At 66.6% G+C, this 57671-nt stretch carries 47 protein-coding genes (1 of these 47 only partly in view); 26 read left to right on the forward strand and 21 right to left on the reverse strand.

Going from position 1 to position 57671, the window contains the following annotated elements; translation table 11 throughout:
• The 7 genes from DFR29_RS17850 to DFR29_RS17875 form a co-directional block, all read left to right on the forward strand.
• The coding region (locus tag DFR29_RS17850) for an outer membrane protein assembly factor BamB family protein (RefSeq protein WP_133819981.1) at window positions 1-2061 on the forward strand (2061 nt) is incomplete at its 5' end.
• A 238-nt stretch (window positions 2062-2299) separates the two neighbouring features.
• Complete coding sequence (locus DFR29_RS17855; RefSeq protein ID WP_133819982.1) at window positions 2300-4735, forward strand: outer membrane protein assembly factor BamB family protein; 2436 nt, start codon at window positions 2300-2302, stop codon at window positions 4733-4735.
• A 90-nt stretch (window positions 4736-4825) separates the two neighbouring features.
• The gene (locus DFR29_RS17860; RefSeq protein ID WP_133819983.1) at window positions 4826-5821 is read left to right on the forward strand and encodes a PQQ-binding-like beta-propeller repeat protein; all 996 of its coding nucleotides are present in this window, start codon (window positions 4826-4828) and stop codon (window positions 5819-5821) included.
• Window positions 5822-5895: 74 nt separating this feature from the next.
• Window positions 5896-6030, forward strand: a complete 135-nt coding sequence (locus DFR29_RS30335; protein ID WP_279571523.1) for a hypothetical protein — start codon at window positions 5896-5898, stop codon at window positions 6028-6030.
• 80 nt (window positions 6031-6110) lie between these two features.
• Complete coding sequence (locus DFR29_RS17865) at window positions 6111-8531, forward strand: hypothetical protein (protein ID WP_133819984.1); 2421 nt, start codon at window positions 6111-6113, stop codon at window positions 8529-8531.
• Window positions 8532-8735: 204 nt separating this feature from the next.
• Window positions 8736-9035 carry a hypothetical protein gene (locus tag DFR29_RS17870; protein WP_133819985.1) on the forward strand — a complete coding sequence of 100 codons (300 nt, stop codon included), beginning with the start codon at window positions 8736-8738 and terminating at the stop codon, window positions 9033-9035.
• A 273-nt stretch (window positions 9036-9308) separates the two neighbouring features.
• Window positions 9309-12317, forward strand: coding sequence for a WD40 repeat domain-containing serine/threonine protein kinase (locus DFR29_RS17875; protein WP_166654181.1), 3009 nt, complete (start codon window positions 9309-9311; stop codon window positions 12315-12317).
• Between the two features lie 158 nt (window positions 12318-12475).
• Here DFR29_RS17875 and icd read toward each other — a convergent pair whose 3' ends face one another.
• Complete coding sequence (icd, locus tag DFR29_RS17880; protein ID WP_208113638.1) at window positions 12476-13774, reverse strand: NADP-dependent isocitrate dehydrogenase; 1299 nt, start codon at window positions 13772-13774, stop codon at window positions 12476-12478.
• Window positions 13775-13994: 220 nt separating this feature from the next.
• Between icd and DFR29_RS17885 the strand changes: the two genes are divergently transcribed.
• The gene (locus tag DFR29_RS17885) at window positions 13995-14513 is read left to right on the forward strand and encodes a hypothetical protein (protein ID WP_133819987.1); all 519 of its coding nucleotides are present in this window, start codon (window positions 13995-13997) and stop codon (window positions 14511-14513) included.
• A gap of 56 nt (window positions 14514-14569) precedes the next feature.
• Here the strand turns inward: DFR29_RS17885 and DFR29_RS17890 are convergent, their stop codons facing one another.
• Complete coding sequence (locus DFR29_RS17890; protein WP_133819988.1) at window positions 14570-14923, reverse strand: YkgJ family cysteine cluster protein; 354 nt, start codon at window positions 14921-14923, stop codon at window positions 14570-14572.
• A gap of 104 nt (window positions 14924-15027) precedes the next feature.
• Between DFR29_RS17890 and DFR29_RS17895 the strand changes: the two genes are divergently transcribed.
• On the forward strand, window positions 15028-15465 hold the full coding sequence (locus tag DFR29_RS17895; RefSeq protein WP_133819989.1) for an LIC_13387 family protein: 438 nt from the start codon (window positions 15028-15030) through the stop codon (window positions 15463-15465).
• A 187-nt stretch (window positions 15466-15652) separates the two neighbouring features.
• Here DFR29_RS17895 and DFR29_RS17900 read toward each other — a convergent pair whose 3' ends face one another.
• From DFR29_RS17900 to DFR29_RS17920, 5 genes are all read right to left on the reverse strand, one after another.
• Window positions 15653-16642, reverse strand: coding sequence for a DMT family transporter (locus DFR29_RS17900; RefSeq protein ID WP_133819990.1), 990 nt, complete (start codon window positions 16640-16642; stop codon window positions 15653-15655).
• 61 nt (window positions 16643-16703) lie between these two features.
• Window positions 16704-17609 carry a GGDEF domain-containing protein gene (locus DFR29_RS17905; RefSeq protein ID WP_133819991.1) on the reverse strand — a complete coding sequence of 302 codons (906 nt, stop codon included), beginning with the start codon at window positions 17607-17609 and terminating at the stop codon, window positions 16704-16706.
• Between the two features lie 56 nt (window positions 17610-17665).
• Complete coding sequence (locus DFR29_RS17910; RefSeq protein WP_133819992.1) at window positions 17666-18691, reverse strand: COX15/CtaA family protein; 1026 nt, start codon at window positions 18689-18691, stop codon at window positions 17666-17668.
• A 4-nt stretch (window positions 18692-18695) separates the two neighbouring features.
• A complete protein-coding gene (locus DFR29_RS17915; RefSeq protein WP_133819993.1) occupies window positions 18696-19244 on the reverse strand; it encodes a hypothetical protein in 549 nt (182 codons plus the stop codon).
• On the reverse strand, window positions 19244-19975 hold the full coding sequence (locus DFR29_RS17920) for an SURF1 family protein (RefSeq protein ID WP_133819994.1): 732 nt from the start codon (window positions 19973-19975) through the stop codon (window positions 19244-19246). Before DFR29_RS17920 ends, DFR29_RS17915 begins: the two co-directional genes overlap by 1 nt.
• Before the next feature lie 57 nt (window positions 19976-20032).
• Between DFR29_RS17920 and DFR29_RS17925 the strand changes: the two genes are divergently transcribed.
• The 10 genes from DFR29_RS17925 to DFR29_RS17965 all read left to right on the forward strand — a co-directional run bounded on the left by DFR29_RS17925 (window position 20033) and on the right by DFR29_RS17965 (window position 32063).
• Window positions 20033-20242, forward strand: a complete 210-nt coding sequence (locus DFR29_RS17925; protein WP_133819995.1) for a twin transmembrane helix small protein — start codon at window positions 20033-20035, stop codon at window positions 20240-20242.
• 84 nt (window positions 20243-20326) lie between these two features.
• Window positions 20327-20857, forward strand: a complete 531-nt coding sequence (locus DFR29_RS17930) for a winged helix-turn-helix domain-containing protein (protein WP_133819996.1) — start codon at window positions 20327-20329, stop codon at window positions 20855-20857.
• Window positions 20858-21157: 300 nt separating this feature from the next.
• A complete protein-coding gene (locus tag DFR29_RS17935; protein ID WP_133819997.1) occupies window positions 21158-21619 on the forward strand; it encodes a hypothetical protein in 462 nt (153 codons plus the stop codon).
• A gap of 395 nt (window positions 21620-22014) precedes the next feature.
• Complete coding sequence (locus tag DFR29_RS17940; protein ID WP_133819998.1) at window positions 22015-22752, forward strand: beta-barrel domain-containing protein; 738 nt, start codon at window positions 22015-22017, stop codon at window positions 22750-22752.
• A 58-nt stretch (window positions 22753-22810) separates the two neighbouring features.
• A complete protein-coding gene (locus DFR29_RS17945; protein WP_243746095.1) occupies window positions 22811-24922 on the forward strand; it encodes a peptidase domain-containing ABC transporter in 2112 nt (703 codons plus the stop codon).
• A gap of 25 nt (window positions 24923-24947) precedes the next feature.
• Window positions 24948-25949, forward strand: a complete 1002-nt coding sequence (locus DFR29_RS17950; RefSeq protein ID WP_133820000.1) for a hypothetical protein — start codon at window positions 24948-24950, stop codon at window positions 25947-25949.
• Between the two features lie 489 nt (window positions 25950-26438).
• A complete protein-coding gene (locus tag DFR29_RS29270) occupies window positions 26439-27191 on the forward strand; it encodes a DUF3810 domain-containing protein (protein WP_166654160.1) in 753 nt (250 codons plus the stop codon).
• Window positions 27192-27277: 86 nt separating this feature from the next.
• Window positions 27278-29833: a hypothetical protein gene (locus DFR29_RS17955; protein ID WP_166654161.1), complete on the forward strand. Its 2556-nt coding sequence runs from the start codon at window positions 27278-27280 to the stop codon at window positions 29831-29833.
• A complete protein-coding gene (locus DFR29_RS17960) occupies window positions 29830-30291 on the forward strand; it encodes a toxin-activating lysine-acyltransferase (protein ID WP_133820002.1) in 462 nt (153 codons plus the stop codon). Before DFR29_RS17955 ends, DFR29_RS17960 begins: the two co-directional genes overlap by 4 nt.
• Window positions 30288-32063: a YdiU family protein gene (locus DFR29_RS17965; RefSeq protein WP_133820003.1), complete on the forward strand. Its 1776-nt coding sequence runs from the start codon at window positions 30288-30290 to the stop codon at window positions 32061-32063. The genes DFR29_RS17960 and DFR29_RS17965 overlap by 4 nt, the downstream gene beginning before the upstream one ends.
• A gap of 148 nt (window positions 32064-32211) precedes the next feature.
• Here DFR29_RS17965 and DFR29_RS29275 read toward each other — a convergent pair whose 3' ends face one another.
• The 7 genes from DFR29_RS29275 to coxB all read right to left on the reverse strand — a co-directional run bounded on the left by DFR29_RS29275 (window position 32212) and on the right by coxB (window position 37729).
• Window positions 32212-32355 (reverse strand): hypothetical protein, encoded by a 144-nt coding sequence (locus tag DFR29_RS29275; protein ID WP_166654182.1) that lies wholly within the window; start codon window positions 32353-32355, stop codon window positions 32212-32214.
• A 77-nt stretch (window positions 32356-32432) separates the two neighbouring features.
• Window positions 32433-33263, reverse strand: a complete 831-nt coding sequence (locus DFR29_RS17970; protein WP_133820004.1) for a helix-turn-helix transcriptional regulator — start codon at window positions 33261-33263, stop codon at window positions 32433-32435.
• Between the two features lie 249 nt (window positions 33264-33512).
• Window positions 33513-34385 (reverse strand): cytochrome c oxidase subunit 3, encoded by an 873-nt coding sequence (locus tag DFR29_RS17975; protein ID WP_133820005.1) that lies wholly within the window; start codon window positions 34383-34385, stop codon window positions 33513-33515.
• A gap of 27 nt (window positions 34386-34412) precedes the next feature.
• Window positions 34413-34988 carry a cytochrome c oxidase assembly protein gene (locus DFR29_RS17980; protein WP_133820006.1) on the reverse strand — a complete coding sequence of 192 codons (576 nt, stop codon included), beginning with the start codon at window positions 34986-34988 and terminating at the stop codon, window positions 34413-34415.
• Window positions 34985-35116, reverse strand: a complete 132-nt coding sequence (locus tag DFR29_RS30340) for a hypothetical protein (protein ID WP_279571524.1) — start codon at window positions 35114-35116, stop codon at window positions 34985-34987. The genes DFR29_RS17980 and DFR29_RS30340 overlap by 4 nt, the downstream gene beginning before the upstream one ends.
• Window positions 35117-35168: 52 nt before the next feature.
• Window positions 35169-36800, reverse strand: a complete 1632-nt coding sequence (gene ctaD / locus DFR29_RS17985) for a cytochrome c oxidase subunit I (RefSeq protein WP_133820007.1) — start codon at window positions 36798-36800, stop codon at window positions 35169-35171.
• A 20-nt stretch (window positions 36801-36820) separates the two neighbouring features.
• Window positions 36821-37729, reverse strand: a complete 909-nt coding sequence (coxB, locus tag DFR29_RS17990; RefSeq protein ID WP_133820008.1) for a cytochrome c oxidase subunit II — start codon at window positions 37727-37729, stop codon at window positions 36821-36823.
• 534 nt (window positions 37730-38263) lie between these two features.
• Here coxB and putA point away from each other — a divergent pair.
• Together putA and DFR29_RS18000 are read left to right on the forward strand one after the other, a co-directional pair.
• Window positions 38264-41413, forward strand: coding sequence for a bifunctional proline dehydrogenase/L-glutamate gamma-semialdehyde dehydrogenase PutA (putA, locus tag DFR29_RS17995; RefSeq protein WP_133820009.1), 3150 nt, complete (start codon window positions 38264-38266; stop codon window positions 41411-41413).
• Window positions 41414-41417: 4 nt separating this feature from the next.
• A complete protein-coding gene (locus DFR29_RS18000; RefSeq protein ID WP_133820010.1) occupies window positions 41418-42200 on the forward strand; it encodes a thioredoxin domain-containing protein in 783 nt (260 codons plus the stop codon).
• Window positions 42201-42339: 139 nt separating this feature from the next.
• Here DFR29_RS18000 and DFR29_RS18005 read toward each other — a convergent pair whose 3' ends face one another.
• From DFR29_RS18005 to DFR29_RS18020, 4 genes are all read right to left on the reverse strand, one after another.
• A complete protein-coding gene (locus tag DFR29_RS18005; RefSeq protein WP_133820011.1) occupies window positions 42340-43479 on the reverse strand; it encodes a hypothetical protein in 1140 nt (379 codons plus the stop codon).
• Between the two features lie 144 nt (window positions 43480-43623).
• Window positions 43624-44079, reverse strand: a complete 456-nt coding sequence (locus tag DFR29_RS18010) for a DUF3592 domain-containing protein (protein WP_133820012.1) — start codon at window positions 44077-44079, stop codon at window positions 43624-43626.
• Window positions 44080-44330: 251 nt separating this feature from the next.
• Window positions 44331-45035 carry a Bax inhibitor-1/YccA family protein gene (locus DFR29_RS18015; protein WP_133820013.1) on the reverse strand — a complete coding sequence of 235 codons (705 nt, stop codon included), beginning with the start codon at window positions 45033-45035 and terminating at the stop codon, window positions 44331-44333.
• A gap of 253 nt (window positions 45036-45288) precedes the next feature.
• Window positions 45289-46503 (reverse strand): esterase-like activity of phytase family protein, encoded by a 1215-nt coding sequence (locus tag DFR29_RS18020; protein WP_166654183.1) that lies wholly within the window; start codon window positions 46501-46503, stop codon window positions 45289-45291.
• A 431-nt stretch (window positions 46504-46934) separates the two neighbouring features.
• On the opposite strand from DFR29_RS18020, the gene DFR29_RS18025 reads away from it, so the two are divergent.
• From DFR29_RS18025 to DFR29_RS18045, 5 genes are all read left to right on the forward strand, one after another.
• On the forward strand, window positions 46935-48533 hold the full coding sequence (locus DFR29_RS18025) for an ExeA family protein (protein ID WP_133820015.1): 1599 nt from the start codon (window positions 46935-46937) through the stop codon (window positions 48531-48533).
• Window positions 48534-48551: 18 nt separating this feature from the next.
• Window positions 48552-49679 carry a general secretion pathway protein GspB gene (locus DFR29_RS18030; protein WP_133820016.1) on the forward strand — a complete coding sequence of 376 codons (1128 nt, stop codon included), beginning with the start codon at window positions 48552-48554 and terminating at the stop codon, window positions 49677-49679.
• 48 nt (window positions 49680-49727) lie between these two features.
• Entirely contained in the window at window positions 49728-50414 is a 687-nt protein-coding gene (locus DFR29_RS18035) for a rhomboid family intramembrane serine protease (RefSeq protein ID WP_425598847.1), read from the forward strand.
• Window positions 50415-50779: 365 nt separating this feature from the next.
• The gene (locus DFR29_RS18040) at window positions 50780-50974 is read left to right on the forward strand and encodes a DUF6229 family protein (protein WP_133820017.1); all 195 of its coding nucleotides are present in this window, start codon (window positions 50780-50782) and stop codon (window positions 50972-50974) included.
• Between the two features lie 90 nt (window positions 50975-51064).
• Window positions 51065-53902 (forward strand): type 2 lanthipeptide synthetase LanM family protein, encoded by a 2838-nt coding sequence (locus DFR29_RS18045; RefSeq protein WP_133820018.1) that lies wholly within the window; start codon window positions 51065-51067, stop codon window positions 53900-53902.
• Window positions 53903-54126: 224 nt separating this feature from the next.
• On the opposite strand, the gene DFR29_RS18050 is transcribed toward DFR29_RS18045, so the two are convergent.
• The 3 genes from DFR29_RS18050 to gpmI form a co-directional block, all read right to left on the reverse strand.
• A complete protein-coding gene (locus DFR29_RS18050; protein WP_133820019.1) occupies window positions 54127-55440 on the reverse strand; it encodes a S41 family peptidase in 1314 nt (437 codons plus the stop codon).
• A gap of 96 nt (window positions 55441-55536) precedes the next feature.
• Window positions 55537-56736 (reverse strand): murein hydrolase activator EnvC family protein, encoded by a 1200-nt coding sequence (locus DFR29_RS18055; protein ID WP_166654184.1) that lies wholly within the window; start codon window positions 56734-56736, stop codon window positions 55537-55539.
• A gap of 140 nt (window positions 56737-56876) precedes the next feature.
• A protein-coding gene (gene gpmI / locus DFR29_RS18060) for a 2,3-bisphosphoglycerate-independent phosphoglycerate mutase (RefSeq protein ID WP_133820021.1) crosses the window boundary here: on the reverse strand, window positions 56877-57671 show its 3' portion. The gene runs 738 nt beyond the window's last position; only the last 795 of its 1533 coding nucleotides appear in the window; the start codon falls outside the window, past its right edge; the stop codon is at window positions 56877-56879.

Genomic DNA, 57671 nt, shown 5'->3' on the forward strand with positions numbered 1-57671 from the left:
AAGCACTGCAATCTGCTGCGCTACAGCAGCCAGGGCGTGCGCGAACTGAGCCTGGCCGTGCCGCCGGCCAATGGCGGTGCCGGCGACTGCCTGGAGCTGGCCGTCGCTGCCGACGGTTCGCTGATCGTGCTGCGCGAACGAGCATTGCTGCGCCTGGCCAGCGACGGCAGCCTGCTCTGGCAGAACGCCACGGTAAACGCCCGCTCCACCGACGGCCCGTCGCTGCTGATCGATGCGCAGCAGCGCATCGTGATTGCGAACAACAGCGCATCCGACGACGCGAGCGTCGCACGCTATGACATGGACGGCGTGTTTCTCGACGATGCCTATGTGCCCAACACGGGCCGCAATACAGCACTGAGCCTCGACCTGCTTCCCAACGACGATGTCATCGTCAGCGGCAAGATGGACCTGCCCGGCGATTTCAGCCAGACCGGCTTCGTCTCGCGCTGGAGTTCCACCGGCACGCTGCAGCTGCTCAATGTCGCCTATACCGATACGCCGTATCTGCGCTCGGTCCACGATGCGGCCGGCAACCTCTTCGTGCTGACCGGACAGAACACCGTGCGCGCGATCGATCCGCTCAGCGGCCAGTTGCGCTGGGAACAGGCTGCCAGCGCCATGGCGGCGCGGCCCGACGGCGTGCTGCTGACGGACGGCAACAGCACGGTAACCGCCGTCGATGCCGCCGGTATCGCGGCATGGACACATATGCTGTCGGCGCAGGACATCCGCTTCGCCAGCGGCAGCAGCGACCCGAACCTCACGCCACGCCTGCTGCTGCAAAGCGGGGACAGCACGCCTGTCTGCGGCCGCGGTCCCGAGGTGCTGAGCTTCACGACGACTGGCGCCGTGGCGCAGCGGCAGAAGGTCTGCGCCACGGCGATCAACGACGACGTAATGCAGATGCAGGCGGCTGCCGGCGGCGGTATCGGCTTGCTCACGCGCTACCGTGTACGCGCGCTGGACGACAGTGGAACAGCTCAATGGGAATTTGATAACTGTAATTTTTCCTGCACTGGCCAGGAACCTGCCCGCCCGCTGGCCAGCCGAGTGCTCGCCGACGGCGGCAGCTGGCTGCTGAACGAACAGCGGGGAGCACCGCGCTCGCGTACCCTGCTGCGGCTGGCCGCCAACGGCAGCACACTGCAGTCCTTCAATGTACCGCTGCCCTCCAACGGACTGTTCGCCGCTGCGCTGGTGGCCGATGCCGATGAGGCTGTGGTGCTGCAGGCCAATGGCAAAGACCTGCGCTGGGTACGTTTTACCCGCTCCGGCGGTCTGCGCGAAATCCGCGACTACGCTCTCCCGGGTACCGCCGCCGGCAGCCAGCGGCAATGGTTTGCCACAACGCCGCGGCGGCTGCCCGGCGGCGATATCGTACTGGCCTACGCCCGCGGCGGCCCCTGCCCGTGGAATCTCTGCCCGCTCCCCGACAGCATGCTGCTGCGGCTGACCGCCGACGGCAGCCTGCGCTGGCAGTACGAACTCGCGCAAGTCTCGCCGTTCGCCGGCTTCAACGATGACGGCAGCGCCATCGCGCTCGACCTTTACGCCACAGCAGCACAGACGCGCATCGTCGTCATCGATGCACAGGGGGTGGCGACGACGCAATTGCCGGGCTTCCTCATCGAACAGGCGACAGGGCCCAGCCGCGGCAATTACCTGCTGCGTGCCAACGGCGTTCACTACCGCATGAATGCCAGCGGCGTGCTGACCGCGACCGATATTGCGTACCCGCCGGCCGGAAATTCGGCCGTGTATCTGGCCGTGAGCGAAGCAGGCTTCCTGCTCGATGCGAGCAGCCAGGGCATCGACGCCGTACTGATCGATCCGCTCAGCCTGGCCGCCTATGCCAGCTTCGACATCGACGGCGCGACCACTGCGTCCGTTCGCAGTTCTGCATATAAATGGACAATGGCAGACGATGGCAGCATCTATGCAGCGGCTTTTCTGCCTGCTGATGGCGCGGCGGAGTCGCCCTTGCGCAGCAGCCTGGTGCGCTTTGCGGTGCCGGGCTGGAGCGCAGACGACCCTATCTACGCCGACAGCTTCGAATAGGCACGGTGCGGCAACCCGCGGTGGCGCTGACCCGCTGCCGCCGCTGCAGGCCCGGCTGAAACCCGGCCTGCCGCCCTTGCCTGCACCGCGATGCGGGCCGGCGATGTGCTGGCCGCCGCGGAGAAGGGAAAGCGCCGGCGGGCCCGATCTTTAGGGGAATTTCCCACGCCACGCGTCTACTCCAGTGCTTGCCGCGGCGCCGTCGCCGGCGCCGCATCGACCGCCCAGGGGCAGAACCGTGCAACCGAACCTCCCGCCGTTTTTCCGTCTTGCCGCACTCGCCCTGTTGGGCAGCCTGAGCGCGGGCGCAGGCGCGCAAACCCTGCCGCAGTGGACGCGCGAGCTGAAAGCCTACGTGCCCACCGATGAATACCTGTATGGCTGGCGCAGCTGGGCCGCGACCGGCGACGGCGGCAGCGTTTTCGCCAGCAGGAATATGCTGGGACCGATACTGCGCCGCTTCGAGGCCGACGGCGGCCTGCGCTTCGAGCAGATCATCCAGCCCGACCGCCTGCCGCTGCAGCCGTATTCGCTGAATGTCGCGATTGTCGCCGTCGATCCGGCCAGCGCTGCGATGTATGCGCTGCTCGGCGGCCCTGCCGATTCCGGCACGGCCGCGATCAGGCACTGCAATCTGCTGCGCTACAGCAGCCAGGGCGTGCGCGAACTGAGCCTGGCCGTGCCGCCGGCCAATGGCGGTGCCGGCGACTGCCTGGAGCTGGCCGTCGCTGCCGACGGTTCGCTGATCGTGCTGCGCGAACGAGCATTGCTGCGCCTGGCCAGCGACGGCAGCCTGCTCTGGCAAAACGCCACGGTAAACGCCCGCTCCACCGACGGCCCGTCGCTGCTGATCGATGCGCAGCAGCGCATCGTGATTGCGAACAATACTGCACCCGGCGCGAGCGTCGCACGCTACAGCCTGGACGGCGCCTTGCTCGACGCCGCCGCTGTGCCCGATACAGGTAGCAATACGGTGCTGGGCCTCGACCTGCTGCCCAACGACGATGTCATCGTCAGCGGCAAGATGGACCTGCCCGGCGATTTCAGCCAGACCGGCTTCGTCTCGCGCTGGAGTTCCGCCGGTGCGCTGCAGCTGCTCAATGCCGCTTATACCGATACGCCGTACCTGCGCTCGGTCCACGATGCCGCCGGCAACCTTTTCGTGCTGACCGGGCAGAACACCGTGCGCGCGATCGACCCGCTCAGCGGCCAACTGCGCTGGGAACAGCCCGCCAGCGCCATGGCGGCGCGGCCCGACGGCGTGCTGCTGCTGGCCGACGGCAACAGCACGGTAACCGCGGTCGATGCTGCCGGTATCGCGGGGTGGACGCATACGCTGTCGGCGCAGGACATCCGCTTCGCCAGTGGCAGCAGCGACCCGAACCTCGCGCCACGCCTGCTGCTGCAAAGCGGGGACAGCACGCCGGCCTGCGGCCGCGGCCCCGAGGTGTTGAGCTTCACGGCAAGCGGCGCGGTAGCGCAACGGCAGAAAGTCTGCAGCATCGAAAGCGGCGATGAGGTCTATCAGCTCGATGCGGTTGCCGGCGGCGGTGTCGGCGTACTGTCGCAGTCGCGCATGCGCGCGCTGGACCCAGCCGGAATACAACAATGGGAATTTGACAATTGTTATATTTCCTGCGGCGATCCGGGCGATGTACGCACACTGGTCAGCCGCATGCTCGCCGACGGCGGCGCCTGGCTGCTCAACGAACAGGTGCGCGCGCCGTATGCACGCACACTGCTGCGGCTGAGCGCCGACGGCAGCGTCGTGCAGGCGTTCAATGTTCCGCCGCCGCTCAACCGCTCGCGCGCCGCCGCGCTGGTGGCCGATGCCGACGAAGCGGTGGTGTTGCAGTCCGCCAACAAAGACCTGCGCTGGGTGCGTTTTACCCGCACCGGCGGCCTGCGGGAAATCCGCGACTACGATCTGCCAGGCCTCAGCGCCGGCAATCTGATCACGTCGTTCGCCACGCCACCGCGCCGCCTGGCCGGCGGCGACATCGTGCTGGCCTATTCGCACCGCCTGCAATGTGCCTTCATGCTGTGCTATCGGCCCAACAGCATGCTGCTGCGGCTGGCCGCCGACGGCAGCCTGCGCTGGCAGTACGAACTGCCGCAAAGCACGCCGTTCGCCGGCTTCAACGACGACGGCAGCGCCATTGCGATCAACCTGGGCGCCGAAGCAGCGCAGACGCGCATCGTCGCCATCGATGCACAAGGCATGGCAGCGCCGGCGCAACTGCCGGGTTTCCGTATCAGCCAGGCCATTGGACCGAGTCACGGCAACTATCTGCTGTATGCCGATGGCGTGCACTACCGCATGGATGCAGTTGGCGTGCTGGCGGCGACGGATATTCCGTATGCGTCGACTGCCTACCTGGCTGTGGGCGAAGCCGGCTTTCTCCTCGACGCACAAGCCCTGGGTGCCGATGCGGTACTGCTCGATCCGCTCAGCCTGGCCACCTATGCTGCTTTCGATATCGACGGCGTGGCGAATCCGCCCAGCCTGAACTATGCCTACCAGTGGACAATGGCCGACGACGGCAGCATCTACGCGGCCTCGTATCTCGAACACGACAGCGCGCCGGGCTGGTCCGCACGCAGCCGTGTATCGCGTTTCGCCGCGCCGGGCTGGATCGCCGCAGACCGCATCCATGCCGATGGTTTCGAGTAAGTGCCCGCTGTCGCCGATGCAGCGGGCACGCTGGCGTGCCTTTGCACCCGCCACGCGGGCACAGCTGTCGATACGCCTCAGCGGGGCACCATGGAATTCGCTTCGATCCGTTTCAACATGCTGGTTGCCGCTGCGTTGATGCTGCTGGGCGGCATGGCGCAGGCGCAGATCCTGCCGCAGTGGTCGCGTACGCTCGCCGCACAGCACACCCTCGACGACGGCGTCGTCGACCGGCGCGGCTGGTCCGTCGGCACCGACGGTGGTATGGCCCTGGCGACCGCGGCTGGCAGCACTGCCTGGCCCGACAACAGCGTGGTGCTGCGCCGCTACGATCCTTCCGCGCTGCGCTACGAACGGACTATCCGGCTCGATTCGCTGCCGCGCCGCCTCGGCCACGTGCGCTCGCTGCTGCTGGCCATGGACAGCGGCACGATGGACCTGCCCGGCGATTTCGACCACACAGGCTTCGTTGGCGCGATCGATCCGGCCGGCAATCAGCGCGTACTCCACGCCGCGTATACCGACACCCCCTTCCTGCGCACCACACACGATGCCGCCGGCACTGTCTATGTGCAGACCGATGCGGGCAGCGTGCGGGCGATCGATCCGGCCAACGGTGCGCTGCGCTGGGAGCAGCCCGGCCGGGAAATTGCCGCCGCCGCAGCCGGCGTGGTGCTGGTCGACCCGGCGCCCGCGGGCGCGGGGCCGACAACACTGACCGCCGTGTCTGCTGATGGCACCGTGCAGTGGACGCAGTCGCTGGACATCGACCGCCAGGCCGCGGTCCACGGCGGCGACCGCCGCGACGGCCGCAGCCGCCTGCTGCTGCAGCCGGGGCGTAGCGCGGAATGCAGCAAGACGCCGGTCACCGTCACGCTGGATGCCAGCGGTAGCCTCGTCCGCAGAGAACAGTCCTGCCGCCTCGGCACAGGCTCGCAGGCGCTGTACAGCTTGAGCGCCCACCCGGCCGGCGTGCTGGCCCTGTCAGCCACCACGGTGACTGCCCTGGACAGCAACGGCGAACAACGCTGGGATTTCAGCCTTTGCCTTACTGCGTTGCACAGGACGACTTCGATCGGCCCGTAGCTTCGCAGCTGCTGCCGGACGGCCGTGCCTGGCTGCTGCACAGCAGGCATTCCGAAGATGTGGAGAGTTTGACATTGCGGCAAATCAACGCGAGCGGCGCTGTCGCCGCCGCCATTGGCATTCCGGTGCCGGCCGGTGCCAGCGTCCGGATGCTGTCGGCGACTGCCGACGACGCGGTCGTCGTGCTCGGCAGCGATGGTTTCGAATAGGCGACTGCACCCGCTCGCCATGTCCCGGTTGCTGAATGATTGGCTACAGCTATTTTTGTGTATTTTCAGGGGATTCACCGATGCATCATCCGATTCGAGTGCCATGCCGCCTGCTCGCCGCAGCGGCCTTGGGCCTGCTGGCCACTGCAGCCGTCGCGCAGACCTTGCCGCAATGGTCGCGCCCCCTCGCCGAGAATGAACTCAGTCGCGGCACCGACCTGTCGCGGCGCAACTGGGCGGTTACCGCCGACGGCGGCAGCGTGGTGATCAACGACGGGCTGCGGCGTTTCGAGGCCGATGGCAGGCTGCGCTATCTGAACACCTTGTCCAGCGCCCAGGGCCTGCCACCCATCAGGGGCGCCTACGGCATGGTTGCGCCAGACAACGCCACCGACGCCGTGTATGTCGCGCTGGGTGCCGGCGCAGATCTGCCTGCCGCCGGCTGCACGCTGCTGCGCATCGATCTGCAGGGCCGTATCGAATGGAACTACACGACGCCCGGTGGCGGCGCCTGCCTCGAACTGGCCGTCGCTGCGGACGGTTCGCTGATCGTGCGGCAGCAGCTGGCGCTGGCACGCATCGCCCGCAACGGCACGTCGTTGTGGTCGCGCAAGAATGCGCTGAGTGCAGCGCCTGCCTGGGCTTCCGCCCTGCTGCTGGACGCGCAGCAGAATATCGTGCTGGGGCACTATGCCGATGGCTTGTCGCGGGTGAGCCGCTATTCCCTCGGCGGCAGCCCGATCGCCGACACGGCCATGCCCGATCCCTCGCTACCGACGCTGCTGACGGGCCTGGACCTGCTGCCCAACGGCGACATTGCAATCACCGCGACCACCGACCCGGCCGGCAATGCCAGCCAGACCGGCGCGCTGTACCTGCTCTCGCCCAGTCATAGCCTGCGACTCCTGCATGTGTCGCCCGTGGATTCGCCGTATATGCGCTCGGTGCACGATGACGCCGGCAGCATCTACGTGCAGGCCGGCTGGATACAGCCCACCAGCGCCGAGACCGTGCGCGCGATCGACCCCGTCAGCGGCCAGCAGCGCTGGGAGCGCGATGCCAAGGAGCTGGCCGCGCGCAGCGATGGCGTGCTGGTCGTCGCCCGCAGCGGCTCGGGCAGCGGTCCGCTCACAGTGAGCGCACTGTCGTCCGCCGCCAGCAGCCTGTGGACGACGACGCTGCCGGTCGACCCGAACAGCCCGGCGATGGGCGGAGCGTTGCTTGGCGGGCGCAGTCATCTGCGCGTCTCGCCGCTGTTCGACAGCGAGGACTGCGGCACCGGCCCGGTGCTATTCGTGCTCGACGACACCGGTACCGTCCAGGCGCAGCACAAATCCTGTACGCGGGAAATGCAGCGCGACCTCACCGCACTCAGCGCGCAAAGCGGCTTTGGCGTACTGGCCAATTCCGGCCGCCAGCTGCGCCGCTTCGACAGCAACGGCGCGCTGCGCTGGGAGTTCTTCCATTGCCGGTACTGCAACACTGACTCGCCGTCCATCTGGAACACGGCGCTGCTGCCCGACGGCGGGGCTTGGCTGATCGACAGCACGGCGCAGCAGTCGGCAACCACCTACCGCCTGCTGCGCCTGCACAGCGACGGCAGCGAACTGGCGCGGTTCGACCTGCCTTATCCGGCAAATGGCACACAACTATTTGTACACAATGACCGGGTGCGCCTGATCGACGGCAACGCGAGCGCGCTACGCTGGCAGGAAGCGACCGCCGCTCAAGGCGTCGTGAAGACGCGGGATTTCGCCCTGTCCGCGGGCTTTGCCAGCGGTGGTGGCCGCCAGGCCCTGCAGGCGCTGGACAACGGCGACATCGTACTGACCGTGGTGCGCCGGCCCAGCTGCAGCGGCTGGGTGTGCACGCCGGAACAGGCCACCGTGCTGCGCATCGACAGCGACGGCAACGAGGCCTGGCGCTTCGAGACCACGGCCAGCCGGATTACCGCCTATGCCTACGGCGACGGACGCACCTTGCTGTTCGACAACCAGAGCGCGCAGCAGCCCAGCCTGCGTCTGGTCGACGCCCAGGGCAATGCCGCTGCCTGGCAGGTGCTTAGTTTCCCGCTGCAGGGCCTGATCGGCCCCAGCCAGGGCCGCTTTCTTGCCACTGGCGTCGGCGGCGGACACTACCTGATCGACGGCGAGGGCAATGTCAGCAGCGTCGCCACACCGTTTGCCGGCGCTGGCCTGCTCGCCGCCGGCCACTACGGCTTTCTGGTCAGCGCCCGCGCGCAAGGAGCCGATGCGGCGCTGCTCGATCCTGTGCAACTGGCGACGCTGGCGATCTTCGACGTCGACGGCATTGCCAACAGCAGCGTCGATTACTACGCGGAAAAGTGGCGCATGAGCGATGACGGCAGCATCCATGCCCAGACCGGTAGCGCCGTGGCGGAAAACACCGCCACGGTCGGCGTGCGCACGCGCCTGTCACAGTTTGCGGTTCCGGGCACGCCGGCCGCACAGGACCGGCTGTTCATCGACCGCTTCGACTGACCCCCGCAGCACCAGGGCCTGCGCCCCCTGTCATTGGAAAGGGGGGCGCGAAAAAGTCCCGTTGTTTAATGCAATGCCAACGCAGCCTCGCGCGGGCCGAGGGACGGTTTGTGCCCGGGCCAAACGGGGTTTTCGTCATGCAGCGTCGGGGTTTTGGCATTTTCATGGCCACCGCCGGCGCCGTGCTGGCATTGCTGCTGGGCAGTGGCGCGATGGCGCAGGGCGGCCGGCCCGGCCGGCTTCCTGCCCGGTGCCGTGCAATCCGGCGCCGATGCGGTGCTGCTGCAGGCGCAGACCCTGGCCGCCCAGGCCAGTTTCGACGTCGACGGCCTGGCGTATACCAGCGACGGCAACAACCGCGCCTATGACTGGGCCTTGCTCGCCGACGGCGGCCTCTATGCGGCGGCGTCCAGCGCCGTCGACGACAGCACTTATCCGGCCCAGCGTTCGCGCCTGGCTCGTTTTGCCGTGCCGGGCTACCCCGCGGCAGACCGCATCTTCTAGAATAATTTTTAACTAATATTGTTTTTCGAACGATGCCGAACGGCCCCGGCACAGCGACGCTTGGCGCGGCCGCCGTCGCTGTCCAGTGGCCTGCAACCAGGAAATCGAAAGCCGCTCGCGCGGCAAGTCCGACACTATCCGTCTTCCGGTTCATCCGTTGCAGGCCACTGGCCGTCACCCGCCAGTGGCACACTAGCCCGGATGGAAATCCGCCTCTGCCCCCGCTGTACCCGCGGCCATATACCGCCGGCGACGCGCTGTCGCGATTGCGACGTGGCCTTGGAAGTGCACGACGAAAACCAGCTGATCGGCAGCCAGCTGGGCAACTACACGCTGGAGCGGGTACTCGGCAGCGGCGGCATGGGCGTGGTATTCGCCGCGCGTCACGACAATCTGCAGCGCGACGCCGCCATCAAGGTGCTGCAGCCCGAGCTGGATGCGCGCCCCGGCAGCAGCGGCAGCGAGTTCGCCCAGCGTTTCCTGCGCGAGGCGCGCCTGCTCGCCACGCTGGAACATCCGAACATTGTCGGCATCTACGATTTCGCCGTGTCGCCCTGGGGCTTTCCCTATCTGGTGATGCCGCGGCTGCGCGGCGAAACCCTGCGCAGCCTGCTGGGACGCCATCCGCAGGGCTTGCCGCTGGGCTGGGTCGCGGCGATTGCCGGCGACCTCGCCGCCGGCCTGGCGCATGCACACCGCCACGGCGTGGTGCATCGCGATCTGAAACCCGAGAACGTCTTCCTGGCGCTGGAAGCCGGCAGCCTGCGCGCCAAGCTGCTGGACTTCGGCATCGCCCATGCCGGCCCCGACGACGATCTGCTGCGCACCGGCACCGGCGCGGTCATGGGTACGCCGCTGTACCAAGCGCCGGAGCAGCTGCGCGGCGAAGGCGTCAGCGCCGCGACCGATCAATACAGTTACGCCCTGCTGCTGGCCGAGCTGCTGCGCGGCGTGCCGGTGCGCCAGGGCCGCAGCCTGACCGACATTCTGCTGCGCGACAGTCTGGCACCGCTGCCCGCCGATGCCTTGCCCGAAGGCATCGCGCCGCCGCTACGCGCTGCACTGGCCCGCGCGACCGAACCGCAGCCGGCCCAGCGTTTCGCCAGCATCGGCGAGTTGCTCGCGGCCCTGCCGCTGCCAGCGGCCGAACGCGAGCCGTTCGCCCAGCTCATCGACGACGGCAGTTCGACGCTGCCGCTGACCGTGGTGGTATCGCCGCCGGCGGATCGGCAAGGTCTGTCCGCGTCGCTGCCGACAACGCCGCCACCGCAGCGAACCGCGCTGCCCGCGGCCGCGGTCGAACCGCGCGGCACCAAGCAGCCGGCGCGGCGCGGCAAAAACTGGATCGCGCTGCTTGCGCTGTGTGTGCTCGCCGGGGCGGCTGCGCTATGGCGATACCACGCCTCCACGGCCAACGTTGCGACGTCAACCAGCGCCTGGCTGCGCGAAAGCGACAGCCTGCCCTTGCCACCCGGCCTGCTGGCGCCGCTGGCGGAAACGCAGTCCGGCCTGCTGCTGCGCAGTGCCGGCGGCTGGAGCCTGTTCGATCCGGCCAGCGCGACTGCCGGCGCCAGCGCCGCGCTGGGCGTGTCCGAACGCCTGCTCGGTGCCGACGACGAAGACCGCCTCTGGCTGGCCCACGACGGCGCCATCGAAACACTGGCCACCGACGACAACCGCCGCACCACGCGCATCAGCGGCGCCGAGCTGCTGCTCGACGACGCGCAGACGCGCTGGAGCCTGGCCGCGTCGGGCCGCTGGCTGGCCCGGCTGGATGCGGACGGGCGTCTGCGCGTACTCGCTGTCGGCGCGGAAAAAATCGACGAATGGGTAAGCAGCAGCGGCAGCGCAGGCGACAGCAGCGGTTTCGCCGTCGGCGATCGCTACGCCGTGCTGGTGCGGCAGAGCGGCCCGGTGGAAGTCTTCGACCTGGAACAGCGCCGCCTGGCCTGGCAGGCCGATTTCGGCGCATTCCGCGTACGCGCCATCGCGCTGGACGAGACGCTGGACCGCCTCGCCGTGGCCGGCGACGGCGAGCGCCTTGGCATATGGCAGCTGCACGACGGCAAGTCCGTCGCCGCACCGCGGCCCGGCCGCGAGCTGCGCGCCCTGCTCTGGCTGCGCGACGGCGCGCGCCTGCTCGCGGCCGACAGCGCAAACCTCAGCCTGTGGCAATGGCGCGACGGCCAGGCCCAGCAGGTACTTCAGCTGGCCGGCGGCGCCGACTGGCTGTATCGCGGCAAGCGCCAGATCTACGCCGGCAGCGAGCGCCGCCTGCGCCGCTTCGATTTCGGCCCGGCAGCGGCACGCCGCGTCGGCGCCGGCCTGGGCGACACCTGGGCCATCGCCGCCGATGCGCAAGGCGTGTATGCGGGCGGTTCGAACAACGGCGACCTGGTCAAGCTGGAACCGCTTGCTGCCGCACCACTGCGCCGCAAAGTACACAATGAGGGAATTACCGACCTGCAGTTGTACCAGGGCCGCCTGATCAGCAGCTCCGACGACAACACCGTCGCGGTCTGGCGCCTGCCGTCGCTGGAGCTGGAATGGCGCACCAAGGGACACGACTTCCTGGTCAACCAGCTCGCCACCGGCGCCTCGCTGTGGTCGGCCTCGTCCGACGGCAGCCTGCGCCGCTGGCGCTGGCCCGAACTGGAACTGGCGGAAATCCTCGACCTGCGCCCACGCATCGCCGCCGACCTGGAACTGCACGCGCTGCGCGTATTCGGCCAGGACGAGGAAATTCTCGCCGGCAGCTGGAACCACCGCCTGATCCGGCTCAAGCGCGATGGCGGGCACTGGCAGTTGCACACCGCCCCGTTCGAGGCGCGCACGGGCTATCGGCTGGTCGAACTGACCGCGCTGCGGGCGGTACTCGCGGTCGGCCTCAATCCTGGCCGTCTCGCCATCATCGACCGCGACAGCGACCGTATCGTCCAGCTGCCGCGCGATACACGCGCCTGGCATGCCGCCGCCGCCGATGCTGACGGTCGCAGCATCTGGCTGGGCGGCGACGCCGCCATCGCGCGGCTGCAGCTGGAACGCGGTGCCGACGGCGGTTTCAGCGCAACGATGACGCTGCGCGAATCCAGCGATTACGGCCAGATCGGTGCGCTGACGCTGACTCCGGCCACGGCTGGCGCAGCAGCGCAGCTGGCGTTCGGCAACGAGCGCGGGGAGTTGCTGTTCGTCGATACCGCCGACGTGGACAAGGCACCGGCCTCGATCGGCCGCAGCGCGCCGGCAGGCGCGTTCGAAAATCTGGAAAAACCGACAAAGTAGACCGACATCGGACAAACCCGCCGGCACAGCGGCAGGCGGTGGCACGATGCTTTCATCGGCGTACCCGCACGGAAAAGCCCCCACACAATCCGCACAATGCAAGACGGCGACCGGAGTGCCCGGTCGCCGTCGTTTCTGCCGCGTATTGCGCGTACCGCTTACAGCGCCTTGATCAGCTCATCGGCAAACTCGGAGCACTTGACCTCTTTGGCGCCGTCCATCAGGCGGGCAAAGTCGTAGGTCACGGTCTTGTTGCCGATGGCCTTGTCCATCGCCGCGATGATCGCGTCGGCGGCTTCGGTCCAGCCCATGTAGCGCAGCATCATTTCGCCCGACAGGATGACCGAACCCGGGTTGACCTTGTCCAGGCCGGCGTACTTGGGTGCGGTGCCGTGGGTGGCTTCGAACACGGCATGGCCGGTGCCGTAGTTGATATTGCCGCCCGGCGCGATGCCGATGCCGCCGACCTGCGCGGCCAGTGCGTCGCTGAGGTAGTCGCCGTTGAGGTTGAGCGTGGCGATCACGTCGAATTCGTCCGGACGCGTCAGCACCTGCTGCAAGGTGATGTCGGCGATGGCGTCCTTGATCAGCACCTTGCCCTTGGCCAGCTCGGCCTTCTGTTCGGCATTGGCTTCCGCCTCGCCCTTGGCGGCCTTGGTGCGTTCCCACTGTTCCCAGGTATACACCTGGTCGCCGAAATCGCGCTCGGCCAGGGCATAGCCCCAGTTACGGAACGCGCCTTCGGTGAACTTCATGATGTTGCCCTTGTGCACCAGGGTCACCGACTTGCGCTTGTTGGCGATGGCGTATTCGATCGCCGCGCGGATCAGGCGCTCGGAACCGTCCTTGGACACCGGTTTGATGCCGATGCCGGAGGTTTCCGGGAAGCGGATCTTGCCGAATTCCTTGGGGAAGTTTTCCTTCAGCAGGGCGAGGAACTTGGCGTTCGCGTCGCTGCCCTGTTCGAATTCGATACCGGCGTAGATGTCTTCGCAATTTTCGCGAAAGATCACCATGTCCACTTTTTCCGGCGTCTTCACCGGCGAGGGCACGCCCTTGAACCAGCGCACCGGGCGCAGGCAGACGTAGAGGTCGAGCATCTGGCGCAGGGCAACGTTGAGGGAACGGATGCCGCCGCCGATCGGCGTGGTCAGCGGACCCTTGATCGAGACGAGGTAGTCGCGGCAGGCCTGGACGGTGGATTCCGGCAGCCAGCTGCCGAACTGGTTGTTGGACTTTTCGCCGGCGTAGATTTCCAGCCAGTGGATCTGGCGTTCGCCGCCGTAGGCTTTCTTCACCGCGGCGTCGAATACGCGCACCGAGGCGCGCCAGATGTCGGCGCCGGTGCCGTCGCCTTCGATGAACGGGATGATGGGATTGTTGGGAACGGTGAGTACGCCGTTGTCGATCGTGATCTTTGCGCCGCCGGCGGGGGCGGTGATGGTGGGCTCGGCCATGGGAATCTCCGGTGGGGAAGGAAGGCAGGCGGCTGCCGGGAAGGTGCAAGCCGGCTATTGTCGCGGTTGCACCCAATGGCGTCCACGTGCGCAGTGGCCTGTGCCGGTTCTGGCGCGTTGGCGCGGGCTCGCCGCCGGCGCGGACGGATGCGCAATTTCGTGCACATCCGGCACCGTGCGCCTGACTAGACTCGGCCTTGGCTCCCCACGAGGCAAGGCGATGAAGGCAATAGTGCTGGGCGCAATCCTGCTGGCCGGCGCGGTGTCGGCAGCGGAACCGACGGCCGCGCCCGCAGCGAAAAAAGCGGCTTGTAGCGCGGCCGAATTCCGCCAGTTCGATTTCTGGATCGGCGACTGGACAGTGACTGCGCCCGACGGCAAGCCGGCCGGGCGCAACCGCATCAGCGCCATCCTCGACGGCTGCGCCATCAGCGAGGAATGGACCGGCGCCGGCGGCAGCAACGGCCGCAGCCATAGCGCCTGGGACGCCAGCAACCGGCGCTGGAACCAGTACTGGGTCGACGACGATGCCATGGTGCTTTACCTCAGCGGCGGCCTGCAGGGCAGCAGCCTGGTGCTGAGCGGCGAACAGGTCGACCCGGCCAGCGGCAAGCGCTCGCCCCAGCGCGTGAGCTGGACGCCGAATGCCGACGGCAGCGTGCGCCAGCTGTGGCAGGGTTCCAGCGACGGCGGCAAGACCTGGGCGACGGTGTTCGAGGGGGTCTACCGCAAGAAGTGACGCGACCGCGCCGGCCGCTTCGCTGCGGCCACGCAGGCCGCGGTGCGGCTCGCCGCTTACTGCGCTTTCTGCCAGCTTGCCGGTGTCAGCGGCGCCAGGCCGTAGGCGGCACGGGCGCGGTCGCATTGCGGGCTGGGTTGGCCGTGCTCCCAGGCGGCGGCAAGGTCGCGGCAAGGCGAAGGCCGGCGTGCGTATTCGCGGCAGCTGACCTCGCTGCCGACGCGGCCGGCCAGGTTGATGCAATGCGGCTGCCGGCAATCGGTGCCGCGCATGCTGACGCGGTGGGCGTCCAGCGGCTCGGTCAGTTCCAGCGGCATGCCCTGGGCACTGAAGGCCGTGGTCTCGGACCAGTGAAAAGCAACGCGGAAACGGGCGCAGCAGGCGCCGCAACGCTGACAGGGATGGGGCATGACGGGAACCGGCGAGGAAGCCGCATGGTAACCGCCGCCGCACATTGCCGCCTGACGGCAGCGGTTGCTACCTTGCGCAGCACCTACCGACACCGTGCCAGCGCATGTCCGAACGCCATCTCCGCCGCGGCACCCAATTTGCCGCCGGCGTGTTTCTTGTCGCAGCCGGCATGCACGGCATGGCGCACTACCAGTTCTATGTCAGCGACTATCTGATGGACCCGCGCCGCCGGGCGCTGATCGAGGCCATGCAAAGCTATGTGATCGTGCCGCGCTTCGGCACGACCATGTGGACTTTGCACTGCATGTTCAGCCTGAGCTTCGCCGTGCTGCTGGTACTGGCAGGCACGGCCTACTGGTGGATGGGCAAGGACTTGCCGGCAGCGAAACTGCGTCCGCTGGCGACCGCGAGCGCCGTACTGTGCCTGGGCGCCAGCGTGCTGATGGCCCTGGCTTATCCGGTGCTGCAGACGGTACTGATCTTGCTGCTGGCCGGCCTGGGTTTCAGCTGGGCCGCCTGGGGCGGACGCGGCGAAACCTAGGACGCCGCTGCGCGCGGCGAACGGCGTCATCGATGTGCCGCATGGCCGGATGGCTTGACGGTGCAATTCGCTGCGCTCATCGCACCCTACGAAATCGCCAGATGCTCCGCGCCTGCGTAGGGCGCGATGAGCAACGCGAATTGCGCCGCTTCCTGCCTGACCACACGAAAACGGGTGTCACGGAAATCTAAGCCCCGCGATCGGTACGCAGCGCCTGGGTCTGGCGTCGGTCGCCGGCGGCCTTGGCCGCGACGACGAGACTGAGCCCGGCAATGCCGGCGATGACCAGCCCGGCGCCGACGGCCGCCCAGCCGCTGGGCCAGGATTCGCCCAGCAAGGCCACGCCCAGGGCAGTGGCGAAAAGAACTTCCGCCGCCTGCATCGCCTCGACCGCGCCCAATGCGCTGGGATCGTCGCGCACCAGGCCGGTGGCGTGGAAAAACAGGATGGTCGCGATGGTGCCGGTGAACAGCGCCACGCCGGCGGCGAGCAGGATCTGGCTGGCCGCCGGCGCGCCCGACTGCCAGCCGGCATACAGCGCCACCAGCAGCCAGAACGGCTGGCTGGCCAGGGTCATGCCGAATACGCGCTGGGTCGCATTGAGGTCTTCACCGCTGCGTTCCAGGTGCAGCAGGATCTGCCGGTTGCCCAGCGGGTACAGCACCGCGGCAACACAGACGCTGGCCAGCGCCGCCCAGGCCTGGCCGTCCAGGCGGCCGTCGAAATGGCCCAGCTGCAGCAGCAGCACGCCGGCCACGATCAGCAGCCCCAGCCCCAGCGCGCGCTTGGGCAGGCGGGCGCGGGCATCGCGATAGATCAGCGGCGCGAGCAGCATGCCGGCGACGATGGTGATCTGGAAACTGCCAGCGATCAGCCAGGACGGCCCGCTGTCCGCGGCCCAGGTCAGGCAGACACAGAACACGGTGAAGCCGATGCCGCTCCACAGCAGCCAGGGCAGCGGATGCGCCCTGAGCGCGCGCCATACGGGCCCGAAGCCGCCATGCAAGGGCACCACGCAGGCCAGCAGGGGCAGGGTCAGGAAATAGCGCAGGCTGGCGGTCCAGGCCCAGTGTCCGCCGGCGCTGGCCATGGCGCGGTTGAGCACATAGGTCGAGGTGAAGAACAGCGCCGAGAGCAGGGCGATGGAGACAGCATAGAGGGCGGGAGAGCGGCGCATGCGGGCGACAGCCTAGTGCATGTGCAGCGGCAACGGTCTGCGGCTTTCGTCTAGACGCTGCTCATGCCACCGCGTCGACGACGCGGCAGACGCGGTTGCGCCCTTCCTTCTTTGCCCGGTAAAGCTGCTCGTCGGCCACGCGCATCAGGTCTGCCAGCGAGCTCATGCCGCGCTGCCACTGCGCTACGCCGATGCTGACGGTGACTGCCGCAGGCGCGCCGCCAAGGTCGAACGGGCTGGCCGCGATGGCCTTGCGCAGGCGCTCGGCCGCCGCGGTGGCCTCGGCCAGGCTCTGTTCTGCATAGACCAGGGCGAACTCCTCGCCGCCGATGCGCGCGATCAGCTGGTCGGCACGGGCATTGTGGCGCAGCAGCTGGGCGATACCGCGAATCACGCCGTCGCCAGCCGGATGGCCGTGGCGATCGTTGATCGGCTTGAAGTGATCGATGTCGACCAGGGCCAGGCTCAGGGCGCGCGCATGCCGCGTCGCGCGCAGGATCTCTTTTTCCATCAGTTCCTGGAACTGGCGGCGGTTGTACAGCCCGGTCAGCGGATCGGACGTGGCCAGCTGGTACAGCTCTTCGTGGTAGCGCGCCTCGATCGAGCCCTGCTCCATGAACTTCAGCACGCTGTCGCCGACGCCGATATGGTCGCCGTCGCGCAGTTCCGCTTCGTCGACGAGCTGCTCGTTGAGAAAAGTCTTGTTGGTGGAATCCAGGTCGCGCACCCGGTAGCCCGTGGCATCGCGCCAGATGCGGCAGTGCTGGCGCGAAATGCTGCGGTGGTTGATCTGCAGCTCCGCATCGGGCGAGCGTCCGATCACGATGGCCTGTTCGCCCAGCTCCAGGCGCTGGCCCAGGCCTTCGCCATGAATCACCACCACGCAGGCCGATACCGCACGCGTCGAGCGGTTTGCCGGCGGACGTATGCTGCGGCGCTGGGTGGTATTGCTGCTGCGGGCGACCATAGGGCGCAGTGTAGCGGCGGCAGCGCTGCTTACCAGTTACCGCGCCATCGTCTGCGTCAGCAGGTCGCGACCGGCGCGGTCGTCGCCGGCCGCAGCCTGACCAGCATGCCCAGCAGCACCAGCAGCAACACCGCGGCACCGGCGTTGTGCGCCGTCGCCACCGGCAGCGGCAGGCCGAACACCACGTTGCTGATGCCCAGCGCGATCTGCACGCTCAGCGCCGCCAGCAGGGCCAGCGCCCAGCCGACCAGCCGGCGGCGCCAGGCCGCCACGATCACGCCTAGCAGATGGCCGAACACCACGACCGCGCCGATGCGGTGGGTCAGCTGGATCGCCGCGCGCGCATCCGCATCGAGTACGCCGCCTTCGTAGCTCACGCCGATGCCGCGCCAGAGCACAAACGCTTCGCGGAAATCGGTGGCCGGCCACCACTGTCCGGCGCAGGTCGGGAAATCCATGCCGCAGGACAGCGCCGCGTAGTTCGCGCTGGTCCAGCCCCCCAGGGCGATCTGCAGCGCTACCAGCACCAACCCCGCTACCACCATGCGGCGAAGCGCCCGCGTATCGGCACGCCCCAGGCCGTCGAAGCTCAGGCGCAAAGCCACATAAGCCAAAAGGCAAAACGTGGACAAACCGCCCATCAGGTGCGCCATCACCACGATGGGCTTGAGCTTCCAGGTGACGGTCCACATGCCCAGCAGGGCCTGGAACACGATCAGTACCGAGGCACCAATGAGTACCGGCGCAATGCCGGGCAGCTCGCGCCGGCGCAGCCAGGCCAGTACGGTCAGGCCGAACGTGGTCAGAATCAGGCCACCGGCGAGGAAGCGGTGCACCTGCTCGCGCCAGGCCTTGTGCGATTCCACCGCGCGCTCCGGAAACGCGGCATTGGCCGCGTCGATCTCGTGGCCGTGCACGGGCCAGGTCAGCTTGCCGTAGCAGGTCGGCCAATCCGGACAGGAAAGCCCGGCGTTGGACAGGCGGACGAAGGCGCCGAACACGACGACCAGCAGGCAAAAGGCGACGGCGAACCAGGCCAGGTTGCGCTGCAAGCGCCGCGTGATGAAGGAATTCGAGTTCATGGCGTCAGCGAATCAGACGGGACAGGTCCTGGCGTACGCCCGCAGGGTCGTAGCCGGGTTCGTAGCGCAGCATAAGCAAGCCGGCCGGATCGATCACCACGGCGGCCACCGTATCGGCGCCGGCCGGGGTGAGCGCCAGCAGCGGCGCGGCGGAACTCTGCACGAATTCCAGGCGGGGGAATTTTTGCCGCAGTTCCGGCGTGGCCTCGACGCCGACCACGGCCAGGCGCAGGCGCGTGGCTTTCTGCGTCATCAGCGACCAGATCTTTTCCGCATCAGCCAGACGCCGCTGGCAGGCAGCTGCGCAGCCCGGCCCGGCGAGCAGCACCAGCGTCCAGCGGTATTGCGTGTCCTTCCAGCCGAAGGCCGCATCGACGGCAGCCCTGGGCGTATCGGTGGAAATGTCCTGCGGCGGCTGCACCAGGGTGCCGTTGTTGCGCAACCTGTTCGGCTGCCAGCCGGACAGGCGCAGGCCGAAGGCGACCACCATGGGCGCCAGGAACACCAGCATGATGGCGATCAGCTGCAGGCGTTTCCTTCTTTGTGCATCCATCAAATAATTCCTTTATCACTTTTGCGCCAATGCAGCACAATAAAAATGACCAGCGCCGCCACAGCGAAGGAAAACCATTGCAGCGCATAGCCGCGGTGTTTTTCCGGCGGCATCACCGCCGGCGTCCATTCGCGCGCATAGCCGCTGGCCGGGTCCGCATCCAGCCGTAGCAGGCGCGGCGCGACCGCGCTGCCGAGATCGGCCGTTATCGCCGGCAGATCGAGGAACAGGGTCAGCTTGGGCCAGCCATTCTGCCGCGGCAAGGCATCGCCGCCGATGCGCAGACCGCCGCCCGGCGGCGGCGCGTAGATGCCGTGTAATTCCACCTCGCCCGCCGGCAGCGCCGGCCAGACCGGTGCCGGCTGACCCGGCATCGCCGCAATCCAGCCCTGGTCGACCAGCATCAGTTTGCTGTCGCCACGCGGCGCGAACAGCGCAATCGCATGCCGGCCGACCTGGCCCTGGCGCACCTGCTGGTCCAGCCAGTAGCCGCGCCCGGCGCGGTATTCGCCCTGCACCGCGATGTGCGGATATTCTTCGCTATCCAGCTGCGCCGGCAGCGCGGCATATTGCCGCAAGCCGCCGCTTTGCGCGGCGGCATACGAGGCCAGCAGACGCTCCTTCTCCTGCCCGCGCAGCCATTGCCAGCGCGACAATCCAAGGAAAGCAGCAAGGCCGGCCAGCAACAGAAACCAGGCGAACAGCGTGGGCCGATGCCAGCGCCGGTTCATGCCGGGGCACGCCTATACTTCGGCGCTGCGCACCCCGTATCTGCGAGCGAATTTCCCATGGCCGGCAAACTCATCATCGTCGGGTTCCTCATCGTCATTCTCTACAACCTCGGCGCCGGCCTGTACTACATGATGGTCGACAAGGGTACGACCAATCGCACGGTGAAGGCGCTGACGCGACGAATTGCCCTGTCGGTAGGGCTGATTCTGCTGGTGATGTTTTCCATCTGGATGGGCTGGGTCACGCCGCACGACCTGGGCCGCTGAAGCGGGCGCGGCGCCGCTGCACCGCGATTGACGTACCGTTGCCGGCCCGCCGCACGCGCAGCGCTGCCACGTCATGGTCAGCCGATGAGCCGACCGATCTTCCGCTTCGGCGATTTCCTGCTCGATCCTTCCGCGCGCGGACCGCGCCTAAGCGGCGACCGCGTGGCCTTGCTGCCGAAATCGCTGGAATGCCTGATCTACCTTGTCGGGCAGCGCGTGCGCGCCGTCGGGCGCGACGAGCTGATCTCCGCGGTCTGGGGCTGGGTCGACGTCAGCGATGCCTCGCTCGCCCAGACCCTGCTGCGCGCGCCGCGTGGTCGGCGACAGCGGCAACGAACAGTCCAGCATCCGTACCGTGCCGCGCTTCGGCTACCAGTGGGCCGCCCCTACCCAATTGCTGGAAACCGTCGCCACGCCCGGCGCGGCCAGCCCGCTAACCACTGGCGAAACCGTGGCAGCGCCGTTGCCGCGCCGGTCCTGGCCATGGCCGGCGGGGCTGGCGTTTGCCGCAGCGCTGGTAATGGACCTGGCCACCCTGGCTGGGTTGGCGCCCAGGCCAGCCCGAAACGCCACCGCTATAGCCGGACCTGCTGGTGGTACCGCCGGCTGCCCTGACCAGCGATGGCGGCGGCCAGGCCTGGATACATCTTGGCGTGATGGACTACATCGCTGCCCGCCTGCGCAGCAACGGACTGACCGTGCTGCCCAGCGAGCGCGTCGCCGGCCTGGTCGCCGAGCGCGGCGACGAATCCCTGGCCGCGCTGCACCAGCGCCAGCGGTACCGGCCGCCTGCGGCAGCCCGAGGCGCGGCTGCGCAGCGACAGCAGCTGGCAAGCTGGAGCTGCGCCTGGTCGGCGAACAGGCGAAGCAGGCCTTCACGGCCGCGGCAACAGCTCGCGGGTTGCTGCCGCCGCCGTGGCCAAGCTGCTGCAGCATCTGGGCCGCGCCAGCGATGAACCCGCGCGACCGCCGGATGCGATGGCGAAACGCCTGCAGCGCCTGGACGCGGCCATGCTCGAAGGCGACCTGCCCGGTGCGCGCAACCTGGCTCTGCAGCTGGAGAACCCGGTATTGCTGCGCAATATCGCGCAACAGCTGGCCGAGGCCCTGACCACGGACGGCCAGTTGCAGGAGACCGGCCATGTGCTGGAGCAGGCACCGGCCGCCGCCTCGCCCGACGACGGCATAGCCGCTGCGCGTGCGCAGCTCGCGCTGGAACGCGGCGAGCCGGTGCAGGCCCTGGCCGTGCGGTCTGCGGCGCCGGCGACGGACGCTGATTCCCACCGCTGCGCAAGCAAGGACGGCGCACCTGCGCTTCCGCTTCGGTTCCAGCGGCACCGGCGACAGGCTGCCGGGCTGGAGCATCGAAGGGCTTAGCTGCGCAGCACCCTGATGGCACCGGGATGAAAGGGAAGAAGCTGTAGCGCGAGATTGGCACCCCGTCATTTCGACCGCACCATTTATCCATTCCATAAATAAAATAAATAAATTTTACCAATTTTTCCAACATGCGATTGAGCCGCCCGACTCATCGCATGTGCCACAGATCGATCTCGCCAATGTGCCGCTTCGATCTCGCCGCACGACCGACGGGCTGCACCATGCCGGATCCTGCGGAAAACCGTACGGGCGTAGACAGCTCCGCCCTCGGCCAATCGTGCCTTGCGCACCATCGTGCCACTGGGCACCCGAAACCCTGCAAGGCAGGCCACGCCGTTGCGAAGAAGCGGCGCTGAAAAGCATTCCTCTTCGCCATCGGCATGCGCTGACGTATGCAAGAAACGCCGTATTTTCCAGCGGGATTCTCGGCCGATGAGACCTCGATCCGGATACTGGATGACACCGCCGACACACTTTGTCAGCCGGCCATGCCAGGCACCCGTCTGAGCAAAGAACCATTCTCTTCGAAGGCACTTTCAGCCATGGAAACCGCACTGTTCCGCCAGGAAATGCTTACTGCCCGACGTTCGGATTGGCTCGGCGCAATCAGCCTCGCCACGCCACTCTCGCGACAGCTGCTGACCTTCGCCGCTTTGGTCTTCGTGCTCGCGTTCATCGCACTTCTCACGCTGTGCAGTTATGCGCGGCGCGAGCGCGTCGCCGGCGTGCTCGTTGCGACAACCGCCGACGGCCAGTTGTTGGCGCGTTTCGTGGTGCCTGCTCGTGCCATGGGTTTCGTTTCGCCGGGCGATACGCTGCTGCTGCGCTTCCACGCTTTCCCCTATCAGAAGTTCGGACTGCACGCAGGTACCGTGACCGCCGTCGACGATAGCGCGATGAGCGCAAACACACTGGCCGAACTGGGCATGGCACCAGTGCGAGGGGCCTTCTTCCGCGTCGATGTGACGATCAAGGACGGCGTCATTCGCAGCCAGGGAAAATCGCTGCCGCTGCGTGGTGGAATGACCGCGGAAACCGATCTCAAGCTGGACAGCCGCCTGCTGATCGAGTGGCTGTTCGAGCCGCTGTACGGTCTGCGCCAGCGCAGCAAGGGGAACTCCCATGACTGAGGCTACGGTCAGCGTTGCAGAACCACGCTTTGGATGGGGCTGGTGGCGGCAATTACCGATGGTCCTGCAGCGAGAATCAGCCGAATGCGGACTGGCCTGCCTCGCCATGATCGCGAGCTACTATGGCAACGAAATCGACCTGCCCACACTGCGAAGCCGCTTTCCCAACTCGGCCGGCGGCACGCGACTGACCTGGCTGGTCGAGTCGGCGGAAATGCTGGGCCTGCAATGCCGCGCGCTACGCCTGGACCTGTCGGAACTGCAGCAGATACGCCTGCCCTGCCTGCTGCACATGGACCTCAACCATTTCGTCGTGCTCAAGTGCGTCAGAAAAAAGCACGTCGTCATCCATGATCCCGCTTTCGGCGAGCGTCGTCTTTCCATGAGCGAGTTCTCGCACGCATTTACCGGCGTAGCGCTGGAAATGCTGCCGGGGCCGCAGTTCTCCCGTGCAAAGCCGGCTGCGCGGCTGGAACTGCGCCAGCTCGCTGGCCGTATCGTCGGCCTGCGCCGTGCGATGGGGCAGATCTTCTCGCTTGCACTCGTGCTGGAAGTTCTCGCGCTGGCTTCACCGCTGTTCGTGCAGACCGTCATGGATCAGGTGCTGAACAACAGCGATTTCGATCTTCTGCTGGTGCTCGGCCTTGGGTTTCTGTTGCTGATGGTAGTACAGACCGCGATTTCGGCGCTGCGCAGCTGGTCGGTGATCTGCCTCGGCGTGAACTTGAATCTCGCCTGGACCGGCAATGTCTTCGGCCATCTGCTCAAGCTGCCCGAGGACTATTTCCGCCGCCGCCAGCTCGGCGACGTGGTCACGCGCTTCGGTGCATTGGGTGCCATCCAGCAGACGCTGACGGCGCGCGTGATAGAGACCGCGCTCGACGGCATCATGGTCGGCCTGACGCTGCTGATGCTATTCCTCTACAACACATCGCTGGCTGTCGTGACCCTGGCTGGTTTTTCCCTGTACATGCTGACGCGTGTTGTGTCCTACCGCGTGCTGCGCGATGCCAACCTGAGCCAGATCGCTGCCGATGCGCGCCAGCAGACCTTGTTTCTGGAAGCCGTCCGCGGCGCGACGACGATCCGCCTGAACAACCAGCGCCTCGCCCTGGTCGTGCGTTACATGAATCGGGCCAACGACACCAGCAACCGCGGCGTGGCGATCCAGTCGCTCAATCTGAGCTTCGGCACTGTGCATGAGATCATCTTCGGCATGCTGCGCATCGTCGTACTCTGGACGGGCGCAAGGCTGGTGCTGCAAGGCCAGCTTACCGCGGGCATGCTGATGGCATTCCTCGCCTACAGCGATCAGTTCCGCGCCCGCGCCGCCAACCTCATCGACTTTGCGATCCAGTTCCGCATGCTGCACTTGCAAGGCGAACTGCTGGCTGACATCGTGCTGACACCACCGGAGAGCGGGCTCGCAGCCAGCTATACGGGCAAAGACCCTGACAACGACATCGCCTGCGAGAATCTGAGCTTCCGCTATTCCGACAACGAGCCATGGATCCTGCGCCAATGCAGTTTCCGCATCGACGCCGGAGAATCCGTCGCAATCGTCGGCGCCTCGGGCAGCGGTAAGAGCACGCTGGTGAAGCTGCTGTCGGGCCTGCTCGATCCTCAGGCCGGCAACATCCAGGTCGGCGGCGTCGATTTGCGCACACTCGGCAAGACCCGCCTGCGCCAACTCAGCAGCACGGTGCTGCAGGATGACACGCTGTTTAGCGGATCGGTGCGCGACAACATCAGCTTCTTCGATCCGGAAGAAACCGCCGAATCCGTCGAAGCAGCTGCAATCGCCGCCGGCGTGCACGAGGAAATCCTGCGCATGCCGATGGGCTATCACACGCCGGTAGGCGATATGGGCTCTACACTCTCGGGCGGACAGCGGCAGCGCATATGCCTGGCCCGCGCGCTGTATCGCAAGCCGCGCATCCTGCTGCTGGACGAAGCCACCAGTCACCTGGATGTGGCCCGCGAACGGCAGGTCAGTTCCAATGTGGCCGCACTGCAGTTGACCCGGGTCATCGTCGCGCACCGGCCGGAAACGGTACGCACGGCAGACCGGGTACTGGTGCTGGCCGATGGGCAACTGCACGAGATTCCGGCGGTCGAACGCGCTGCACAGCGGGCTTCGCCCGACGCGCTACCGGCCGACACTGCCTGAACCCTTTGGCGACAAGGACACGACAATGAAACGCAGCATTCTGGCAATAACCACACTTTGCGCAATGGGCATGCTCGCGCTCGTGCTTGCCAGGCTACTGCGCGAGCCGCCTGCCCGGCCCTTCGCCCAGATGGCACCGAGCGGGGCAGAAGCCGGAACCGGCGGGCAAGCGCCAGCCGCCGGCGCCGCAACCGGTGCGCCGGCAGCCTCGTCGGCCGCGCAACGCCTGCCGCGCCTCGACCTGCCGATGCCACCACTTGGCGCGCCCCTCGCATCGAGCTTCGATGCACTGCACCAGCGTGCCAAGGCCGGCGACGCCCAGGCAGCGACACGGCTCACACGCGAGCTGGCACGATGCATTACGACAAACCGCATCAACGGCACGGCGTCCGTGCTGACCAGGATGTCGACCGAAGTGCTGGCGGACAAGGAGAAGTTCGACAAGCTCGATTCGCGCCAGCAGCAGCAGGCCATCGAACACGCAGAACAGGTTCAGCGCGGACTCAAAACCGCGAAGGAAAATGCAGCGCTCTGCGAGGGCACCGACGTGTATGTCGAAAGCGGCGCCATCTACGAGGCCAGCCTGATGGCCGCGGATCTTGGCGACCACGCCGCGGCGCTGTGTTACGCGCGCGGCCTGTACGGGCATCCCAAGGACTGGGCCTCGACGACGGCGGTGCAGAGGTACCGCGAAAATGCCCAGCGACTGATGGCCGAGGGCATTCAGCGTGGCGACTGGCGCATGGCAAAACTGATGGCAGAGGCATATTCGAGCCAGGGCGGTCGCGTCGGTCTGTTCCGCTATCTGAACATGTATGACCCCGCGCAGGCGCTTCGATACGATCACCTGCTGCTGTTGGCCGCCAGCGATGACGAGAAGGAAACCTACCAACGCATGATCGCCGCCTGGATGGAGCAGATGCCCAATGCCGACCTCGCCGCGGCATCTGCCTGGGCTGATAGAACATTCAAAAAGCACTTCGCTCGCAGCGGACCATTGGCCTCGGCTCTCTGCGAATACAACTAGGGACGGACATAGCGTGCCGTACACGTTGCAAATCGCTGCCGCAATGCCAAGGGAACAAGCAAGAAGCGCAGTAGCTGGCCAGCACGTCTCTTGCAAGCCTGGGGGCGCCTTCGCACCAGTTCCGTGCGCACGCGCTTGAACGCCGCCGGACAGCCATCACTGGCGTAGCTTCTTTCCGCTACCGGCGGCGAGGAAGAAAGCAAGGTAGTGCGGTAACGCAAGATCGACAGTTGGCCGAACCAGACCACAGATCTTGCGACTGCCGCAGCGGCTGCCAAAAGAACGTTTCATACATAGCGTTCGCACCGCAGACCACCATCTGCGATTCACTGCGACACCACTGAACTCCGGCGACCAGCCGGCTTCCGCAGCCTCCTGAAGCAGCTGCACGGGCGACTGCGGCTTTTTTTCATCCACCAAGGAGAAATTGCATGAACTGATTTTCTAGATACACCTTTACACCTATCGCAATTGACAAGGAGAAGTTTCATGCGAGTGCTTTCAGCAGGAGAAATGGACCAGATTTTCGGTGGCGACGGCACGGTCGTACCCACGCTACCGACCACTTATGTGACGGCGAACGTCTATCAGAACGCGTTCTCGCCTTACGTCTACGGCGCGCAGTTCGGCTGGGACGAGTCGGCCGGTGGCGGCGGCAGCAGCGGCTGCGGCAGCCTCAATGCAAATGCAGCCCTGTCCAGCCTGCCCAGCCTGCCGCAGCTCAAGTGCCGGCTGAATGCCGCCGCTTACCAGGGCGGCAGCCTGGACCCTGCCTACCAGGTCGTGATGGTCAACTCCTACGCGTACGAATCGCCGACCGGCGACCTGTCCCTGCAACGCTGGCAGAGTTCGCCAGGTCCCAACTGGATACAGCTGTTCGGCAGCACGTCCTCGGCCGGCGTGCCGATCACGTATCTGTATGCGCACGGCCTGACCAGTTCAAACGAACAAAGCGTGTCTTATCAAACGCCGACTGGCCAGAACGGCAGCATCAATGGACCGTTCACCGCATCGGAGTGGGCGCTGCTCGTGCTGGGCCATGAGGCGGCGCATCAGCGAGGTATCAACAGTGAAGATGTGGCCGAGTTCTACGGCGCGATGGCCGTGAGCAACTTCCGCAACGGCGCCGGCGCGAACTGCACGGCCAGCGGTGGCACCGGTGGTGGCGGCGGCACGGGCGGTGGCGGCACCGGCGGCGGTGGTCACGGCGGCGGTGGTCACGGCGGTGGTGTGACGCCGTAAATCCTTGCCGTTTGCACGCGGCGTCTTTCGTCCGGAAGAAAGCACGCCGCGTGTTTGCACTTCCTCACCGCACCCGGAGTTTTCCCATGGTTATTTTTTTGCGGAGTGGTTCGCCAGCTTTGCTGGCGCTGCGCCACGCGCTGCGTTCGCTGCGCGCGCAGTGGCCGGAAATCGCCGACAGGCTGGCCCGGCATGGCGCGGTCGATCCCGATGCTGCGTGTTTTCTGCGCGAACTGATCGATCACGCACTGCATGTGGCCCTGCATGGGCTGTGCCGGCGCGAGCGCCACCAGCCGCGCGGGATGCGCGCTGTTGCCGATATTGCTGGCGATTATCTGCAACAGAATTCGTACATTTTCTCGCCGGAATCGTTCCTTGGCACATTGCACGGCGACGCGATCTGCTGGCGCGAAGCCGATGCGGAACTGGCGCTGCCGGCACTGTCCGCGCTGTGCCTGAAACAACTGCAACACGCTATGTCGGTGACGTCGCCGGACCTTGCGCATATCGCGACACTGCTGGCGAGCATCAAGAAAAATGCACTGGCCAGCGCGGCCGGTTTTGCCGGCCAGCTGCACGGCTGCGAAGCACTGCTGCGCGCCGACCCCGGAGGAATTTATGCACAAATGGATTCCTGCAGTCGGCGCGACTATCGCCTGGCGGTGGAGCGCATCGCGGACCGGGTAGGCGCGCAGCCCCGTGCTGTCGTGGCGCAGGCCCTCGCCTTCGCGCGCGGCGGCGATACGACAGCACCAATGCACCATGTCGGCTTCTATATCATCGACGACGGCCGCGCGCAGCTGCTGCGCGTCATGCGGACAGCGGCACGCGCGCCGTGGCGCCGGTTTGCCAGCATAACAACCGCAGGCCATGCAAGCGAAGGCCTGCAGTGGTTCCGGATCGCAAGCTACTGGCTGGCGCTCGGCTCCGCTGCGGTGGTCCTAGCGCTTGCCCTGCTCCCGCTGCTGGCGAGTGAATTGAACGCATTGTCCGCAGCTGTCGCATTCGGTGTATTGCTCGTCGTTGCGGTCGAGCGGGTCAATCCGCTGTTCGAACAATTGCTGGCGCTGCGCTACGGCGCTCGCGTGCTGCCCTGCCTCGATTTCGTTCGCGACGGAATTCCCGATGCTGCGCGCACGGCGCTGGCGATTCCGTTCCTGCTGATCGACCGCCGGCAGATCGATGCACTGCTGGCGACGGCCGAGTGGAACCTGCAGGCCAGCAACGACAGCAACGTGCTCGTCGTACTGCTCAGCGATTTCGTCGACGCGCCGTCGGTTGAGCCGACATCGTCCGAATGCGACCTGCTGGACTACTGCGCCGGGCGCGTCGATGCGTTGAATCGCCAATACCGGGTGCGCTTCGGCACACCGCCGTTCGTGCTGCTGCACCGCGAGCGGTCATGGTCGGCGACGCAGCAACGCTGGATAGGCTGGGAGCGCAAACGCGGAAAGCTCGACATGCTGAACGTGTTGATTGCAAGCGGCGTAAACGGTTTTACTGTCTGCCGTGGCGATGTTGACCGGCTGCAGCACACGCGTTACGTTTTTTGCATCGACGATGACGTGCGCCTGCCGCGCGACGCCGTGCAACGCATGGCCGGTACCATGGCGCATCCGCTCAACGCGGCGCAGCTGGATGCAGACGCGCGCATTGTTCGTGGCCACGGTCTGCTCGCCCCGAACGGATGGACACGACGCTCCAGCGTCGCACGATGGCGCTGGGGCTCGGCCGTAGTCGGCCCGCAGTTCGACGAGCGCAGCGCCAGCCCGCCTGTGCGCTGCTTCGCCTTCGACTATTTCGGCAGGAATCATTACGCCGGCAAGGGCCTTTACGATCCGCGCGTATTCGTTGCAGCCTGTTCGCCACGCATGCCGCAGGAAAAAGTGCTGAGCCACGATACGCTCGAAGCGGCCTGGCTCAACCCCGGGTTTGTCGGCCGCGTGACGATTGCGGAAGGCTATCCATCGGACTATCTGCGCTGGTCGGAACGCTACCATCGCTGGACGCGCGGCGACTGGCAGAATGTGCTATTGCTGATGTCCGAGCGGTGCTGGAATACCGGCGCGGGTATTCAGCGCATTCCGGCCGTCGTGTGGTTCACTGTGCTTACACAGATCCGGCTTGTGCTTACGCCGGCGGCGCTGAGCCTTTTGCTGCTGATGGCGGCAACCCGTACGTCGGCCGGTGCAGCCGTGGCCGGTGTCGCGCTTTTGCTCACCCTGCCTGCCTGGTTTCGTCTCGCGCTGAACGTGCGCACCGATTTGCGGCAGAACCGCGCACGCGGCCTGGCACGGCGCAGCCTGCTTTTTGCACGGGATCTGCACTTTGCCCAGCTCTATCGCGTCGCCGTCGCGCCGCATCATGCGCTGCTGGCGACCGATGCGCTGGCGCGCTCGCTTTGGCGATTCTTCCGTGGACGGCGCCTGCTCGACTGGTCGTCCGCGGGCCTCGTCGAAGCGCGGCGCGGGCTGCCGCCGCTTCCGGCCACATGGCTTGCGCTGGTGCCGCCCTTGGCCTTGTCCGCCGCTACCGTGCTGTTTGAGCAGGATGCTCTTTCCGCCGCCGCCGCCCTGGTGCTGGGCATCTGGGTAGCATCGCCGTTTGTGTGCCTGGCGCAGACACGCGCTGAGGCAGCATGAGCGCGCGCGACCTTGGCCCCGTGCAGGATCCGGCATCGATCGCGTTTTCCCGCGCGCTGGGCGTTGTCACCCAGCTGACGATGCGCAGTCCCCACTACCGGGCAATGCCACTGGCGGCCCTCGCCATCTGGGTCGAACCGGCGATCCGGCTAGGGCAGATCGAACTGTTTTTCGACGCGCGCGGTATTGCGGCCGGCTATATCAGCTGGGCGCTTGTCAGCGACGAAACACTGCAGCGGCTCTGCAGCGACGGCACTTCCTGGCTGCATTTCAGCGAATGGAACGAAGGCGACAATCTGTGGATAGTGGATATGTTTGCGAGGCCGGGACATGTCTGTAGCATCGCGCGCCGCGCGCGCGATGGACTGTTCGCCGCCTGCAGCACAGCACGCTGGCTGCGCCGCCGGGTGGACGGATCTGTACGCCGCCTCGCCGTGCTGCGGAGACGCCGCCAATGACGCTGACCGATGCCGAGATCGCGCGTCTCGGACATGACCTGCCCGACCTATCCACCTGGGGCGCAGACATGCTCGTTCCCTTCCCCGCGCGACGCCTGCGCCATGCGAGCGTGGTCTGGATCAACCGACGCTGGTTTCGCGCCTGCGGCCTCGATGCATCGTCAGCCGAGGTCGATGCGCGCCTGTGCCATTGGCTGATCGACGAATTCGCCCATGTCGTGCCACGCCCTGAAGATACAGAGGCTTCTTTCGCTGCCGGCGGCCGCGAGTGGTTCGCGGATCGCTACGGCGGCACCGGCTGGGTACCGCACGGTGGCAGTGGACGCGCCGGCATCGCGGGCCGGTTCCAGGCCAAGGGCATTGGCGTGACGCCGCTGGTCGGCCGGGATGCCGACTGGCTGCATGCACATGGCTGCCTGTGGCTAGAGGAAGCCATCCGCGAAACGATCTGTGCTGAAATCGCCTGCGCCGAGTTTCCGCACTCAGGTGTGCCGGTACTCGCCATTCTCGACACCGGCCTCAACGCAGAAATGCCGCCAGGCCAGCTGGGCGAACGGCGCGCGATCCTGATCCGGCCCTGCGTGATCAGGCCCTCGCATCTGCAACGTGCGCCACTATTCAAGCCGTTCGACGCTGGCAGCGCTGCACAGCCGGCCGACGCCCGGCGTACGCGCGATGCCGTGAGAACGTTCTTCGCTGCAGGCGCAGGTTGGCCTGGTTTGATACAGCTTGCCCGGCGCGTCGCCGAGCAGATCGCATTCGGCCTCGTGCACCGTCTGGATCATGGCGGCTATTTTTCGTCGAATCTCGGCATGGACGGCGAGCTGCTGGATTTTGGCTCCATGCATGCCTCGGCCGACTGGCGTCGCGAGCCTGTCGCAGGCGGCAGCGCCGATGCCGTCACGGTGTTCTCTGCGGTGCTCGCGTCGCTGCATTTCTATCTGTACAAGCATGCCGCAGAACATCTGCACACTTGCACCAGCGCTGCAGCCAGCGACGAGAAATTGCTCGCCTATTTCGCGCAACAGCATGATCGCGCCGTCGTTCGGGAAATCCGCCGCTACTGGGCGCTGGACGCGTACTCCTCAGAAAGCACCGATCGCATGATTGCTGCCATGCGCCGCGTCATCGCCCGCGGCGCAACGCTGGCACTCGACAAACCTGCCGCCGGCCCACTCGCGGCCGACCTCAGCGCGATCGACGGCGCGTTGCACGAAGCAGCAGACCCGGCGCAACGCCGGCGCGCCTGGGCAGCTGCTTCGCGCCACTCGCTTCCACGCGCCTTGCTTGACCGCACGCAACTGCAGGCCGTCATCCATGCTCAGGTCTGCAATGCGCGGACCACAACGGCACCGCCGCGCGACACCGTACAGAACGCGATTCGCCACTGCGTGACCCTGAGCCGCCGCTGCTGGCCGCGGCTGCCGCGCAACCTGATCGTGCTGGCGCAACACGGCGATGACGATAGTGATGTGTTGCTCTGCGTCGACCCGGGTAGCGGCGAGCACGCGCTATGGATCGAAGCCGTATCGGCGGACGCTACTGTAGTTGTCTTCGGCCAGCGGCTGGACACTGCGACAACGGCATCGTTCTGCGTAGACGCCGGCTCGTCGTCTGCATGCCTGCGCATTCCCTGTGCGCCGACCGTTGAGGATGCAGCGCAAAGCGTACTGATCGGCACCGCCGTGCTGCACCTGCCACCATTCGCGCTGCGCTATGCCGAGCCGGACTGGATAGCAATGCCACCGCCCGACAGCGCAGTAACACCATGACAGGTCGCTTCGACTGGCCATTTCCAATTGTCGAACCATCCTCGCAGTAGCAAGCGCCGAATCGACCGGCAGAACTTGTCGACGCATCGCGCAGCGTCAATGCCACATACGGCCAGCACGACGGTGGCCGCACGTGGCAGTGGTTCGATCACGCCGTAACGCTGATCTGCGCTTCCTTGAGCTTCTGCGCGCATTCCTCGCAGCACACTTCCACCGTCTTGCCGCCGAGCTTGACGCTAATGCGGTTGTCGTCCAGCGGATAGTCGCAGGCGGCACAGGTCTGGCTTGCCATGATGTTTCTCCAGGTTTCACCCGACGTCCGGGTGCGACTAGAAGACCACTGCGGCGCTGGCGGCGCTGTCGGAATCTTTAGACGCTTTTGCCCAGCACCTGCTTGAACGCCGACGGCGAGCGGCCGTAGGCCTGGCGGAACGCTGCGGCGAAATGGCTGTGGCTGGAGAAGCCCAGCTCCAGCGCCAGCGCGGACAGATCGTCGTCCTGCACCAGCCGGTCCAGAGCACGCGCCAGGCGCAGGCGCAGCTGGTAGCGGTACAGCGGCAGACCTTCGACCTGCTGGAATACCTGGGTCAGGTAGACCGGCGAACCGCCGACGGCGGCGGCAATCTCGGCCAGGGTCCAGCGCCGCGACAGATCGCTCGCCAGCAGCAGTTTGACGCGGTCGACCAGGCTGCCCTGTAGCCGCGCTGCCCGCGGCGCACGCGCCGTGCGCGGCCCGAGGCTGCGGCAGACCAGGGTCAGCAGCAGGCCTTCGGCTTCCAGCGGCTCCAGCACGCCGCGCTGCAGGCCGTGGCGCAGCAGCGCGACCAGGGCCTGGGCGCGCGCATCGATGCGCAGGCTTTGCTCGCGCAGTGCCGCTTCGCCCGGCTGCAGCAGTTCGGCGGGCGCGAGTTCCTGCAGGATCGTCGGCGCCAGCTCCAGCGACAGGCAGGCATCGCCGCCCTGCAGCGGATGGCTTACCTGGTAAGCCTGGCCGGCATTGAAGAACAGCACATGATTGGCGTCGGCCACCGACTGCTCGCTGCCGACGTGGCGCACGTAGACGCCGCGATACGGAAACACCAGATGCGTCGCGGCACTGCATTCCTCGGCGCTGCGATGACGGCATTCGCCACGGCAGTGCACGTCGCGCACCGTGACGGTGGCGCTGTCGAGCAGGCGGCTGACCTCGAACTCGGGCATGGCGGTGGCGGAACCTTGGTGAAGGCCTAGCCTAGTCCAATGCCGCCGGCTGCGCATGGCTGGGGCTGTTGCTGCGTTGCTGCGCGGGCGGGGCATGAAAAAGCCGCGCTGGGCGCGGCTTTTGAGACCTGCTGTGCTGCCGCGCTGGGCGCGGCTTTCTGAAATCTGCTGCGCCGGTGCGCCGGGCGCGGCTTTCGATTCAGACGAAAGCCGTGCAAAGCACGGCTTCCGGTGTGCGCTGCCTGTGGCTCAGAGCACGTAAACGAACATGAAAAGACCCAGCCAGACCACGTCGACGAAGTGCCAGTACCAGGCCACGGCTTCGAAACCGAAATGGTTGTCCTTGGTGAAATGGCCCTTGGCGCAGCGGAACCAGATCACCGCCAGCATGATGGTGCCCAGGGTCACGTGCAGGCCGTGGAAGCCGGTCAGCATGAAGAAAGTGGAACCGTATACGCCCGAGCCCAGGGTCAGGTTCAGATGCTGGTAGGCCTCGATGTATTCCTCGGCCTGGTAGAACAGGAAGATGGCGCCGAGCAGCACGGTCAGGCCGAGGAAGACCAGCAGCTGGGTGCGGTGGCCGGCGCGCAGGGCGTGATGGGCAACCGTGATGGTCACGCCCGAGGTCAGCAGGATCAGCGTATTGAGCAGCGGCACGCCCCAGGCTGGGATGGTCTGGAAGGCGCCGCCGATAGCGTCGGGACCATTGGTCGGCCAGGCCGGCGCATAGCCCGAATGCAGGTAGAAGTTGGTCAGCGCGCCGTCGCCTTCGCCGCCGAGCCACGGAATGGAATACATGCGTGCATAGAACAGCGCGCCGAAGAACGCGGCGAAGAACATGATCTCGGAGAAGATGAACCACATCATTCCCATGCGGAACGACACATCCACCTGCGAGTTGTACATGCCCTTGAGCGATTCGCGGATCACGTCGCCGAACCAGCCCCACATCATGAACAGCAGGATCGCCACGCCGACGTAGAACGCAGGCTTGCCCCAGCTCACTTCATTGAGCCAGTTGGCCGCACCGATCATGGTCGTGAACAGGCCTATCGTGCCCACGGCGGGCCACTTGCTGCCATGCGGCACGTAGTAGATATGCTTGCCTTGTGCTGTCGCCATGATGAAAACCCCGGTAGAAACGCTGGATCAGGACGCCGGCGCGGCGGCCTGGTTGGATTCGGCCAGTTTCTTGGTGGCTATGTCGTTCTCGAGGAACGTATAGGCCAGCGTCAAGGTACTGATGTCTTTGGGCAGGCGTGGATCGACCACGAAGCGCACGGGCATGCGCCGGGTTTCGCCGGCCTTGAGCAACTGCTCGGTGAAGCAGAAGCATTCGGTCTTGTTGAAATACAGCGAGGCCGAATTTGGCGCCACGCTGGGTACCGCATTGCCGACGATGTCGCGCTGGGACACGTTGGTCGCGTCGAACCAGGCTTCGCTGAGCGCACCCGGATGCACCTGCATCGAGGTTTTCTCAGCGCTGAATTCCCACGGCAGCTTGGACTTGGTATTGGTCACGAACTGCACCGTGACCAGGCGCGATTCGTCCACCGTCATTGCCGCGGCCGCGTCGCCGTCGACTGCGCCCTGCTCCAGCTTGATGCCGAGCACGTGTTCGCAGGCAATGTTGTACAGCGGGATCAGCGCAAAGCCGAACGCGAAGAAGCCCAGCGCGATCATCCAGCCTTTCTTGGCCAGCAGATAGAAGTTCGGCCGCATCATGACAGCAGCACCGCGCGCACGAAGAAGCCGGCGTAGATCAGCACGATCACGCATACCACGGCCACGACCGTGCGGCGCACGTTGGCGCGGCGCTGGGCGGGATCGAAGCTGGCGGGCGTCTGGTTCATGGTCGTCTTCGGCCGCGCGCCGCCGTCATAAACAGCGGCGCGCCTTCAGTGCTCAGTGCGTGGGGTCGCCATGGGCGAGCATCGAGGCCTTGATCACCGGCGGCTCGGTGAAGGTGTGGTGCGGCGCCGGCGAGGGCACCGTCCATTCCAGGCCATGCGCGCCTTCCCACACTTCCGCCGTCGCGGTCTTGCCGTGCTTCTTGGAGTGCCACAGGATCAGGAACATGAACACCGGCGTGCACAGCATGCCGAACGCACCGATCGAGCTGACCATGTTCCAGTCGGCGAAGGCGACGTTGTAGTCCGGAATGCGGCGCGGCATGCCGGCCAGGCCAAGGAAGTGCTGCGGGAAGAACAGCAGGTTGACGAACACGATCGTCCACCAGAAGTGGAATTTGCCCCATTTCTCACTGTACATCTTGCCGGTCCACTTCGGCCACCAGAAGTACACGGCGGCGATGATGGAGAACAGCGCGCCGGTCACCAGCACGTAGTGGAAGTGGGCGACGACGAAATAGGTGTCGTGGTACTGGAAGTCGGCCGGCACGATCGCCAGCATCAGGCCGGAGAAGCCGCCGATGGTGAACAGGATGACGAAGCCGATCGCCCAGAGCATCGGCGTCTCGAACGTCATCGAGCCCTTCCACATGGTGGAAACCCAGTTGAACACCTTCACGCCGGTGGGCACCGCGATCATCATCGTCGCGTACATGAAGAACAGCTCACCGCCCAATGGCATGCCCACGGTGAACATGTGGTGGGCCCAGACGATGAAGCTCAGGAAAGCGATGGACGCGGTCGCGTACACCATGGCCTGGTAGCCGAACAGCGGCTTGCGCGCGAAGGTCGGGATGATTTCCGACACCACGCCGAAAGCCGGCAGGATCATGATGTAGACCTCGGGATGACCGAAGAACCAGAAGATGTGCTGGAACATCACCGGATCGCCGCCACCGGCTGCATTGAAGAAGCTGGTGCCGAAGAACTTGTCGGTCAGCAGCATGGTGACTGCGCCGGCCAGCACCGGCATCACGGCGATCAGCAGGAACGCGGTGATCAGCCAGGTCCACACGAACAGCGGCATCTTGAGCAGGTCCATGCCCGGCGCGCGCATGTTGAGGATGGTCGCGATGATGTTGATCGCGCCCATGATCGAGCTGATGCCCATCATGTGAATGGCGAAGATGGCGAAGGCGACGGACGAGCCGCCCTGCAGCGACAGCGGCGGATACAGGGTCCAGCCGCCGGCCGGCGCGCCGCCCGGCAGGAACAGCGTGCAGAGCAGCACGGTGAAGGCGAACGGCATGATCCAGAAGGACCAGTTGTTCATGCGCGGCAGCGCCATGTCGGGCGCGCCGATCTGCAGCGGGATCATCCAGTTGCCCAGGCCGACGAAGGCCGGCATGACGCCGCCGAAGATCATGACCAGGGCATGCACCGTGGTCATCTGGTTGAAGAAGTAGGGCTCGACGAACTGCAGGCCCGGCGACATCAGTTCGGCACGGATCACGCCGGACATGGCGCCGCCGATGCAGAACATGATGAACGCGAACACCAGGTACAGGGTACCGATGTCCTTGTGGTTGGTCGTGAACACCCAGCGATTCATGAAGCCTTGCGGCTTGTGGTCATGGTCGTCGTGGTGATCGGCGTGATGGTGATCAGTGGCGGCGTGCGTAGCCATGGATTCGACCTCTGGAAGACTTAGCCCTGCGGCGCGGCAGCGACGGCCGGCGCAGCAGGAGTGGCATTGGGAGCGGCAGGCTGCTGCTGGGTGGCGAGCCACTGGTCGAACAACGCCTTGGGCATGGCTTCGACGACGATGGGCATGAAGCCGTGATCCTGGCCGCACAGTTCGGCGCACTGGCCGCGATAGGTGCCGGGCTGCTCGATCAGGGTCCAGGCATCGTTGATGATGTCGGGGATGGCGTCGGTCTTCCAACCCAGCGCCGGTACCCACCAGGCGTGGATGACGTCGTCGGCGGTGATGACGAAGCGCACCTTGACGCCGGTCGGCAGCACCAGCGGCTTGTCCACGTTCAGAAGGTAGGTGGATTCCTCGCCGACCTTGACCGCGTGCGGGTCGAGGCCGGATTTCAGCTGGCGGGTCTTGTCGCTGTCCGCGTCCAGCTTGGAGACGAAGTTCACGCCCGTGGGCTTGCCTTCGTAGTCGACGTATTCGTAGCGCCACTTCCACTGGTAGCCGGTGACTTTCACCGTCAGCACCGGATTGGACGTGTCGGCCTGCTTGATCAGGATCTGCGTGGCCGGCCAGGCCATCACGACCAGGATCAGGATGGGGATGACGGTCCAGATCACCTCGGCCTTGGTGTTGTGGCTCCACTGCGCCGCCACAGCTCCCTTGGACTTGCGGAACTTGAACATGGCATAGGCCATGGCACCGAACACGATGACGCCGATGACCACGCACACCCACAACGCAATCATGTGCGCGTGGTAGGCGTTGTGGGCCGATTCGGTAACACCCCTGCCCATGTTCAGCTGCCAGCGCGCAGGCATGGTGCTGCCGGAGGCGTGGACCATACCCGCCGCCATCGCGAGCACCGCCGCCGACGCGGCACGCCCGATACGCGTAGTTGCCAGAGACTTCATTGCCATCACCCTAAAGCCATCCCAGTCGTTGGGGCCGCCGCCGGGCGAATGCGCTGGCGGCCGCGTCGCGGTCTGCCATCGTGCTCGTCCGGCCACGTACCGAATGCCGTTGCCTACGCCGACCGGCGACCCGGCTGATGGGTCGCACAGAGGCCCGCAACAACCGGCGGCGCGCGCAAGTCACGCTAGTGACGTCGCGCCAGTCGGAGAAGGCGGGCCTGCAAGATCGGCTCTGTTGCATGAAACGGCGCTGGCGCGAGGCCGCGCCTGCAGCATGCAGCAGGCGTAGAACCGCGAAATGATAGTGGCAAGGCCGGACACGGGCAAGGAAACCAAGGTCGGCCGCCACAGCCGCACCGGCAGCCCGCGGCGGCGTGGCCCGCCGCAACCGGCAATCTGCGGCGAATTGCCGCAGCACGGAAATGTTTGCCGCGGCCGGGCCATAGAACTTGACCGGGTTTTAGTCCCACCTACAATCCCAGCTTCCCCGCTGCCGCGCCCGGACCCGGCCGGCACACACCATCGAGAAGCTGCGTGAGCGCCCAGATCCTGACTCCTGAACTGCCTGCTCCGGCCGACGCCGCGCGGGCACGCATGACCGCGGCCTATTGCCGCGACGAAACCGAAGCCGTCAACGAACTCGTCGCCCAGGCCGCCCTGCCCGTGGCCGAGCGCGACCTGGTGCTGACGCGGGCTGCCGAGATCGTCGCCCGGGTGCGTGCCAAGGCCGACCAGAAGTCGGCCGTCGAATCGTTCATGCGCGAATACGACCTGTCCTCTGAGGAAGGCGTATTGCTGATGTGCGTGGCCGAGGCGCTGCTGCGCATTCCGGACAAGGAAACCGCCGACAAGCTGATTTCGGACAAGCTCGGCGACGCCAACTGGGAATCGCACCTGGGCAAGAGCGATTCGGTACTGGTCAACGCCGGCACCTGGGGCCTGATGCTGACCGGCAAGCTGGTCACCCTGGCCGACGAAACCCAGCGCAACCTGTTCGGCGCGCTCAAGCGCCTGATCGGCCGCGCCGGCGAGCCGGTGATCCGCCTGGCCGTGCGCCAGGCCATGCGCATCATGGGCCACCAGTTCGTCATGGGCCGCAGCATCAAGGAAGCGCTGGACCGGGCCGAGGAAAAGGAAAACCGCGCCTACCGCTATTCCTACGACATGCTCGGCGAGGGCGCACTGACCACGCCCGACGGCGAGCGCTACCACCGCGCCTATATCGATGCGATCAAGGCACTCGGCGCGCGCGGGCCGTTCGCCAATGTGCTCGACGCGCCATCGATCTCGATCAAGCTGTCGGCACTGCACCCGCGCTACGAAGTGGCCAAGCGCGAACGCGTCTTCGCCGAACTGCAGCCGAAACTGCTGGAACTGGCGCAGCTGGCCAAGGCCCAGGGCATCTGCCTGACGGTGGATGCGGAAGAGTCCGAACGCCTGGAAATTTCCCTCGACATCATGGCCGCGGTGCATGCGCATCCGTCGCTGGCCGGCTGGCAGGGCTTCGGCCTGGCCGTGCAGGCGTACCAGAAGCGCGCGCCGTTCGTGATCGACTGGCTGGCCGAGAAAGCCAAGCTCAACGGCCAGCGCTGGTGCGTACGCCTGGTCAAGGGCGCGTACTGGGATTCCGAGGTCAAGCGCGCCCAGGAAAGCGGCCATGCCGGCTATCCCGTGTATACGCGCAAGCCGAATACCGATGTTTCCTACCTGGCCTGCGCGCGCCGCCTGTTCGACTACGGCGACCTGTTCTATCCCGCCTTCGCCACCCACAACGCGCATACCATCGCGGCGATCCATCACCTGTCCAAGGGCCGCCCGTTCGAGTTCCAGCGCCTGCACGGCATGGGCGCCGACCTCTACGCCGAGGTGATCGGCGAGCGCAACATGAATGCGCCCTGCCGCGTCTACGCGCCGGTCGGCTCGCACGAAGATCTGTTGCCTTATCTCGTTCGCCGGCTGTTGGAAAACGGCGCAAATACCAGTTTTGTCAATCGCATCGTCGACGAGAACCTGTCGATCCGCGACCTGGTCGCCGACCCGGTCGAGGTGGTGCGCCATTTCACTACCAAGCCGCACCCGCGCATTCCGCAGCCGGTCGGCCTGTTCGGGGAACAACGGAAGAATTCCATGGGCGTCAATCTCGGTAACGACAACGAACTCAAGACCCTGGCCGACGCGATCGCCGCCTCGCCGCAGACCTGGGCGGCCAAACCGCTGATCCCGGGCGCGAACCTGACGAGCGCGAGCGTCGCCGTCACCGATCCGGCCGACCGCCGCCGCAACGTCGGCAGCTGGCAGCCGGCCGATGCCGCCGCGGTGGACAAGGCCGTCGCCAACGCCGTCGCCGCCCAGCCCGGCTGGGACCGCACGCCGGCCGCCGGCCGCGCCAAGATCCTCGAACACACCGCCGACCTGCTCGAAGCCAATCGCGGCGAACTGATTGCCCTGTGCGTGCGCGAAGCCGGCAAGACCATTCCCGACGCAATCGCCGAAGTACGCGAAGCAGTGGACTTCTGCCGCTACTACGCTGCCCAGGCGCGCAAGATGCTCGGCCAGGTCGAAACCCTGCCCGGCCCGACCGGCGAATCCAACCAGCTGTTCCTCAACGGCCGCGGCGTTTTCGTCGCGATCAGTCCGTGGAACTTCCCGCTGGCCATCTTCATGGGCCAGGTCGTGGCGGCGCTGGTCGCCGGCAACGCCGTGATCGCCAAGCCGGCCGAACAGACCAACCTGATCGCCTACCGCGCTACCCAGCTGCTGCAGGAGGCCGGCGTGCCGGCCGCCGTGCTGCAGTTCGTGCCCGGCGATGGCGCCACGGTCGGCGCGGCCCTGTGCAAAGACCCGCGCATCGCCGGCGTGGTATTCACTGGTTCGACCGAAACGGCCCGCGCGATCAACCGTTCCCTGGCCGCACGCGACGCGGCCATCGCCGTGCTGATCGCCGAGACCGGCGGCCAGAACGCGCTCATCGCCGACTCGTCCAGCCTGCCTGAACAAGTGGTCAAGGACGCCGTCAGCAGCGCGTTCTATTCCGCCGGCCAGCGCTGTTCCTGCGCCCGCATCCTGTTCGTGCAGGAAGACATCGCCGACAAGGTGATCGCGATGCTCGGCGGCGCCATGGACGAACTCACGGTCGGCGAGCCGCGCCTGCTCTCTACCGACATCGGTCCGGTCATTGACGAAGATGCCCGGCAGATTCTGGTCGAGCATGCCGCACGCATGGACAAGGAAGCGAAGCTGATCAAGGCAGTCACGCTCGGCGCCGAAGCCGAACACGGTACTTTCTTCGCCCCGCGCGCCTACGAAATCGCCTCGCTGGACCAGCTCAAGCGCGAAGTGTTCGGCCCGGTGCTGCACGTGCTGCGCTGGAAGGCGAGCGAACTGGACAAGGTGATCGCGCAGATCAACGCGACCGGCTACGGCCTTACCCTGGGCGTGCACAGTCGCATCGATTCCACCATCGAGCAGATTTCCAGAAGTGTCAAAGTGGGCAATTGCTACGTCAACCGCAACCAGATCGGCGCGGTGGTCGGCGTGCAGCCGTTCGGCGGCGAAGGCCTGTCCGGTACCGGCCCCAAGGCCGGCGGCCCGCATTACCTGGCCCGCTTCGTCACCGAGCGCACCCTGACCATCAATACCACCGCCGCTGGCGGCAACGCCTCGCTGCTGACCCTGGGCGAGTAGAACGATGCGGTCGGCCGCGTTGCGCAAGTACATCGGCTTGTTTGTTGCGGCGCTGCTGTCGCTGTACCTGCCCGGTGCAGCGGCGCAGAGCGCCGCCGGCGACGATGCGCTGGCGCCGTATCGCGACACCGGGCTGGCCGCGAAGATTGCCGGTCGCAAGCCGGTAGCGACATGGGTGCGTGGTGTCGTCGCCTATCCGTCCGGCGACGACAGCCCGTCCTGGTACGTGGACAGCGAACGCCGCGTCGTCGGCACGCGCGACGGGTTGTTCGAGCTCAAGCGCGGCAAGCTGATGGCCATGAGCAAAGCCGACACGCGGGCGCAGCAGCGCCGACTGGCCGCGCGTACCGAAGTGCCGCCGTCGCATATCCGCGTATTCGGCGACCCGGCTGCCACCGACCGGCGCGAGCTGCTGCTGTTCACCGCCTTCGACTGCGGCCCCTGCCGCGAACTGGAAGAGGTGCTGCAGCGGCGCGGCGACGAACTGAAAATCGAGCTGCACTACCTGTTCGACTCGCTCGACAACGACGAGGCGACACAGCAACAACTGCGCAATGTGCAATGTGCGGCAAAGCCGTTCGCCGCCTTCGAGCGCCTGGCCGACGGCGACAGCGTGCCCGCCACGCCACACTGCACCATTCCGCTGTATGCCACCGGCTACGCCATCACCCTGCTCGGCGCACCTTACGTGCCCTACCTGATCGACCGCCACAGCGGCCAGGCCCTGCACTGGGACGGCGACGAAGATGCGCTGATCGAAGCATTGAACGGCGAAACCGCCGAATAGGACGCGGCAGCGGAATCACCGAGGCCGCGAAGGTCACGTGGAAAGGCCAGGCAGCCAGGCGCAACTCGCTACGCTCACGAGCACCGCTTCACACGGATTCCGGCGTTGAAATGCACCGTTTTTCAAGCCTTGCGCAGGTTTATCTGCTCGCTGCGTAGGTTTCGCGGTACAGCGCGCTCTGGCGCACCAGTTCGGCCAGCTCGTCCACCGTCAACGGCCGCTCGCGGGCGCCCCCCGCTGCGGTGACGTCGCCTTCGAGCACGGCACTGGGCAGGGCGAGGTAGTTGCCGAACAGGCTCAGTCCGGCCTTGTCGTCGTCGTTGCGGATACTGGCCAGCGCATCGTCCCAAGCCAGCTTCAATGCGGCGGGCGGATGGCGCTTGCGCAGCAGTTCGGCGAGAAATCCGCTGCGGCTGCCGTGACCACCGATCTGCTCGCGCCAGTCGTCCTGCAGCAGCTCGGCGATCGCGGCATCGGCGTCGGCGTCGGCGCGGCGCAAAACCTCGGCGCGCAAATAGTCCAGGCCGTACATCGCCTCCATCCAGGCGCCGGTGCCACAACGCATACGCAAGCGGCGGCCCGTAGATTTGTCGATGACCCAGCGTTGCGTGTCCGCCGCCAGGGAATGTTCGCGCACCGGCGCAAGTACAGCCTTCATTTGTGCCAGGCGCTCGGCTGACTCCGTATCCGCTTGCGGTAGTGCGGCAGCGGATGCGACGCGCGCCAAATGGGTACGCGCCTGTTCGATCTTGCCTTGGCGTATCTCCTGCGCGATCAGGATCAGTTCGAGCTGCTGCTCGATCGATGGCGACAGCGGCTGCTGGCGCAGGAACGCAATCACCGGTGCTACACCCTGTTCGAAATGCCGCAGCTTCTGTTGCGCACTGACCTGCCAGGCCATCAGGGAGCGCAGGTAGGCCGGCGTGTCTTCATCGATGTCTTCACGCTCTTCGAAGAAGCCGGCGATCACGGCGTGGGGATTGACCGACAGCGAAGCAACCACCATTTCGGCGAATTCGTCGTCGGGGGCAGCGGCTGGCTCGTCGCCATCGCCATCGCGCTGCAGCGCCTGGAGGCGCAGACCCGCGCGCAGTACCGGCAAGGCAGGCAAGGTGGTTTCCGCACCGCAGGTGAGCCAGCGCAGCATCACGTACTGGCCCAGTTCTTCCTGTGGATCCAGCTGTTGCAAGGCCTGGCGCGACAGCAGCGGCGGACACGCCTGCACGGCCGGTGCAACGAACAGGCCGGCCATGGCCAGCAACAGAGCAAGGCGTTTCATCGATGTCCCCCGATGCGAAAACGCGCCGGCACTGGCCGGCGCGTGCGGGGTCGATGCTAAGCGGTGCGGATTCGGCCGTGCGATGCGCAGCCGACAGCGCTTTAACTGTGGTTTAGGCGCCTGAACGCGGCACGACCATCCGGCTTACTCGGCGTCCGGCTTCTTGCGCAGGCGATACACCAGCATGCCAATGCCGACCAGCAGCATCAGCGCGCCGATGCCGTAGAAGAAATTCGATTCATCCTTGTGGTCGGCCAATGCCACGGTGGTCGGGTCTTCCGGCAGATAGCGCACCGACAGCTTGGGCTCGCTGGCCAGCGCGTCGCGCAAGGCCTTGCCCTGTTCGGTGCCGACACTGACGTCGTCGCGCACGATGCTGCCGTCGGCCGTCGTATAGCTGATCTTGGCGTGGAAATTCCGCTCGCGGCCACGCTTGGTGCTGTTGGTCACGTCGATGACCGTGGCCTCGACGGTAACACCGTGGTCGGCCAGCGCCCTGCTGTCCTTGGCCTCCTTGTAACCGACGACCAGCATGACCGGGCCGCCGACGAGCAGCACGATCAGAAAAATGATGACGCGCAATTTGGATAGAAATGCCATGGTAATCCCCTGGATTTTGTATACCCGGCCGCGACGGCGGCCGGTACCGGTGCAGACAAGACGAAACGCTGCCCGCCGCCCCCTTCCCAGGTGGCGGACTGATTGTCGAAACAAAGGAAGCGCAACGAAGCTGTCCCTGCTGACGCTGCTGTATGGCAGCGGATATCCGTACGCGAATGCGTGCGGAGCGGCGATCCGTCCGTGGATCGCCACGCGGACCGGCGGCGAGCCGGCCCGCGCGGTTTACTGCATCAGTCGTCGCTGCTGGTCAGCGAGATGAGGATGCGCAGTACGTACCACAGCATCAGCGCGATCGAGGCGAACAGGTGCAGCGCGGCACCGGCCGGCCGATCGGTCGGATAGTGGTGAATGATGTTGGAGGTGTCGTACAGCACGCAGCCGCCGGCAAACACGACCATGATGGCCGAGAACCAGATGCCCAGGCTGAAGCCGAAGATGACGCTGGCGATGATCGCGCCGATGGCGCAGAAGCCGGCGATCTTGAGGATGCCGCCGAGGAAGGAGAAATCCTTCTTGGTGCTGAATGCGGTGTAGGTGAGGCCGGCTACCAGCAACAGCGTGATGAAGCCGGCAGCGGGAATCGCCTTGGGCGCAACCGCGGCGGCAATCGCGAACAGCGGCGAGAAAATCAGTGCTTCGGCCAGCACGTAGATGCCAAGGCCGATCATCTGCTTCTGGTTGCTTTCGGCGTTGTCGGCCCAGCTGGAAGCGAACCAGCCGACCAGCATGAACACGCCGAGGAAGCCGATCCAGACAAACTTGCTGGCGCTCATGAGCTTGAGCAGGGCGACGCCGACGCCGCTGGCGTAGAGGATGCCCGACAGGACGGTGAACGCGAGCAGGGCAACGGCGAGATAGGAATAGGTGGAGCGGATGAAGGCAATGCGGCTTTCGCCAAGCCCGGCTTCCGGAAGAGTTTGCGCGGTGTAATCCATGGATACCCCCAAGGCGTTAGGACGATCGCCGTCCGTTCAATGCTGTGTGCGATGGCCCGGCCTTGCGGCAGCCGGAACCGGTACTGGCAAACGATGCGACGGTACGGCTTGCAGCGGTGCTGTGGCAGGGCCGAAGCGGGAACAGTTTACCTGCTGCATAGGCCGCGGGTACTAGCAGATTCGTCAAGTCGCGCACGGCTTCGACTTGACTGCGGCGCAGGGCGGTTTCAAGCCCACGGTACCGCCGCAACGCTTACGGTGCCGGCGCAGCGCAATGCTGCTGCAGCCACTGCGCATCCAGCGGCCTGCTGCTGGCGAACAGGGCGAAGTCGCTGGCATGGTCGGGATCGAAATTGTTGTCCGACACCAGCAGCAGGGTAGCCCGGCCGTCGGGCAGCGGCGGCCCCCAGGCCATGCCTTCGAAATTGCTGCGCGGCAGGCGGCGGCTGCGCGCCAGGTCGAACAGCAGCGACTTGGGCGCTGCGGCGACGGCGTGATCGTCGAACGCCGGGGTCTGTGCCGTATCGGGCGCGTGTTCCAGGTTGGCGCAGTACAGGCGCGTGCGGAAGGTGTAGTGCTCGTTGGCCTGCTGCAGACCCGTGCGCTCCAGTACCAGCAGATGGTTTTCGTCCACGGCGAGGATCTCGCTGATGCCGTTGTCCGCGGCCAGCCGCGCATCGTGCGACGGCAGGCGATCGACGCGATAAGCATGCTGGCGCAGCAACTGGCCGGCGCGGTCGATCAGACTCAGGCGTACCAGCGCGCCGAGCGTCGCGCCGGATTCGGTACCGTCCTGGTAAAGCGGACCTTCCATGGCAAACCACAGGCCGCGCCCGGCCGGATCGAAACTCATGCCTTCGATGCTCAGATTGGGCCGCGGTCCGCTGCGCCCCAGGGGATCGAAAGCGAACGCCGGCGGCAGGCGCCACTGGCCCAGGGCATGGCCGGCGATATCCATGCGCCGGATCGCCGGACCGGCCGCGGCGGCCGCGTCGCCCTCGCTGGCCCACCACAGGTCGCCGCTGCGCGGATCGCGGCGCAGGCTTTCCGCGTCGGCGGTTTCGGCGGCGGGGCCAGCCTGGGCGGCGGGCAGGCGCCGCGGATAGGGCTGGCCTAACTCGGTCTGCAGCGCAACGGTCTGCACGATGTGCACCGGGCCGGGCCCGTCCGCGCCGAGCGCTATCTCGGCGATATAGAAACGTGCCGGTCCCTGGGCGGATTTGTCGTCGCTGAGCAGGTACCAGCGGCCGCTGAGCGGATCGCGCTCGATCGCCGAGATGCCGCCGAAGGCGACGCCATCGAACTGCTGCGCATACGGCAGCGCCGTACTGCCGAGCAATTGCAGCGCCGGCTTGGCCGGGGCCGCGTCAGTGCCGCGGCTGGCAGCCAGCGCCGCGACGGCGGCCAGCGCCAGGCTGCTGCCCCGCGGCCGGCGGCCCAGAGCGGGTGATGGAGTTTGTCGTCTCAATGCCGACCTGCCGCAGTGGCCGCAGCCAGGCCGAAGGGGCACTGCTGCGGCGAATAGGAAAGATGCCGTCGCCACACCAAGCCGGGCCGCACGGCCCGCAGCCGCGGCAGCGGATTGCAGCACAAGAATAGGTCAGGCCGGGGTCGGCCGGCTGCTGGACCATGGCCGCAGGCTCGCCACCACCACCGCCACCGCCACCGCTGCCGCTGCCGCTGCCGCCGGCGCACAGGCTGCGTCCGGAACCAAGTCGGCCCCAACGGGCTCATAACCCCGCCCAGACAGCCGCGGCACGGAAAAACCTGCTGTAGAAACCAGCAGTTGGCCGCGGCACAGCGATTTTTTAACACGGACCCGCAGAGCCCATCGGTTAAGCTTGCCCGCCTTGCGCGCATGAACGGCGCAGCAACAGTCGCCCAGGAACCACGGCCCGCATGTATCTGGAGCACTACGGTCTCAAGGAAACGCCGTTTTCCATTACCCCGGACCCGCGCTACGTCTTTCTGAGCGAGCGCCACCGGGACGCCTTGGCGCACCTGCTCTATGGCATCGGCAAAGGCGGTTCGGGCGGTTTCGTGCAACTGACCGGCGAAGTCGGCACCGGCAAGACCACGCTGTGCCGCCTGCTGCTGGAGCAATTGCCGGAAAACACCCGCGTCGCCCTGGTGCTCAATCCCAAGCTGTCGCCGGTAGAGCTGGTCGAGACAGTCTGCGAGGAACTCAAGCTCGACATAGAAGGCCGCCGCGGCAGCCTCAAGGGCCTGGTCGACACGCTCAATACCTTCCTGCTCGACGCCTATGCGCAAGGCCTGCGCGTCGTGCTGATCGTGGACGAGGCACAGAACCTGTCGGTGGACGCGCTGGAACAGGTGCGCCTGCTGACCAATCTGGAAACGCCGACACAGAAGCTGCTGCAGATCATCCTGCTCGGCCAGCCCGAACTGCGCCGTCTGCTGGAGCGCGACGATCTGCGCCAGCTGGCCCAGCGCATCACCGCGCGCTACCACCTCACGCCGCTGAATGCCGACGAGTGCGAAGCCTATGTGCGGCATCGCATGGCCGTCGCCGGCTCGCGCAAGCTGCCGTTCTCGCGCCTGGGCCTCAAAGCCCTGTACCAGCGTTCGGGCGGCGTGCCGCGCCTGATCAACGTGATCGGCGACCGCGCCCTGATGGCCGGCTTCGCCCGCGAAACCGACAGCATCGGCGAACGCCTGGTCGACCTGGCCGCCGACGAAACCCTGCCCGGCCATGCGCGCTACTACCTGCGCCGCTATGGCCGCTGGGCAGCACTGGCCTTGCTGCTGCTCGCCGGTGCAGCGGGCTATGCCGCCTGGCAACGGCGCGCGCCACCGCCGGCACCGCCCGAACCGGCGGCAGCCGCGGTGCCGGCGTCGGCCAGTATCGATCAGGCCGCCTTGCTCGGCGACAAGCTGGGTACGGTCGACGGCGCCGACCTGATGGCCTGGACCCAACTGCTCGCCCGCTGGGAGGTCAGTTCGCGCGAGGTCAGCGTGGCCGACGCCGCGCGCTGCCAGCCGCATGTGTTTGCCGGTTTCGACTGCCTGCGCGGCAAGGCTACCCTGGACCAGTTGCTGCGCTTCGACCGACCGCTGCTGCTGGAGCTGGACTACCACGGCAAGCGCGGCCTGGCCCTGCTGCGCGGCGTAGCCGGCAACACGGTTAGGCTAGACTTCGCCGGCCTCGGCTACCGCCTCGACCGCAGCGAATTGTCACGCCTGTGGCAAGGCGGTTTCGCGGTGACCTGGCGCCTGCCGGCAGATCTGCCGGTGCCGCTGCGCCTGGGCGATGCCGGTCACGGCATCGCCTGGATCAAGCAGCAGCTGGGCCGCCTGGACGGCAATATCGAGGCGGCGCTGGGACCGGCCTTCTTCGATACCGCCCTGGAAGAACGCATACGCAAATTGCAGGCCGCCTACGGCCTGACCCCCGACGGCATCGTCGGGCAGGAGACCTTGCTGGCCCTGTCCTCGCTGTCTGCCGAAGGTCCGCGGCTGGCCCGCAATGTGGAATAAATCGATTCGAGCGCAGCCATGTCCCTGATCCATGAAGCCCTGAAGAAGGCCGAACAGCAACGCCGCCTGGGCCAGCCGCCCGATCTGGGCACGCCGTTCGCGAGCACGCGCCGGCCGCGCTCCAGCCTGCCCTATCTGGCCGCGGCGATCGTCATTGCGCTGGGTGCAGGCTGGTGGTTCGCGAGCGACAGCGCCGCGCCCGCCGGCAGCGGCGCCGATGGCAAGCCGTCGACTGCCCAGGCCGCCGACAATCCCGCCTCGGGCAGCGCGGCCGCTCCGGCGGCGGCAACTCCACCCGCCGCCTCTGGCGAGGCCGTCGCCAGCAGCAGCGCTACCGCACGCCGCCCGGTCATGGGGGCGAACGCGCAAGCCAATACCAATGTCGTCGACAGCCTGGCGCCGCCGCCACGGCTGAACAACCAGGCCGCGCCGGCCGGCAACAATCCGCCCACCGTCAAGGAAGTCGCCGAGCGCGAATCCGAGCCGCACCCGCCGGGAGCGAATCCACTCGCACCGGGCGAAGCCGCGCCGCTGGCGCTGGGCGCAGCGCCGCCCCCGACCGAAATCAACGATGCCGCCGGCCTCGCCGCCAAGATGGCCGCCAAGGAACGCGAGCGCGGCGGCCTGGCCAGCGCCGCGCCGGCAGCCGACCCGGCGCGCTCGCCGCGCAAGCCCGGCCCGCCACCCAGCAGCCTGGCCGAGGCGAATGCACCGCCGCCCAATCCGGCGACGGCGAATGCACCGCCCAAGGCCACGACAACGGCACCGGGCACGGCCAAGACGCCTGCGGCGCCGAGCATGCCGCCGCCGAACCCAGCGCCTGCCGCAGCCCAGGCCGGCCTGCCATCCGCACCGCCAGCCCCGGCTGCCACGGCCAGCGCCGCACCGGCCACTGCGCCAGGCCTGGAACAATTGCCGGCCTACTGGCAACTGCCGTACAACATGCGCAAGGAATTGCCGGCGCTGAAACTGTCGATGCATGTCTACAGCGCCACGCCAGCGCAGCGCTTCGTCGTGCTCAACGGCAATCGCCAGGTCGAGGGCGACGAACTCGGCGGCGATGTAAAAGTGACTGAAATCCGCACCGACGGCGTCGTGCTGACCTATCAGGGCCAGCGTTTCCTGGTTCCCCGCGGCGGCTCCTGAGTTTCGACACCCGCCGCCGCCGCGGCGCCCGCGCAAAGGAGCCGGTTCGTGGTCTTTATCCAGGTCGAATCGCGCCGCCGTCCAGGCCCACCCTGGGCGACGATCAGCATCGTCACACTCAGCGTGCTGGCGTTTTTCTGGCTGGCCTCCACCGGCAGCAATGAGCGCCTGGCATTGCTGGCGCGCTGGGGCACCGTGCCGGCGCAACTGTTCGATACCAGCGCGCCGCTGCTGCGCCAGGTGATCGAGCTGCGCGCCCTGCGCCTGTTCAGTGCCCTGTTCGTCCACGCCAACTGGTTGCATCTGACTGGCAACCTGTTGTTCCTGATGATCTTCGGCCTGGCCGCCGAACGCCTGCTCGGCTCGCGCCGCTTCCTTGCGCTGTATCTGATCGGCGGCGGCATCGCCAACCTCGTGGGCGCGGTAACCCTGTCCAGTGCAGTGACGCCGATCGTCGGCTCCAGCGGTGCGGTATCGGCCGTCGTCGGCGCCTACCTCGCCCTGTTTCCGCGTTCGCGCCTGGGCCTGGTGCTACCGCTGGGCCTGTTCCTGGAATTCGTCAAAGTGCCCGCCTCGCTGTTGATCGGCTTCTGGGTGCTGCTGCAGTTGCTGTTTACCTACGTAGGCCCGACCTTCGGTGCCGTGGTCTGGTGGACGCATATCGCCGGCTTCTGCGTCGGCGTGGTGATGGCGCTGATCTCGCGCCCGGCAATCGCGCGGCGGCTGCGCCAGTAGGCAAGCCTCTGCAGCGGCGCGTGCCGCCTGGCGGCAGCGCGATCCGGCGGCCGCACTACCGTACTGATCAGGAACAAATCCGCCGCCAGCCGGAGGATTTCTGCTGAATTGTTCACTCGGGATAAAAAATATACCTGCCGGCAACGGACGGCCGCCGTCGCCACTTCTCATTTGTATAAATTACTGATTGACAATATCTACATAACATGAAAAACGTACAGCCGCGGTTTTTTCCATAAAGCGACCCTGCACATCGCAGCTCCGCCGACCGGAAGGCCGCGCAGACCGAACGGTCCGGCCCAGGCTCGCCTGCGCACGGGCCACAGGGCGGGTCTGTTCCCGATACCCACTCACGGAGAAACGCAATGCAACAGCATGACGAAGTCGTTTCGGGTTGGCTCAACGGTTCCAACTCGGTGGAAGGCCTGGATAGTCCGGCAGGCCCGCTCTATCTCGACAATGCCGACTCGGTACTGATGAGTTCGGAAAATACGATCTTCTTCACCGGCCTGGGCGGCACCACAGCCAGCTGCCGCCCGAGCAGCTGCGCCTGCTGCTGAGCGCTGTACAGGCGATGCGCGCAGCTTCCGCGGCTGCGCGCATTTGCCGGGCAGGCCGCCGCGGCTTTTTCCTCCTCACAAACGAACGCCATGCCGACACTGGCCTCCTCCGCACCAGCCGCGACGTTTGCCGACATCGTTGACCGCCACACCCGCAGCAGCCGCGAAGCGCTTGCCGCTGATCTCGTGCAGCTCGCGCCGATGCTGGATGCCGCCGAGATCGCACTGATCGCGCATGCCGCCGACGCAGCCCTGACCGAATCGGCGCGCCTCAAGCTCAATCGTGTACTGCTGCTGGAGCTGCATGCCGCACAGCGTGCCGGCGAACTCGACGCGCCCGACGAAGCCGCCCGGTTCGCCCGGTTCGTGTCGCAGGCGCAGACCGAGTCGTTCGACCGGCATCTGCAGCAACGCTATCCCGCCCTATGGCCCCGCCTGCAGCAGTCGCTGCGGCAGCAGCGCCTTGCGCTGCGGGAAATGGCCGCGCGCCTGGTGGCCGACCGCGCTGTGCTGGCGACGCTGCTGGGCCAGCCGGCCGGCCGGCTGAGCGCTATCAACCTGGGAATGGGCGATCTGCATGCAGGTGGCCACGCCGTGGCGCAGCTGCAGTTCGAGGGCGGCCGGCTGCTATACAAGCCGCGCTCGCTGCGCATCGACCAGTGCCTCGACACCCTGCTGCAGAACCTGTTCGGCGACGATCCGCTGCGTATCCGCGTACCCGCCGTTGTCGATCGCAGCGACTACGGCTGGGCGGCATTCGTCATGCACCGCCACTGCGCGAACGAGGCCGAGCTGCAACGCTTCTATCGCGGCCTGGGCGAATGGCTGGGCGTGCTGCGCCTGATCGGCGGGGTCGACATCCACCACGAAAATCTCATCGCCTGCGGCCCGGTGCCTGTCGTCGTCGACCCCGAAAGCCTGTTTGCCCTGGTCGCCAGCGCACCGCCCTCCGGCAACGGCCACGCCTACGACCTGGCCAGCAACCTGGCATTCACTTCAGTAGTCCGCACCGGCATCGTGCCGTTCCGAAGCGAAACACCGGGTTTCAGCGGCGTCGATCTTTCGGCGGCCGGCAGCCTGCCGGGTCAGCAGCCCAAGGTCCACGCTCCGGTGATTGCCGACGAGGGCACTACCCGTGCGCATCTGAAGCTGGTCGACGTCGACGTGCAACATGCACAGAACCACCCCTGTCCGCAGCCGGATGTATCGCGTTTCTGGAACGAACTCAGTGAAGGCTTCCTCGCCGTCAGCACGGCCCTGCGCACTCTCGACGCGCGCGGCGGGCTGGCGCCGCTGCTGGACAGCTTCCGCGGCTGCATGGCCCGCGACGTTCGCCGCCCGACCCAGGCCTACGTCGAGATTGCGCGGATGCTCTGGCATCCGGCGTCGCTGCACGACGCCCCGGCTGCGCGTATCCGGGCGCGCGAGCTGCTGCGGCGCAACGCCGCCCTGACCCTTGCAACGCCAGTGCAGGACGACGAGATCGAGGCGGAAATTGACGCCCTGTGCAGCGGTGATATTCCGGTATTCGCCGCGCCGCTCGCTGCCGAACGCATCGGCGCCAGCCTGAACGACTGGCGCCATATGCGCACAGACCTGGAAGAACTGACTGTCCGCTGCGCGCTCGTCGCCACCAACCTCAACCGCACCGGCGGCGAGAACGAGCGCGACGGTCGCCATTTCTTTGCGCGCCAGCCGCACACGACCCGGCTGGAAACCCGCAGGCGCATACTCGCTGCCGACGCCGTCGAGCGCCTGCTGCGCCTGGCCGTGCGCGGCAACGACGGTTCGGTCACCTGGATCACCCCCGAGACCAGCCGAGGCAACTGGCTGGTGCAGCCGGTGCGCCAGGACCTGTATTTCGGCCTGGGCGGTGTGCTGGTAGGCCTGGCCGGCTATCGCAGGGAAGTCCTCGGCGGCCGGGCCGACCCGGTCGCCGGCATCGACGAATCGCTGGCCGGCGCGCTGCAGGTACTGCGTGCGCTTGACGCCAGCACGCCCTCGCAACAGACCGGTGGTTACGACGGCCTGGGCGCGCGCATCTGGATCTGGCTCACCCTGAGCGACCTGCTGCAGCAGCCCGGCCTGCTCGACCACGCCATCGCCGCTGCGGCGCAGCTCGAACAGATCGGCTTTGCCGGCGACAACAACCTGGACATCATCGACGGCTGCAGCGGGGCCATCGTGCCCTTGCTGCAGCTGGCCGAGGCGACTGCCGATGCGCGCTGGCTGGCCGTGGCGGCCCAGGCCGGCCGACATCTGGAAGCCCGCGCCGTGATCGATGCGGAAGGCGCGCGCTGGCTCACGCCCGTATTTCCCGAGCCGGTCGGCGGTTTCGCCCACGGCGCTGCCGGCATTGCCTGGGCACTGGCGCGACTGGCCCTGAGCGGCGCCGGCGATGCCGCCGATCGCGCCCGCTGGCAGGCCCTGTCCGAGCAAGGCTTCGCCTTCCAGAGCGGCCTCTACGAAGAAGACCTGAACAACTGGCTCGACAAGCGCCAGCGCGATGCGCAGACCACGTTCCATACCTGGTGCAACGGCAGCGTCGGTATAGGCATGGCCGCGGCCGATCTGTACGCGCGCACCGGCCACGCCGACCACCTGCTGACCCTGCGCCGCGCCGTGCGTGCCTCACAGGGCATGTGGGGCATCAGCCACACCTTGTGCCACGGCGACATGTCGCTGTGCGAATTGTTCCTGCGCGCCGCACGGCTGGACCCGGAACACTGCGCCGTCGATCCGCAGGAGCCGGTGGCCCAGGTCGTTTCCTCGATCGAGGAAAACCGCGGCTTTATCGGCAGCATGACCCGCGCCGCGTTCACGCCCGGCCTGATGACCGGTCTGTCCGGGGCGATCCATGGACTGAACCGGCTGCATGCCGATTGCGCCGTTCCGTCGCCGTTGTTGTTCGAACGGCGAGTGGGGTAAAGAAAAAGCCAAAGCCGCACGCAAAGAGAAAAGCCGCGCGCGTCGGTTTGGGGTAAGCCGCAGGCGCGCCCGGACATCGAGGTGAGGCAGCATCAAAGAACCCCTGCCGAAGAATGCGCGCCACACCACGACGCAAGCCGAAGCGACGCTTCGCCATAGGCATTTTGTTACGGAGATAGCGCGATGTTGGGCTGCGCCAGCGGTTTATCCCAACATCGCGGGGCTCAGCCCTTGGCGGGCCCGGTCTTCGGCACCGCGCGCAAGGCCATCGCCTTGAGCACATGCACCGCTTCGGTCAGCGCGTAATCGTCCAGCGACGCGGCCTCGGTATTGGCCGCCGCGGCTTCGGGCTGCTCGTTCTCGCCCTTGAGGTGATTGGGCAGGTCGCGCTCGCTGGTGATCAGGCTGGGCGGTGCATCGCGCACGGCCAGTTTCAGGTCGCGCAGTTCGATGTCCGGCACGATGCCGGTGGCCTGTATCGATACGCCGCTGGGCGTGTAATAGCGTGCCGTGGTCAGCTTGACCGCGTGGCCGTCGTCCAGCGGCAGCACGGTCTGCACCGAGCCCTTGCCGAAGGTTTTCTGGCCGAGAATCAGGCCGCGGTGGTTGTCCTTCAGCGCGCCGGCGACGATCTCCGCCGCCGAGGCCGTACCTTTGTCCACAAGGATAACCAGCGGTGCGGCGCCGGTCAGGTCGCCCGGTGTGGCGCTGAAACTCAGGTCGGTGTCGTTGAGGCGGCCGCGCGTGGTGACGATGGTGCCGGCATCGAGAAAAACGTCGCTGACTTCGACCGCCGCGGTAAGCAGGCCGCCGGGATTGCTGCGCAGGTCCAGCACCACGCCGCGCACCGCCTGCTCCTTGCCCTTGAGCTTGGCCAGCTTGCGCTTGAGCTCGCCGCCGGTGTCTTCCTGGAACTGGGCCACGCGCAGGTAGGCATAGCCGGGTTCCAGCCAGCGCGCACGCACGCTGGCCACTTTGATCTTCTCACGCTTCAGGGTGATGTCGACGGGCACTGATTCGCCGTCGTGCAGCACGGTCAGCACCACGCTGCTGCCAGGGTTGCCGCGCAGCAGCTCGACCGAGGCGTTGACGTTTTCCGACGAGATCGATTTGCCGTCGATGCGCGTGATGATGTCGCCGGGCTTGATGCCGCCGCGCTCGGCCGGGGTGTCGTCGATAGGCGCGATCACGCGCAGCACGCCGTCGACGGTCAGCACTTCCAGACCCAGGCCGTCATAGGCGCCGCTGGTGTCTTCGGTCAGGTCGGTGAGCTGGCGTGGGTCGAGGTATTCGCTGTGCGGGTCCAGGCCAGACAGCAGGCCCTTGATGGCGGCCTCCATCAGGCGCTTGTCGCCGACGTCTTCCACATAGGCCTGCTTGACCAGGTTGTAGACGGCGGTAAAGGTGCGCACGTCCTCGATGCTGACGCCGGCCTTGGCCGCAGCGGCCTCGGGCGTGTCGGCTGCGGGCGGTGCGTCGGCCTGGGCGGCAAAGGCAAGGGAAGAAAGCGCAAGGAACAGCAGCGAACGGCACGGCATCGAGACGACTCCAGCAGACTCGCGGCGATTATGCCGCAGCAAACCCCGGCATTCCGACCGGCAGCCGGCATAAAAGTGCCGCCGGCAACGGCACTATCAAGGGCCGGGCTTGAGCCAGCTGCGCGGGTCCAGCGGCTTGCCGCGGGCGCGCAGCTCGAAATACAGGCCGGCGCTCTTGCGCCCGCCACTGGTGCCGGCGGTCGCGATTGGTTCGCCCGCGTCGACCCAGTCTCCAACATCCTTGAGCAAGGTTTCGTTATAGCCGTAAAGACTCATGTAGCCGTCGCCGTGATCGAGGATCAGGATCAGGCCATAGCCCTTGAGCCAGTCCGCATAGGCGACGCGGCCATGCGACACCGCGCGCACTTCGGTGCCGCTGTCGGCCGCCACGACGATGCCGGAGATCGCCCGGCCCGAGTCATCGCTGGAACCGAAGCCGACCGCGACCTTGCCCGGCAGCGGCCAGGGCAGGCGGCCGCGGCGTTCCGCGAACGGTTCGGCCGCCTTGAGCTGCTTGGGAATATCGGCAAACACGTCGCGCAGCCGTTCGAGCAGGCGGAGCAGGGCCGACTCGTCCTTGCCCAGGGCGTCCAGGCGGGCAGCCTGGTCTTTCAGGCTGAGCTCCAGGGTGTCGAGCATGGCCTCGCGCTCGAGCTTCTCTGCCTGTAGCCGCGTGCTTTCGCTGTTGCGCTCGCCGCGCGTGGCCTCGATCTCGACGACTTGCGCCTCGATCGCCTGCTGCACCTTGGCCAGGTCGACCAGGTCGGCCAGCAATTCCTCGATGCGGCCCATGCGCGCGCGCTGGAAATAGCGATGATAGGCAAGCACGCGCGACGTCGTCGCCACTTCGTTCTGCTGCAGGATCAGCTTGATTTCCTCGTGCCGGCCCAGGGCGTAGGCCGAACGCAGCAGCGCTGCCAGGGCATCGCGCTGGGATTTGAGTTTTTCCTCGAGTTCCTTTTTGCGCAATTGCAGCGCATCCAGCGACTGCTGCTGCTCGGCCAGTTTTTCCTGCAGCGTGCGCAACTCGCGCGCGACCGCGGCAATGCGCGTCTCGCGCTCGCGCAGCTCTACCGCGACACCGCCTTTCTGTGCTTCGGTCGCCTTGCGCTGATCGGCCAGCTGCTTGATTTGCGTGCGCAAGGTGTCGAGCTTCTGCTGCGCCTCGCGTTCCTCATTGCTGGCCGGCTTGGCCGGCGCAGCGCTTGCGGCCGCCTCGGCGGCTTCCTGGGCGACGGCAGCGGAGTGCCACAACGCGCCGGCCACGTAGGGTGCGATGAGCGCAGCGAATTGCACCGCAAGGCATCCCACCACGCGAAGAACCGCCGCCACGACCGATACCGCGCGCAGCACAGCGGGCGCGGCCAGACCCTGCTCCGCGCGGCGCAATTCGCTGTGCTCATCGCACCCTGCGCAAGGCATGGCCGCTTGACGGATCAAGCGTCGAAAGTCAGCAGCGAACGCCCCGTCATTTCCGCCGGCATCGGCAGGCCCATCAGCGCCAGCACGGTCGGCGCCAGGTCACGCAATGCGCCGTGTTCGATGCGCGGCCGGCCGGGGCCGACATAGACCAGCGGTACAGGCCCGACCGTGTGCTGGGTATGTGGCTGGCCGTTCTCGTCCAGCATCTGCTCGAGGTTGCCGTGGTCGGCGCTGATCAGCAGCGCGCCACCTGCGGCGCGGATCGCCGCTTCGATGCGGCCCAGGGCTTCATCAACCGCCTCGACCGCCGCGATGGCCGCGCCGAGCAGGCCGGTATGCCCGACCATGTCCGGATTGGCAATATTGCAGGCGATGAAATCGAACTCGCCCGAGGCGATGGCCGCGACCAGCCTGTCGGTGAGTTCCGGACAGCTCATCTGCGGCTGCAGATCGTAGGTGGCGACCCGGGGGCTGGGTACCAGGATGCGCTGTTCGCCCGCATACGGCAGCTCGCGCCCGCCCGAGAAGAAGAAAGTTACATGTGCATATTTCTCGGTTTCCGCAATACGCAGCTGGGTCTTGCCCAGCGACGCCAGGTATTCGCCCAGGGTATTGGCCATCGACTGCGGCTGGTAGGCAACGGCGGTGACAGCGAGGCTGGCGCTGTACTCGGTCAGGGTGACGAAAGCCGACAGGGCAAGGGCACGGCCGCGCGGGAAGCCGTCGAAGGCGGCTTCGGTGAATACCTGTACCAGCTGGCGGGCACGGTCGGCGCGGAAATTCATGAATACCACCGCATCGCCGTCGAC

The organism is Tahibacter aquaticus (assembly GCF_004363655.1).
Classification (GTDB): domain Bacteria; phylum Pseudomonadota; class Gammaproteobacteria; order Xanthomonadales; family Rhodanobacteraceae; genus Tahibacter; species Tahibacter aquaticus.

Excerpts from the sequence above, each read along its gene's own strand:
- DFR29_RS18025 (WP_133820015.1), top strand. The coding sequence starts at position 46,935 with ATGTATCTGGAGCACTACGGTCTCAAGGAAACGCCGTTTTCCATTACC.
- DFR29_RS18050 (WP_133820019.1), bottom strand. The coding sequence starts at position 55,440 with ATGCCGTGCCGTTCGCTGCTGTTCCTTGCGCTTTCTTCCCTTGCCTTT.
- DFR29_RS17950 (WP_133820000.1), top strand. The coding sequence starts at position 24,948 with ATGAAACGCAGCATTCTGGCAATAACCACACTTTGCGCAATGGGCATG.
- DFR29_RS17930 (WP_133819996.1), top strand. The coding sequence starts at position 20,327 with ATGAGCCGACCGATCTTCCGCTTCGGCGATTTCCTGCTCGATCCTTCC.
- DFR29_RS29275 (WP_166654182.1), bottom strand. The coding sequence starts at position 32,355 with ATGGCAAGCCAGACCTGTGCCGCCTGCGACTATCCGCTGGACGACAAC.
- icd (WP_208113638.1), bottom strand. The coding sequence starts at position 13,774 with ATGGCCGAGCCCACCATCACCGCCCCCGCCGGCGGCGCAAAGATCACG.
- DFR29_RS17980 (WP_133820006.1), bottom strand. The coding sequence starts at position 34,988 with ATGATGCGGCCGAACTTCTATCTGCTGGCCAAGAAAGGCTGGATGATC.
- DFR29_RS17910 (WP_133819992.1), bottom strand. The coding sequence starts at position 18,691 with ATGAACTCGAATTCCTTCATCACGCGGCGCTTGCAGCGCAACCTGGCC.
- DFR29_RS17865 (WP_133819984.1), top strand. The coding sequence starts at position 6,111 with ATGCATCATCCGATTCGAGTGCCATGCCGCCTGCTCGCCGCAGCGGCC.
- DFR29_RS17905 (WP_133819991.1), bottom strand. The coding sequence starts at position 17,609 with ATGGTCGCCCGCAGCAGCAATACCACCCAGCGCCGCAGCATACGTCCG.
- DFR29_RS17920 (WP_133819994.1), bottom strand. The coding sequence starts at position 19,975 with ATGAACCGGCGCTGGCATCGGCCCACGCTGTTCGCCTGGTTTCTGTTG.
- DFR29_RS18030 (WP_133820016.1), top strand. The coding sequence starts at position 48,552 with ATGTCCCTGATCCATGAAGCCCTGAAGAAGGCCGAACAGCAACGCCGC.
- DFR29_RS17955 (WP_166654161.1), top strand. The coding sequence starts at position 27,278 with ATGGTTATTTTTTTGCGGAGTGGTTCGCCAGCTTTGCTGGCGCTGCGC.
- DFR29_RS17945 (WP_243746095.1), top strand. The coding sequence starts at position 22,811 with ATGGTCCTGCAGCGAGAATCAGCCGAATGCGGACTGGCCTGCCTCGCC.
- DFR29_RS17975 (WP_133820005.1), bottom strand. The coding sequence starts at position 34,385 with ATGGCGACAGCACAAGGCAAGCATATCTACTACGTGCCGCATGGCAGC.
- DFR29_RS18040 (WP_133820017.1), top strand. The coding sequence starts at position 50,780 with ATGCAACAGCATGACGAAGTCGTTTCGGGTTGGCTCAACGGTTCCAAC.
- DFR29_RS17890 (WP_133819988.1), bottom strand. The coding sequence starts at position 14,923 with ATGCCCCATCCCTGTCAGCGTTGCGGCGCCTGCTGCGCCCGTTTCCGC.
- DFR29_RS18045 (WP_133820018.1), top strand. The coding sequence starts at position 51,065 with ATGCCGACACTGGCCTCCTCCGCACCAGCCGCGACGTTTGCCGACATC.
- DFR29_RS18015 (WP_133820013.1), bottom strand. The coding sequence starts at position 45,035 with ATGGATTACACCGCGCAAACTCTTCCGGAAGCCGGGCTTGGCGAAAGC.
- DFR29_RS17895 (WP_133819989.1), top strand. The coding sequence starts at position 15,028 with ATGTCCGAACGCCATCTCCGCCGCGGCACCCAATTTGCCGCCGGCGTG.
- DFR29_RS18005 (WP_133820011.1), bottom strand. The coding sequence starts at position 43,479 with ATGAAACGCCTTGCTCTGTTGCTGGCCATGGCCGGCCTGTTCGTTGCA.
- coxB (WP_133820008.1), bottom strand. The coding sequence starts at position 37,729 with ATGAAGTCTCTGGCAACTACGCGTATCGGGCGTGCCGCGTCGGCGGCG.
- DFR29_RS17940 (WP_133819998.1), top strand. The coding sequence starts at position 22,015 with ATGCAAGAAACGCCGTATTTTCCAGCGGGATTCTCGGCCGATGAGACC.
- DFR29_RS17960 (WP_133820002.1), top strand. The coding sequence starts at position 29,830 with ATGAGCGCGCGCGACCTTGGCCCCGTGCAGGATCCGGCATCGATCGCG.
- DFR29_RS29270 (WP_166654160.1), top strand. The coding sequence starts at position 26,439 with ATGCGAGTGCTTTCAGCAGGAGAAATGGACCAGATTTTCGGTGGCGAC.
- DFR29_RS17915 (WP_133819993.1), bottom strand. The coding sequence starts at position 19,244 with ATGGATGCACAAAGAAGGAAACGCCTGCAGCTGATCGCCATCATGCTG.
- DFR29_RS17925 (WP_133819995.1), top strand. The coding sequence starts at position 20,033 with ATGGCCGGCAAACTCATCATCGTCGGGTTCCTCATCGTCATTCTCTAC.
- ctaD (WP_133820007.1), bottom strand. The coding sequence starts at position 36,800 with ATGGCTACGCACGCCGCCACTGATCACCATCACGCCGATCACCACGAC.
- DFR29_RS18000 (WP_133820010.1), top strand. The coding sequence starts at position 41,418 with ATGCGGTCGGCCGCGTTGCGCAAGTACATCGGCTTGTTTGTTGCGGCG.
- DFR29_RS17970 (WP_133820004.1), bottom strand. The coding sequence starts at position 33,263 with ATGCCCGAGTTCGAGGTCAGCCGCCTGCTCGACAGCGCCACCGTCACG.
- DFR29_RS17885 (WP_133819987.1), top strand. The coding sequence starts at position 13,995 with ATGAAGGCAATAGTGCTGGGCGCAATCCTGCTGGCCGGCGCGGTGTCG.
- DFR29_RS17900 (WP_133819990.1), bottom strand. The coding sequence starts at position 16,642 with ATGCGCCGCTCTCCCGCCCTCTATGCTGTCTCCATCGCCCTGCTCTCG.
- DFR29_RS18010 (WP_133820012.1), bottom strand. The coding sequence starts at position 44,079 with ATGGCATTTCTATCCAAATTGCGCGTCATCATTTTTCTGATCGTGCTG.
- DFR29_RS17860 (WP_133819983.1), top strand. The coding sequence starts at position 4,826 with ATGGAATTCGCTTCGATCCGTTTCAACATGCTGGTTGCCGCTGCGTTG.
- DFR29_RS30340 (WP_279571524.1), bottom strand. The coding sequence starts at position 35,116 with ATGAACCAGACGCCCGCCAGCTTCGATCCCGCCCAGCGCCGCGCCAAC.
- DFR29_RS17965 (WP_133820003.1), top strand. The coding sequence starts at position 30,288 with ATGACGCTGACCGATGCCGAGATCGCGCGTCTCGGACATGACCTGCCC.